The sequence below is a fragment of the Devosia soli genome (genome assembly GCF_000970455.1).
Lineage (GTDB): Bacteria > Pseudomonadota > Alphaproteobacteria > Rhizobiales > Devosiaceae > Devosia > Devosia soli.
The window spans coordinates 226,841-284,511 of sequence record NZ_LAJG01000048.1 but is presented as its reverse complement, the minus strand read 5'-3'; the positions used below and the strand labels follow the sequence as shown (position 1 = coordinate 284,511).

50 protein-coding genes, 2 tRNA genes and 1 riboswitch (2 of these 53 running past the window's edge) are annotated in these 57,671 nt (G+C 61.5%); of the genes, 22 read left to right on the top strand and 30 right to left on the bottom strand.

The genetic code is table 11. The features are described 5' to 3' along the window. A protein-coding gene (locus VW35_RS19870) for an alpha/beta fold hydrolase (RefSeq protein ID WP_046144932.1) crosses the window boundary here: on the bottom strand, positions 1–803 show its 5' portion. 67 nt of this gene lie to the left of the window's left edge; 803 of the gene's 870 nt are visible here — the first part of the coding sequence; the start codon lies at positions 801–803; its stop codon lies beyond the left edge, outside the window. Positions 804–962: 159 nt separating this feature from the next. Beyond that, positions 963–1,670 (bottom strand): response regulator transcription factor CtrA, encoded by a 708-nt coding sequence (ctrA, locus tag VW35_RS19865; protein WP_035085763.1) that lies wholly within the window; start codon positions 1,668–1,670, stop codon positions 963–965. 429 nt (positions 1,671–2,099) lie between these two features. On the opposite strand from ctrA, the gene fliI reads away from it, so the two are divergent. After that, positions 2,100–3,422 carry a flagellar protein export ATPase FliI gene (fliI, locus tag VW35_RS19860; protein ID WP_046144805.1) on the top strand — a complete coding sequence of 441 codons (1,323 nt, stop codon included), beginning with the start codon at positions 2,100–2,102 and terminating at the stop codon, positions 3,420–3,422. 64 nt (positions 3,423–3,486) lie between these two features. Beyond that, entirely contained in the window at positions 3,487–3,900 is a 414-nt protein-coding gene (gene fliJ, locus VW35_RS19855; RefSeq protein ID WP_046144804.1) for a flagellar export protein FliJ, read from the top strand. A 97-nt stretch (positions 3,901–3,997) separates the two neighbouring features. Here fliJ and VW35_RS19850 read toward each other — a convergent pair whose 3' ends face one another. The 3 genes from VW35_RS19850 to VW35_RS19840 all read right to left on the bottom strand — a co-directional run bounded on the left by VW35_RS19850 (position 3,998) and on the right by VW35_RS19840 (position 6,684). Then, a complete protein-coding gene (locus VW35_RS19850) occupies positions 3,998–4,708 on the bottom strand; it encodes a PRC-barrel domain-containing protein (RefSeq protein WP_052951891.1) in 711 nt (236 codons plus the stop codon). Between the two features lie 355 nt (positions 4,709–5,063). After that, the gene (locus VW35_RS19845; protein WP_046144803.1) at positions 5,064–5,522 is read right to left on the bottom strand and encodes a GNAT family N-acetyltransferase; all 459 of its coding nucleotides are present in this window, start codon (positions 5,520–5,522) and stop codon (positions 5,064–5,066) included. A gap of 70 nt (positions 5,523–5,592) precedes the next feature. Beyond that, on the bottom strand, positions 5,593–6,684 hold the full coding sequence (locus tag VW35_RS19840) for a zinc-binding metallopeptidase family protein (protein ID WP_046144802.1): 1,092 nt from the start codon (positions 6,682–6,684) through the stop codon (positions 5,593–5,595). A gap of 135 nt (positions 6,685–6,819) precedes the next feature. Here VW35_RS19840 and VW35_RS21160 point away from each other — a divergent pair, with 135 nt between their 5' ends. Further along, complete coding sequence (locus VW35_RS21160; RefSeq protein ID WP_083983107.1) at positions 6,820–7,032, top strand: DUF2934 domain-containing protein; 213 nt, start codon at positions 6,820–6,822, stop codon at positions 7,030–7,032. Positions 7,033–7,107: 75 nt separating this feature from the next. After that, positions 7,108–7,302, top strand: a complete 195-nt coding sequence (locus tag VW35_RS19830; RefSeq protein ID WP_046144801.1) for a DUF2934 domain-containing protein — start codon at positions 7,108–7,110, stop codon at positions 7,300–7,302. 45 nt (positions 7,303–7,347) lie between these two features. Here the strand turns inward: VW35_RS19830 and flhA are convergent, their stop codons facing one another. The 6 genes from flhA to fliF form a co-directional block, all read right to left on the bottom strand. Further along, positions 7,348–9,510 (bottom strand): flagellar biosynthesis protein FlhA, encoded by a 2,163-nt coding sequence (flhA, locus tag VW35_RS19825; protein ID WP_046144800.1) that lies wholly within the window; start codon positions 9,508–9,510, stop codon positions 7,348–7,350. 68 nt (positions 9,511–9,578) lie between these two features. Further along, the gene (flbD, locus tag VW35_RS19820) at positions 9,579–10,946 is read right to left on the bottom strand and encodes a sigma-54-dependent transcriptional regulator FlbD (protein ID WP_046144929.1); all 1,368 of its coding nucleotides are present in this window, start codon (positions 10,944–10,946) and stop codon (positions 9,579–9,581) included. A gap of 20 nt (positions 10,947–10,966) precedes the next feature. After that, positions 10,967–11,257 (bottom strand): flagellar motor switch protein FliN, encoded by a 291-nt coding sequence (fliN, locus tag VW35_RS19815; RefSeq protein ID WP_425283799.1) that lies wholly within the window; start codon positions 11,255–11,257, stop codon positions 10,967–10,969. Between the two features lie 56 nt (positions 11,258–11,313). Beyond that, a complete protein-coding gene (locus VW35_RS19810) occupies positions 11,314–11,997 on the bottom strand; it encodes a FliH/SctL family protein (RefSeq protein ID WP_046144798.1) in 684 nt (227 codons plus the stop codon). Positions 11,998–12,001: 4 nt separating this feature from the next. After that, positions 12,002–13,090, bottom strand: coding sequence for a flagellar motor switch protein FliG (fliG, locus tag VW35_RS19805; RefSeq protein ID WP_083983073.1), 1,089 nt, complete (start codon positions 13,088–13,090; stop codon positions 12,002–12,004). Positions 13,091–13,096: 6 nt separating this feature from the next. Next, entirely contained in the window at positions 13,097–14,749 is a 1,653-nt protein-coding gene (gene fliF, locus VW35_RS19800) for a flagellar basal-body MS-ring/collar protein FliF (protein WP_046144797.1), read from the bottom strand. Positions 14,750–14,910: 161 nt separating this feature from the next. On the opposite strand from fliF, the gene VW35_RS19795 reads away from it, so the two are divergent. Next, complete coding sequence (locus VW35_RS19795; RefSeq protein WP_046144796.1) at positions 14,911–15,528, top strand: glutathione S-transferase family protein; 618 nt, start codon at positions 14,911–14,913, stop codon at positions 15,526–15,528. 66 nt (positions 15,529–15,594) lie between these two features. Here the strand turns inward: VW35_RS19795 and sciP are convergent, their stop codons facing one another. Further along, on the bottom strand, positions 15,595–15,873 hold the full coding sequence (sciP, locus tag VW35_RS19790; protein ID WP_046144795.1) for a CtrA inhibitor SciP: 279 nt from the start codon (positions 15,871–15,873) through the stop codon (positions 15,595–15,597). Between the two features lie 209 nt (positions 15,874–16,082). On the opposite strand from sciP, the gene VW35_RS19785 reads away from it, so the two are divergent. Further along, a complete protein-coding gene (locus VW35_RS19785) occupies positions 16,083–16,475 on the top strand; it encodes a GFA family protein (RefSeq protein WP_046144794.1) in 393 nt (130 codons plus the stop codon). On the opposite strand, the gene VW35_RS19780 is transcribed toward VW35_RS19785, so the two are convergent. Together VW35_RS19780 and VW35_RS19775 are read right to left on the bottom strand one after the other, a co-directional pair. Further along, the gene (locus tag VW35_RS19780; RefSeq protein WP_046144793.1) at positions 16,472–17,143 is read right to left on the bottom strand and encodes a flagellar hook assembly protein FlgD; all 672 of its coding nucleotides are present in this window, start codon (positions 17,141–17,143) and stop codon (positions 16,472–16,474) included. The genes VW35_RS19785 and VW35_RS19780 overlap by 4 nt on opposite strands. 11 nt (positions 17,144–17,154) lie before the next feature. Next, entirely contained in the window at positions 17,155–18,564 is a 1,410-nt protein-coding gene (locus VW35_RS19775) for a flagellar hook-length control protein FliK (RefSeq protein ID WP_152662671.1), read from the bottom strand. 270 nt (positions 18,565–18,834) lie between these two features. Between VW35_RS19775 and mnmA the strand changes: the two genes are divergently transcribed. Beyond that, entirely contained in the window at positions 18,835–19,986 is a 1,152-nt protein-coding gene (gene mnmA, locus VW35_RS19770) for a tRNA 2-thiouridine(34) synthase MnmA (protein WP_046144791.1), read from the top strand. A 200-nt stretch (positions 19,987–20,186) separates the two neighbouring features. Here the strand turns inward: mnmA and VW35_RS19765 are convergent, their stop codons facing one another. Then, a complete protein-coding gene (locus VW35_RS19765) occupies positions 20,187–20,369 on the bottom strand; it encodes a hypothetical protein (RefSeq protein WP_152662670.1) in 183 nt (60 codons plus the stop codon). 152 nt (positions 20,370–20,521) lie between these two features. Here VW35_RS19765 and VW35_RS19760 point away from each other — a divergent pair, with 152 nt between their 5' ends. Next, positions 20,522–21,034, top strand: a complete 513-nt coding sequence (locus VW35_RS19760) for an RNA polymerase sigma factor (RefSeq protein WP_046144927.1) — start codon at positions 20,522–20,524, stop codon at positions 21,032–21,034. Next, positions 21,031–23,127: a vWA domain-containing protein gene (locus tag VW35_RS19755; RefSeq protein ID WP_046144789.1), complete on the top strand. Its 2,097-nt coding sequence runs from the start codon at positions 21,031–21,033 to the stop codon at positions 23,125–23,127. The genes VW35_RS19760 and VW35_RS19755 overlap by 4 nt, the downstream gene beginning before the upstream one ends. Before the next feature lie 150 nt (positions 23,128–23,277). Here VW35_RS19755 and VW35_RS19750 read toward each other — a convergent pair whose 3' ends face one another. Continuing rightward, entirely contained in the window at positions 23,278–24,228 is a 951-nt protein-coding gene (locus VW35_RS19750) for a ring-cleaving dioxygenase (protein ID WP_046144788.1), read from the bottom strand. Positions 24,229–24,484: 256 nt separating this feature from the next. Beyond that, the gene (locus VW35_RS19745) at positions 24,485–25,402 is read right to left on the bottom strand and encodes an SDR family oxidoreductase (protein WP_046144787.1); all 918 of its coding nucleotides are present in this window, start codon (positions 25,400–25,402) and stop codon (positions 24,485–24,487) included. An 81-nt stretch (positions 25,403–25,483) separates the two neighbouring features. Here VW35_RS19745 and VW35_RS19740 point away from each other — a divergent pair, with 81 nt between their 5' ends. The 4 genes from VW35_RS19740 (at position 25,484) to VW35_RS19725 (ending at position 29,755) form a co-directional block, all read left to right on the top strand. Then, positions 25,484–26,089: a TetR/AcrR family transcriptional regulator gene (locus VW35_RS19740; protein WP_046144786.1), complete on the top strand. Its 606-nt coding sequence runs from the start codon at positions 25,484–25,486 to the stop codon at positions 26,087–26,089. A 69-nt stretch (positions 26,090–26,158) separates the two neighbouring features. After that, the gene (locus VW35_RS19735) at positions 26,159–26,806 is read left to right on the top strand and encodes a glutathione S-transferase family protein (protein ID WP_046144785.1); all 648 of its coding nucleotides are present in this window, start codon (positions 26,159–26,161) and stop codon (positions 26,804–26,806) included. A 280-nt stretch (positions 26,807–27,086) separates the two neighbouring features. Beyond that, complete coding sequence (locus tag VW35_RS19730; protein WP_046144784.1) at positions 27,087–28,325, top strand: putative DNA modification/repair radical SAM protein; 1,239 nt, start codon at positions 27,087–27,089, stop codon at positions 28,323–28,325. After that, a complete protein-coding gene (locus tag VW35_RS19725; RefSeq protein ID WP_046144783.1) occupies positions 28,325–29,755 on the top strand; it encodes a UdgX family uracil-DNA binding protein in 1,431 nt (476 codons plus the stop codon). The genes VW35_RS19730 and VW35_RS19725 overlap by 1 nt, the downstream gene beginning before the upstream one ends. Positions 29,756–29,799: 44 nt before the next feature. On the opposite strand, the gene VW35_RS19720 is transcribed toward VW35_RS19725, so the two are convergent. Beyond that, a tRNA-Pro gene (locus VW35_RS19720) sits at positions 29,800–29,876 on the bottom strand. A 169-nt stretch (positions 29,877–30,045) separates the two neighbouring features. Then, positions 30,046–30,121, bottom strand: a tRNA-Phe gene (locus VW35_RS19715). A 224-nt stretch (positions 30,122–30,345) separates the two neighbouring features. Here VW35_RS19715 and VW35_RS19710 point away from each other — a divergent pair. Then, positions 30,346–31,431 (top strand): LacI family DNA-binding transcriptional regulator, encoded by a 1,086-nt coding sequence (locus tag VW35_RS19710; protein WP_425283797.1) that lies wholly within the window; start codon positions 30,346–30,348, stop codon positions 31,429–31,431. Here the strand turns inward: VW35_RS19710 and VW35_RS19705 are convergent. Beyond that, positions 31,428–32,453 (bottom strand): LacI family DNA-binding transcriptional regulator, encoded by a 1,026-nt coding sequence (locus tag VW35_RS19705; RefSeq protein WP_046144782.1) that lies wholly within the window; start codon positions 32,451–32,453, stop codon positions 31,428–31,430. The two genes, VW35_RS19710 and VW35_RS19705, sit on opposite strands and share 4 nt — an antisense overlap. Before the next feature lie 222 nt (positions 32,454–32,675). On the opposite strand from VW35_RS19705, the gene VW35_RS19700 reads away from it, so the two are divergent. The 8 genes from VW35_RS19700 to VW35_RS19665 all read left to right on the top strand — a co-directional run bounded on the left by VW35_RS19700 (position 32,676) and on the right by VW35_RS19665 (position 41,723). After that, positions 32,676–35,456, top strand: coding sequence for a glycoside hydrolase family 2 protein (locus tag VW35_RS19700; protein WP_046144781.1), 2,781 nt, complete (start codon positions 32,676–32,678; stop codon positions 35,454–35,456). Between the two features lie 127 nt (positions 35,457–35,583). Then, entirely contained in the window at positions 35,584–36,666 is a 1,083-nt protein-coding gene (locus tag VW35_RS19695; RefSeq protein WP_046144780.1) for an ABC transporter ATP-binding protein, read from the top strand. A 75-nt stretch (positions 36,667–36,741) separates the two neighbouring features. Next, positions 36,742–38,016, top strand: a complete 1,275-nt coding sequence (locus VW35_RS19690) for an extracellular solute-binding protein (protein WP_046144779.1) — start codon at positions 36,742–36,744, stop codon at positions 38,014–38,016. A gap of 210 nt (positions 38,017–38,226) precedes the next feature. After that, positions 38,227–39,108, top strand: a complete 882-nt coding sequence (locus VW35_RS19685) for a carbohydrate ABC transporter permease (protein WP_046144778.1) — start codon at positions 38,227–38,229, stop codon at positions 39,106–39,108. After that, a complete protein-coding gene (locus VW35_RS19680; protein ID WP_083983067.1) occupies positions 39,105–39,989 on the top strand; it encodes a carbohydrate ABC transporter permease in 885 nt (294 codons plus the stop codon). Before VW35_RS19685 ends, VW35_RS19680 begins: the two co-directional genes overlap by 4 nt. Before the next feature lie 124 nt (positions 39,990–40,113). Continuing rightward, on the top strand, positions 40,114–40,497 hold the full coding sequence (locus VW35_RS19675; protein ID WP_046144777.1) for a hypothetical protein: 384 nt from the start codon (positions 40,114–40,116) through the stop codon (positions 40,495–40,497). A gap of 76 nt (positions 40,498–40,573) precedes the next feature. After that, positions 40,574–41,122, top strand: coding sequence for a copper chaperone PCu(A)C (locus VW35_RS19670; RefSeq protein WP_052951889.1), 549 nt, complete (start codon positions 40,574–40,576; stop codon positions 41,120–41,122). A 7-nt stretch (positions 41,123–41,129) separates the two neighbouring features. Next, a complete protein-coding gene (locus VW35_RS19665; protein WP_046144923.1) occupies positions 41,130–41,723 on the top strand; it encodes an SCO family protein in 594 nt (197 codons plus the stop codon). Positions 41,724–41,783: 60 nt separating this feature from the next. Here VW35_RS19665 and VW35_RS19660 read toward each other — a convergent pair whose 3' ends face one another. From VW35_RS19660 to nrdF, 10 genes are all read right to left on the bottom strand, one after another. Beyond that, on the bottom strand, positions 41,784–44,057 hold the full coding sequence (locus VW35_RS19660; protein WP_052951887.1) for a tetratricopeptide repeat protein: 2,274 nt from the start codon (positions 44,055–44,057) through the stop codon (positions 41,784–41,786). Continuing rightward, positions 44,054–45,103, bottom strand: coding sequence for a family 8 glycosyl hydrolase (locus tag VW35_RS19655; protein ID WP_046144776.1), 1,050 nt, complete (start codon positions 45,101–45,103; stop codon positions 44,054–44,056). Before VW35_RS19655 ends, VW35_RS19660 begins: the two co-directional genes overlap by 4 nt. Beyond that, positions 45,100–47,349, bottom strand: a complete 2,250-nt coding sequence (locus VW35_RS19650; RefSeq protein WP_046144775.1) for a cellulose biosynthesis cyclic di-GMP-binding regulatory protein BcsB — start codon at positions 47,347–47,349, stop codon at positions 45,100–45,102. Before VW35_RS19650 ends, VW35_RS19655 begins: the two co-directional genes overlap by 4 nt. Continuing rightward, the gene (gene bcsA, locus VW35_RS19645; protein WP_046144774.1) at positions 47,346–49,514 is read right to left on the bottom strand and encodes a UDP-forming cellulose synthase catalytic subunit; all 2,169 of its coding nucleotides are present in this window, start codon (positions 49,512–49,514) and stop codon (positions 47,346–47,348) included. The genes VW35_RS19650 and bcsA overlap by 4 nt, the downstream gene beginning before the upstream one ends. Before the next feature lie 27 nt (positions 49,515–49,541). Next, on the bottom strand, positions 49,542–50,468 hold the full coding sequence (gene bcsN, locus VW35_RS20820) for a cellulose biosynthesis protein BcsN (protein WP_052951886.1): 927 nt from the start codon (positions 50,466–50,468) through the stop codon (positions 49,542–49,544). A 343-nt stretch (positions 50,469–50,811) separates the two neighbouring features. Beyond that, positions 50,812–51,477 (bottom strand): epoxyqueuosine reductase QueH, encoded by a 666-nt coding sequence (locus VW35_RS19635; protein WP_046144773.1) that lies wholly within the window; start codon positions 51,475–51,477, stop codon positions 50,812–50,814. A gap of 159 nt (positions 51,478–51,636) precedes the next feature. After that, complete coding sequence (gene prpB, locus VW35_RS19630) at positions 51,637–52,548, bottom strand: methylisocitrate lyase (RefSeq protein ID WP_046144772.1); 912 nt, start codon at positions 52,546–52,548, stop codon at positions 51,637–51,639. A 14-nt stretch (positions 52,549–52,562) separates the two neighbouring features. Further along, a complete protein-coding gene (gene prpC, locus VW35_RS19625) occupies positions 52,563–53,696 on the bottom strand; it encodes a bifunctional 2-methylcitrate synthase/citrate synthase (RefSeq protein ID WP_046144771.1) in 1,134 nt (377 codons plus the stop codon). Positions 53,697–53,920: 224 nt separating this feature from the next. Then, positions 53,921–56,173, bottom strand: coding sequence for a 5-methyltetrahydropteroyltriglutamate--homocysteine S-methyltransferase (gene metE / locus VW35_RS19620; RefSeq protein ID WP_046144920.1), 2,253 nt, complete (start codon positions 56,171–56,173; stop codon positions 53,921–53,923). Positions 56,174–56,342: 169 nt separating this feature from the next. Beyond that, positions 56,343–56,536: riboswitch (cobalamin riboswitch) on the bottom strand. Positions 56,537–56,896: 360 nt separating this feature from the next. Next, positions 56,897–57,671: the 3' portion of a class 1b ribonucleoside-diphosphate reductase subunit beta gene (gene nrdF / locus VW35_RS19615; RefSeq protein WP_046144770.1), read on the bottom strand. It continues 200 nt past the right edge of the window; the window shows 775 of its 975 coding nt (coding positions 201–975); the start codon falls outside the window, past its right edge — the gene reads right to left on this strand; the stop codon is at positions 56,897–56,899.

Genomic DNA, 57,671 nt, shown 5'->3' with positions numbered 1-57,671 from the left:
TCCACCTGGCCGATGACTGCCGTATGCGAGCTCGCGGGGAGAATGGCGAGGCGCGAGGCACCAAGTGGCTTGCCCATATCGCCGGGTTCGCCGCCGCCGAGGAGGCGGAACATGCTGACGAGATGTTCGAGCGTCATCATGTCGGCGTCCCCTGCAATGATGAGCACCGGCATCTTGAGCTTCTCGACATCGTTGCCCCAGGCCATTGGCTCGTGTTCAAGCGCGATCAGGCGCTCGACGAAGGGCCGGAAGCCATCGGGATTGGGCGCCAGCTGCTTCCAGGCTTCCTCCATCGGCGTGCCGACGAACATGTCCGGCACCATGGTGGGGATCATTTCAAGGAACGCCGGCTGGGAGCCAGACATATCGTAGCTCACCGAAGCGGTGATCAGATGGTCGACCTTGTCGGGATGGTCGATGGCGAGGCGCAAGCCCGCCGCCGCGCCCATGGAGTAACCAAGGATATCAGCTTTTTCTAGCCCGACTTCGTCCATGAAGGCAGCGACGTCGCTGGCCAGGTTTGGATAGGTCACGGGCCGGTCGATGTCTTCGGTTCGCCCATGGCCCTGAAATTCGAGAGCGTAGACCTTATGCGTCTTGGCTAGGGTCGGAATGATATCGCCCATGGCGGGGATATTCATATAGGCACCATGCAGCACCACAATCGGTGCGCCTTCGCCGGAGACCTCGTAGTACATCCGCATGCCGTTGACCTCGGCATAGTCGCCTTTAGGCTCGGCCTGCGCCTGGGCGCCGATTGTCGTCATTACCAGGGTGGCGGCTATGGTCAGGGAACGCAGCATCGTCTTATCCATCGGTAGCGCGCTTGGTGAGGCGCTTTCGATGAGACGACGGATGAGCGTAGGCCCGGTCGACACAGTGCGCAGAATTTTTTCGGCGCAAAAGAAAAGCCCCGCTTCGGGCGGGGCTTTGAAGGACTGACGCTGATGCGTTGCGGACGCTTAGGCGACGTTCTCGCTGTAGACATCGGCCTCATCGGGCTCGCGCAGCACATAGCCGCGGCCCCAGACGGTCTCGATGTAGTTCTTGCCGCCGGTCGCAACGGAAAGCTTCTTGCGCAGCTTGCAGATGAACACGTCGATGATCTTGAGCTCGGGCTCGTCCATGCCACCATAGAGGTGGTTGAGGAACATTTCCTTTGTGAGGGTTGTGCCCTTGCGGAGCGAAAGCAGCTCCAGCATCTGGTATTCCTTGCCCGTCAGGTGAACGCGAGCGCCCTGGACTTCGACGGTCTTGGTGTCGAGGTTGACCATCAGGTCGCCCGTCGAAATGACCGACTGGGCATGGCCCTTGGAACGACGGACGATGGCGTGGATGCGGGCCACGAGTTCGTCTTTGTGGAAAGGTTTGGTCATGTAGTCGTCGGCACCGAAGCCGAGACCGCGAACCTTGTCCTCGATACCGGCCAGACCGGAAAGGATCAGGATCGGCGTCTGCACCTTGGCGACGCGCAGGGTCCGCAAAACCTCGTAGCCGCTCATGTCGGGCAGGTTAAGGTCAAGCAGAATAATATCGTAGTCGTAGAGCTTGCCGAGATCGACGCCTTCTTCACCGAGATCGGTGGTATAGACGTTGAAGCTTTCGGACTTGAGCATCAGTTCGATGCTCTGCGCCGTGGCGCTATCGTCCTCAATGAGGAGTACCCGCATTATATTCCCCTTGTCATTCGTTCCTGCTGGAACCTGCGTGGTGGGATGACAAGTCCGACCACCACGCTCCAACCCTACTGGATATGACTGAAGCCTAAGCTCAAATAGTTAACAAAGTTTAATTCGCTTCGGCAATACGCAAACGACGTTAGGGTCATTTAAGTTTAAGTCATTGAAAATGCAAATTAAAATGCGTGAAAATTTCTTAAGGTAACACGTTAAGAAGTGCCTATAGGCGATTCAAGAGACTCACGCATTGGTCACTCTTGAGGGTTTTTTGCGGCAAAACGAGGCCGCGTGGGCCAGCAGCCCAATCGCTCAGCCAATAGCGAAATTCGGTTAATGTTCGGTTATCTTCCGATTCGGAGCGCGGTCGATTCGAGGAGCTGCGTAAACCATGTTCTATCCGCTGGAGCTCGTCAGACCCGAATGAAGGCGCTAGTTGCCGCGATCGATGCGATTGACGATGTCGAGGTCTTCGGCCGCGTCAAATCCGTCCAAGGCCTGCTTATCGAAGTCGTCGGCCCGGTGCGCGAATTGCGTGTCGGTGGCCGCGTCATCATCGAAGGCAGCGACGGAAAGAACCTTGCGGCCGAAATCATCGGATTTCGCGATGGCCATGCGCTGTGCCTGCCATTCGGTGAACTCGGTGGCGTTCGTCTCGGCTGCAAGGCGGTGTTCAAGCGCCATGACGGTTCGGTCAGCCCTTCGATGGCTTGGCTCGGGCGCGTCATCAATGCCAATGGCGAGCCGATCGACGGCATGGGACCGCTGCCGCGCGGCGCCAAGTCTTATCCCCTGCGACAATCCCCGCTTGCCGCTCATGACAGGGTTCGCGTCGGCGCGCCGCTTGATCTGGGCGTGCGCACGCTCAACACCTTTACGACCCTGTGCGAAGGCCAGCGCATGGGCATCTTTGCGGGCTCGGGGGTTGGCAAGTCGGTCCTGATGTCGATGCTGGCGCGCAATACCAATGTCGATGTGTCCGTCATCGGGCTCATCGGCGAGCGGGGACGCGAGGTTCACGAGTTCATCCAGGAGTATCTCGGCGAAGAGGGGCTCAAGCGCGCCATCGTCGTCGTCGCAACCTCGGATGAAGCTGCACTGATGCGGCGCCAGGCGGCCTATATCTCTCTCGCGCTGTCGGAATATCTGCGCGACGAAGGCTTGCGCGTCCTATGCATGATGGACTCGCTGACACGCTTTGCCATGGCCCAGCGCGAGATCGGACTTTCGATCGGCGAACCACCAACGGCCAAGGGTTATCCACCGACAGTTTTCACGGAATTGCCACGATTGCTCGAAAGAGCCGGTCCCGGTACCCCTACGACCGGCTCCATTACCGGACTATTTACCGTTTTGGTGGAAGGTGATGATCACAATGAGCCGATTGCGGATGCCGTGCGGGGCATTCTCGATGGGCACATCGTGATGGAGCGCGGCATTGCCGAGCGGGGGCGTTATCCCGCCGTCAACGTGCTCCGGTCCATCTCCCGCACCATGCCAGGGTGCGTACCGACCGATTTCAGGCCGGTGCTGGCAAGGGCGAGAGAACTCATGTCCATCTTTTCGGACATGGAGGAGCTGATCCGGCTGGGGGCATACCGCAAAGGGTCAGATCCGAACGTGGACCGCGCCATCGCCGTCAACCCGAAGCTGGAAGGGTTTTTGAACCAGCAGCGGGAAGAAACGTCGACGATCGCCGAGGGCTACAGGCGCCTTGCGGAAATCATCGCCGAAGCGGATGCGTGAGGTCCAAAAGGGCGGGCTCGGTGAGACCCTCCGGAACTGGCTTGGTGTGTAAGGAGTACAGGTCTTGAAATCGCGCAGTGAGAGCCTCATCAGGCTCAAGAAGTTCAATGTCGACGAAAAGCGCCGGCAGGTCATGCAGATCGAGATGATGATCGCGGACTTCGAGCGCATGGCAGCCGAACTCGATCAGCAGATCGAGATCGAGCAGACCAAGACCGGCATTTCCGATGTCGCCCATTTTGCCTATTCAACCTTCGCCAAGGCTGCCTTGCAGCGCCGCGATAATCTTCTCGCTTCTGCCAACGACATGCGCAGCAAGCTCGAGGCGGCCCAGGATCAGCTCGCCGAGGCGCTCGAAGATCTCAAAAAGGTCGAACTGCTCGACCAGCGCGAACATCAGCGCGAAAAGGAAGAGCAGAACAAGATCGAGCAGGCCGAATTCGATGAGATCGCTCGCCAGCGCTTCCGTAACCGCTAGCGCCTTAGGCCAGTCTTGGATCAATAAAAAAGGCCCGCCGAAGCGGGCCTTTTCCTTTCCAACGAACCTCCAGTGAGCAAGAGGCCGTGGGGAAAAATTACTGAGCGGGCGCTGCAGCCGGGGCCATCGCGTCGCCCGTGCCAGCAGCAGGGGCCATTGCGTCGCCGGTGCCAGCGGCAGGGGCCATTGCGTCGCCCGTGCCAGCAGCAGGGGCCATTGCGTCGCCGGTGCCGGCGGCGGGAGCCATGGCATCGTCGGCATCAGCCGGTTCGTCTTCTTCCCAGACAAAGTCTGGTGCAGCAGTCAGAGCGTCCGCGGTGGTCGGGAGGACCCAGCGTTCGGTGTTGTCGGCAGCAAGGGTGAATTCAAGCGAATTGAAATCAACGGCGACGTTCTTTTCGCCGATGCCGAGGAAGCCGCCGACGCCGATCACCACTGCTTCGATCTGGCCGCCTTCGGAGAAGACGAGGTCGTTGATCGAACCGATCTCTTCGGCATCGTCACCGGCGCTCGAATAAACCGGCTGACCGATCAGGCGCGTGCCGAGATTGTCTGTGTCGGCAGCGACATAGCCTTTGGACATATCCCACGGCTCGTTGACGTCGGTCTCTTCCATGGCGCCCGATTCAACCGGAGCGGCATTGACATCGGCCGGTGCTGCAGCAGGAGCAGCTGGCGTCTCTGTCGTCATTGCCGGGGTTTCGGTCGTTGTTGCTGGCGCATCGGTCGGCGCAGGAGTGGTCTGAGCGATAGCAGCGGTACCCATGAGCACGGCAACGGCCGTAGTAGTCAAAAGCGTGCGGATCATTGTAGGCTCCAATGGTTCATTTGTTGAACAGGGCCACACGGTGCAAAACTTGCCGGTCGCGTACTGTGTGGCCCATTATGCAGGTGACAACGTCACAACCGCGCGAGCCGTTCCGAACCAATTTTTCTGACTAGCCTGGAACCATTGAAAAGGCCGGCTCCCGCAAAGCGGTGCCGGCCCTTTCCGCCTCCCTGGCGGTTGGTCGCGTCCTGCGAAAGACAAGAATTTCGCGTTCTTGCCCAGCACCGCACCACGAGGGCTCGCTCGGCAGGACGCGCTCTTCGAGCGACAACGCCACAATAACGCAGGTTTGAGGGCAGGAGTCGCCCACCCGGGTTAATGCGTTAAATTTGACTTAATCGAGTAAGGTTGCGGTGGCCTTGTCGTAGTCGCGCATGGCCCGGTGCGGCATGCCGCCGTCGATGAATTCCGGGCCGAAGGCAACGAAACCGAGCTTTTCATAGAGCGCCAGCTTGTCGCTCTGGGCAGTGAGGTAGAAGCGGTTCTTGCCCGAGGCGCGCTTGTCGGCCATGGCCTTTTCGATGAGCTTTCGGGCAATGCCACGTCCGCGCCAGGCCTGACGCACCGCAACGCGGCCGATCTTTGTGTGTTCGGGCATGTCTATGAGCCGCAAGGTGCCGACGACGTCGCCTTCGGAGATCGCGACATAGTGGATGGCCGTCAGGTCGTAATGATCGAGCTCTTCTTCCTGCGGCACTTTCTGTTCCCAGACGAAAACCTCGCGCCGCACCGCGAAGGCAGCGTTGGCAAGGGTGGAAAAGACCGGGGCAGTGAGAATGGCGATGTCGGACATGGACCTGGGTTTAGCAGCTGGCTTTCATGACTGGAAGCGCCAGCCAGGCGGAGCGTCTCAAGTGGCAGCTTTATTCGACCTGATCGAGGGCCGCCAGATGCTCGAGCGCCGGGGCCTGATGGACAAGGTCATTGATGAAGGCAAGCTTTTCCATGACGGGCGGGGTGAGCACGAACGGATAGGCGTCGGTCTGGCCCATCGCCCGGTTGAGGTTGTTGAGCAGCAGCGAGAGCGGCACCCAGTTGTCGATGATGTCGGTCATGTCCGGCGCCATATAGGGGTCGAAGCGCACCGGGGGCAGCGCCAGGCTTTCATCGCCTGTCTTTGGGCGGGCGCGAATTCCGAAGGCCGCCGCCATTTCGACGGTGTCGGTGATATGCAAATAATGCGCGAAGGTTTCCGCGAAATCCTCCCAGGGGTGCGAGGTCGCGTAGGCGCTGATGAAACTCTGGTGCCAGCCCATGGGTGCGCCATTGGCATAATAGGCCTTGAGCGCTTCGCCATAATCGGCGCGCTCATCGCCGAAAACCTGGCGATAACGATCGAGTGGGGCTTTGTCGCGGACCAACAGGTCCCAATAGTGATGACCGATTTCGTGCCGGAAATGGCCGAGGAGCGTGCGATAGGGCTCGCCCATATTGGTCCGCCGCCGTTCCCGCTCGGCGTCGTCGGCTTCGGCAAGGGCAATGGTGATGATGCCGTTTTCGTGGCCGGTCATCACGCGCGGGGCGTTGTCGTTATCAGCAAGAAACCTGAAGGCGAGGCCGTGATCTGGGTTTTCGATACGCGTCTCGATCGGTAGTCCAAGGCGGATCAGCGAGTACATCAAGCGCTTTTTGGCGCGTTCGATGGTCTGCCAGCGCGCCAGATTGGTGGGGTCATCAAGTGGCGGAATGGTTTCGTTGTGAGCGCAGGCAGCGCAAAATATCGGTCCGCCGGGCTCGGCCTTGATCAGCCAGTTGCAGGCGCCGTGGCGCGCATTATCGCAATAGACGTAAGCAGAGCCGGGCAGGGCAGGGGCAACCCATGCGCCATCGCTCTCGTCAAGCGAAACCATGGCATTGTATTGCGGGAGATAGCCTAGGGCATGACCGCAATGTTCGCAGCGATTGTTCTCGAAATAGACGGTATTGCCGCAGTGATCGCAGGAAAATAGCTGCATTTGGCCCTCGCAGTCGCGTCGGAACAATGCCGCATCCGTCTGGCCGTTCCGGCGTTGTCCAAATTCATCCCGTCGCTGTTGGAAGGTTGCTGCGTTCGGGCGCTGGAAGCGGACCAATCGAAGAGGACTGTCGCCATGGACATCAACGAAAACAGCATTCGCGAACGCGCGCACTGGCTCTGGAAGCAAGCTGGCGAGCCCACGGGCCGCGATCTCGAATTCTGGCTAGAAGCTGAGAAGAGCCTCAGTGCAGACGGTGATGACGCGAGCGTCTCGGCCCATACGGACGAGAGCTATAACGCCGATCCCAGTGAACTCTCGCTGACCCAAAAAGTCACGCGGGGCTGATCGTCCGAGTTTTTCTCTCCAGCAACCGTCCTTTGCCTACTGGCGTTAATCAAGTCGACGGCAGAGGAGGAAGCCATGGACTATGACGAACATAAGGTGCGTGATCGGGCCTATCAGCTCTGGATCGACGCCGGTGAGCCGGAAGGCCGCGAGCAGGAATTCTGGTATCAGGCGGAGCGGGAACTGGCGGAGGAAGATGAGGTCGATACCTCCGCCGAGGCCTCAATCCTCGACTTGCCGCCCCTTATCCCCGGTGGCATGACGAAATAAGAGAGGCGGAGCTGTGGCTCCGCCTTTTTCTTTTGTGAGAGCACCTCAGATGCTGCCGACGGTCTTTAGGCGGACGCGAGGATGAACTTCGTTCTGGCTCATGACAACCGTCTGGGGGCGGAAGCGCTCTATGATGGCGCGGACATGCGGACGGATCGACGGCGAGGTAATCATTACCGGCAGTTCGCCCTGCTGGGCGGCGCGCTCAAAACCCTGGCCGACAGCGGAGATGAACTGCTGCAAGCGGCTCGGCGCCATGGCAAGGTGGCGGTGTTCGCCCTCGCCAACCATCGCTTCAGCGAAATCGCGCTCCCACTGGCCCGACAGGGTGAGGAGCGGCAGGTTACCATCCGGGCCGAGATTGGCGGCGCAAATCTGGCGGGCCAAGCGCGAGCGCACGTGCTCCGTGATCGCCTGGATGGAGCGGCCGGGGCCGGCAACTTCGGCAATGCCTTCGAGGATCGTCGAAAGATCGCGGATCGAGATGCGTTCGGTCAGTAGCGCCTGCAGTACACGCTGCACGCCGGAAACCGAGATCTGACTCGGGATGATGTCTTCGACGAGCTTTTGCTGATCCTTGGGCAGGCCAGACAAGAGGCTCTGCACGTTCGCATAGCTCAGGAGCTCGGCCACGTTGGCCTTGAGCACTTCTGTCAGGTGGGTCGAGATAACAGTCGAGGGATCGATGATCGAGAGACCGCGAAGCTCGGCTTCATCGCGCAGTGCCGGGTCGATCCAGGTCGCAGGAAGGCCAAAGGTCGGCTCGGTCGTCTGGTGGCCCGGCAGGTCAATCGGGTTCCCATAGGGATCCATGACCATCAGTAGATTGGCGTGGATCTGGCCGTGGGCGGCTTCGACTTCCTTGATCCGAACCTTATAGTCGTTGGGCTCGAGCTGCATGTTGTCGAGAATGCGGACCGGCGGCATGACGAAGCCGAGTTCAAGGGCCAACTGACGGCGCAGAGCCTTGATCTGCTCGGTGAGGCGATCGGTGCCGTTTTCGTCTTCCTTGACGAGGCCCAAAAGCCCATAGCCGAGTTCGAGCTTGAGATCGTCGATCTTGAGGCTATCGCTGATTGGCGGCTCACCCGCTGGGGCGCCGGGAGCAGCCGACTGGCCAGGAACACCGCCGGCGCCCTTGGTTGCCGCATCGGCCACGGCCTTGGCACGTTCGGCCACCTCGCGGACAGTCTTGCTCTTTGAGGCACGGTAAGCGGCATAGCCGACACCGCCGGACAGCGCCATGAAGGGGATGAGCGGCATGCCCGGCAGCAGCGCGAGGGCGGCCATAACGGCTGATGCCATGCCAAGCGCCTTGGGATAGCCGCCGAACTGGCTGGTCAGCGCCTTGTCGGCCGAACCGGTCACACCCGACTTCGACACGAGGATACCGGCAGCGGTTGAAACGATCAGCGCAGGGATCTGCGAGACGAGGCCGTCGCCGATGGTCAGGAGCGTATAGACCTGGCCGGCTTCACCGGCCGATAGCCCTTCCTGGAAGATGCCGATGGCCATGCCGGCCGAGACGTTGATGAAGGTGATGATGAGACCGGCAATGGCGTCGCCGCGCACGAATTTGGACGCACCGTCCATGTTACCGAAAAAGGCGCTTTCGCCTTCGAGCTCGGCGCGGCGCTTCTTGGCCGTGTCTTCGTCGATCAGGCCCGCAGAAAGGTCGGCGTCGATGGCCATCTGCTTGCCGGGCATGGCGTCCAGGGAGAAACGCGCCGCGACTTCGGCGATGCGGCCGGAGCCCTTGGTGATGACGATGAAGTTCACGATCACGAGGATAATGAAGATCACGATCCCGATGACGAAATTGCCGCGCGTCACGAAGTTGCCAAAGGCCTCGATGACGTGACCGGCTGCAGCAGAACCATTGTGACCCTCGGATAGGATCAGTCGCGTGGTCGCAAGGTTCATGCCGAGACGCAGCATGGTGGCGATCAGCAGCACCGTCGGGAAGGACGAGAATTCGAGCGGCTTCTGGATGAAGAGCGCCGTCATCAGGATCATCACCGAGAAGACGATTGAGATGGCAAGCAGCGCGTCGACCATCAGCGCCGGCAGCGGCACGATCAGGATGACGATCAGACCCATGACGCCGGAGGCAAGGGCGATATCGCCCGAACGCAGCGTGTCGAGCACCGTCTTGACGGATGGTGGCTTGAAGCTGAAGCGAGACGGAGAGGACGAGATATCGGTCATGGATCAGGTACCGGGGAGAAACGGGAAGGGAGGGCGGCGTTTCCGCCGTCCTCCCGTCAGATTGTAAATCAGGCGACGTTTCGCCGCTCGCCGGGTTCAGGAATGCTCATTCCCTCGTCCGAATATTGATTGAGCTTGTTTCGCAGCGTGCGGATCGAAATGCCGAGGATATTGGCCGCATGGGTGCGGTTGCCCCAGGTATGATCGAGCGTGTCGAGGATCAGCTCGCGCTCGACGTCTGCAACAGTGCGGCCAACCAGGGCGCGCGACATGGCTTCGGCCGTTTCGGCGAGAAGATGCGCCGGCGAATTGGCGCGGGCTGCTTCATTGAGCCCCATGCCATCGGGGAGAACGATGGCTTCGGCCCCGATCATGGTGCCGGTCGCCAGCAGCACGGCGCGGTGAAGCGTATTTTCAAGTTCGCGGACGTTGCCCGGCCAGGGTGCCTGCAGCAGGGCGGCACGGGCGTCGTCGGAGAGTTCGCGCTTGGGCAGACCATTGGCCTTGGCATATTTGGCTACGAAATGGTCGGCCAATGCCACGATGTCGCCAGGGCGATCGCGGAGGGCGGGAAGGCGCAAGTTGACGACGTTGAGGCGGAAGAGAAGGTCCTCGCGGAAGGAGCCCTCGCGTACCGCTTCGGTCAGGTTGCGGTTGGACGTTGCAAGGATGCGGATATCGACCGGAACTGGCTTGGTGCCGCCGACGCGGTCGATGACCCGTTCCTGGATGGCGCGGAGGAGCTTGGCTTGAAGCCGCACGTCCATTTCTGAGATTTCGTCGAGCAGCAGGGTGCCGCCCGAAGCTTCCTCGAATTTGCCGACGCGGCGGGCAATGGCGCCGGTGAAGGCGCCCTTTTCGTGGCCGAAGAGTTCGGATTCGAGCAGGGCTTCGGGGATGGCTGCGCAGTTGACCGAGATGAAGGGCTTGGAGGCGCGCTTGGAGCGCGAATGAACGAACCGCGCGACCACTTCCTTACCCGTGCCGCTTTCGCCGGTGATCAGGATCGAGGCTTCCGAGGCTGCGACCTGCTCGGCCATCTTGACGACGCGCTGCATGGCGGGGTCGCGGAAAAGGAAATCCTCGCTGTCGCGCGACACCGCCTGGATGACAGCAGCAATGAGTGCCGCATCGGGTGGAAGGGGAATATATTCCTTGGCGCCGGCGCGGATTGCGTTGACCGCAGCGGCTGCATTGGTTTCGACGCCGCAGGCAACGACGGGAATGGCGATGCGTTCGGCTTCGAGAGCCGCGATGAGGCCGGCGATATCCATCATCACATCGACCAGCAGCAGGTCCGCACCACGACCGGTGCGGAGGGCTGCCATGGCGATTTCGATGCCTGGAGCGTGCGCAACCTTGGCGCCGCCATCCATGGCCATTTTGGTGGCCTGGCTCAGTTGACCTTCGAGGGCTCCGACGATGAGGAGGCGCATGCCCGTCACTCCCGTTCTTGTTATTGGGGCTTGATGATTTCGGTCATGGTGACGCCGAGCCGGTTTTCCACCAGCACGATTTCCCCACGCGCAACGAGACGGTCGTTGACATAGATTTCCACAGCTTCCCCGACTTGGCGGTCGAGTTCGACAACCATGCCGGTATCGAGCTTGAGAAGATTGGCGACCGGCATCTTGGTGCGGCCAAGAACCACCGAGACGCGGACCGGAACATCGAAGACGGCTTCGAGGTCGTCGGCAGTGCGTTCGACGGTGAAGTCTGGCCGGCCACCCATCTCGGGGGAGGACATTTCGCCAAGGCCCAGACCTTCGGCGTCCGGCATCTCGGTCTCAGAATCGGTCGGGTTCATTCACCGCTCTCCTTGGTCTCGTGGGCGCCGGCGTTTCCGCTCAGGGCAGCCAGGTAATCACTGATGGTTCGATCGATCTCGGCATCGAGGGTTTCGCTGTCGCGCACGAGGCCGCCATCGACCCATTCGAGGCGCCCGTCGCCAAGGCGGATATCGGGTTCGCCCATGACGACGAGCCGCCCCGCATAGCCCGACGTCGCGATCTGGGCCGTGGCGATGTCGCGGATCTGGTCGGCAAGCTCGGAATTGCAGCGGATCACGAGATGCGGCACACCGGCAAGGCTCGGCATGCATTCGGCGATCAGCGCTTCGAGTTCGGCCGTTGGTCGGCTCGAGATCAGGTGTCCGGCAAGCTTGCGGCCGACGCTGAGCGCCAGCCCGATGGCTTCGCGCTGATTGTCGATGCGCGCTAGGTCAAGGTTTGCCGACATGCCGGCGGCATGGGCAGCAAGGGTGCCCGCAGCCGCGGCGATCGTCTGAGTGGCGAGCGAAGTAGCATTGCTTTCGCCTGCGACGAGACCCGCTGCGTAGCCTTCTTCGCGCGCTTCCTGGACGAGGCGCGCGACCACGTCTTCGGGAATGCCGACCGGCTGCGGCGGCAGGTCCGGCTTGCTCGACATGGCGTGCGCAGGGCGGTCGGCCATATCGAGATCGAAGGTGAAGCGGGCGAGGGCGGCCATGGCGTTACGCGATCATCTGATCGTCGGCCTTGGACTTGACGATGAGGATTTCCCCCTTCGCGGCAAGGTCCTTGGCGGTTGAAACCATACGGCTCTGGGCTTCGTCCACGTCCTTGAGGCGGACCGGGCCCATGGCCATCATGTCGTCCTGCAGCAGCTTGGCCGCGCGGGTCGACATGTTCTTGAGGAAGAATTCCTTGACCTCGTCATTGGCGCCCTTGAGGCAGAGGGCCAGTTCGCGCTTGTCGACGCGGCCGAGCAAGGTCTGGATCGCCGAGAGGTCGAGCTTGGTGAGATCCTCGAAGGTGAACATGAGCGACTTGATGCGCTCGGCATCTTCGCGGCTGCGCTCTTCGAGCGAGGTGATAAAGCGCGCTTCAGTCTGGCGATCGAAGGAGTTGAAGATTTCGGCCATCAGCTCGTGGCTGTCGCGGCGCTTGGAGGTGTTGAGCGTCGAGATGAACTCGGTGCGCAACGTCTGCTCGATCTTTTCGAGGATTTCCTTTTGCACCACGTCGAGCCCGAGCATGCGCTGCACGACGTCCATGGCCAGTTCCTCGGGCAAAGCGCCGAGGACTTCGGAAGCGTGGTCCGGAGCGATCTTGGACAGGATCACGGCTACGGTCTGGGGATATTCGTTCTTGAGATAGGCGGCGAGCACGTCGGCCTGAACGTTGGAGAGCTTTTCCCACATGTTGCGGCCGGCGGGCCCGCGGATTTCCTCCATGATGGCGTCGACGCGGTCCTGCGGCAGGAAGCCGAGGAGCAGGCGCTCGGTCGAGTCGGTGTTGCCGGCGACGCTGCCGTTGGATGCGATAGAGGTCACGAATTCGGCCATCAGCTCATCGAGCATGGCCGGAGTGATCGGGCCGAGCTTGACCATGGCGCGCGAGAGCGACTTGATCTCGTGCTCGTCGAGCTCTTCAAAGATCGGCTTGCCGTAATCGGGGCCGAGCGCCAGCATCAGCGCGGCAGCCTTTTCGTCGCCGGCGAGGGCGCGATAATTGGCGGAGCCACCGATCTTGAGCTGGCTGCCAAGGCGCGGTCCATCCTGGATGATCGGGGTTTCGACGGCTTGAGCGACAAGGGCCATGGTGGACTACGCTGCGTTGGAGAGCCAGCCGCGCACGATCAGCGCTGCCTGCTTGGGATTTTCTTCGACGAGAGTGCCGACGGACTTGAGCTGCTGGAGCTGGGCCTCGCCCAAGGCCTTGGCATCCTCGACCCAGTTCTTCTGCTCGATGGCCTGCCGGGCGGCTATGGCGGCCGCTTCCTCGGGGCTTGCGGCGATGACATTGCCTTCGGCGTCGAGCGTCGTGCCCTGGCCCAGTTCGACCGCGGCGGGCAGGGCAAGGGTCTGCGTTTCAGGGCTCATGACCTTCTTGAGCAGCGGACGGAGCACGAAGAACATCAGGGCGAGCGCGATGAGCAGGGTTACCGCCATTTCGGCGCCGTTCATGATGTCGTCGCGGGTGAAGTCGAGGAGGCCACCGCTCTGGTCGGTGCCGGCCGGCGCCAGGTCGGGTCGCTCGGCAAACTGCATGTTGACCACGTCGACGGTGTCGCCGCGTTCGGCCGAATAACCGACTGCCGAGCGAACGAGGGTCTGGATCTGGTTGATCTCATCGGCTGAGCGGGGCGCATAGGTCATGTTGCCCTGGCCGTCGTCGGTATAGGTGCCATCAACGACCACGGCGACCGAGAGACGCTTGAGGGCGCCGGCTTCGGTGACGGCCGTCTGGGTCTTCTTGGAAATCTCGTAGTTGACGACTTCCTCGGTCGAATTGCCCTGCTCGGTATTGCCGTTGCTGGCGCCGTTGCCGCTGGCGCCCGGCAGTTCGTTGGCCACGGTCACCTGGCCGGCAGCGGCGCCGGACTGGTTCTGGGCTTCACGGGTCTGGGTCGAGCGAACGACCTGGCCGTCGGGGTTGAAGGTTTCTTCAGTGGTGGTCGAGCGGTTGAAATCGAGCTCGGCGCTGATTTCGACGCGGGCGCGGCCTGGCCCAACGACATTGGCGAGCATGTCTTCGATGCGGGTGCGCATGCGGTTTTCAAAGGAGAGAACGCGCTCCTCGGCCTGGCCGGCGATGGCGCCAATGCCATCGTCCTCGGTGCCTGAGGCCAGAAGGTTGCCGGCATCGTCGACGATCGAGACGCGCTGCGGGGTCAGGCCCTCGATGGCGGAAGCGACGAGATGCTGGATCGCCTGGATTTCGCCTGCCGAAAGCGCACCGCGCACGGAGAGGACGATCGAGGCCGACGGATCCTTGCGTTCGCGGCGGAAGAGTTCACGCTCGGGCAGCACGAGGTGGACGCGAGCGCCCTTGATGCGCGAAAGCGAGGAGATCGTGCGAGCCAGTTCGCCTTCGAGGGCGCGGACATTGTTGATGTTCTGGACAAAGCTCGTGGCACCGAGCGTCGACTGCTGGTCGAAGATTTCATAGCCGACCTGGCCCTTGCTCGGCAGGCCTTCCCCGGCAAGGTTCATGCGGACGGTGGTGATCTGGTCGCGCGGCACGAGGATGGTGTCGCCATCGCCGCGTAGCTCGTATGGAATGCTCGAGGTTTCGAGCTGGGAGATGATGGCGGACGAATCTTCAAGGCTGAGGCCCGAATAGAGGGGGGCCATGTTCGGTGTCTGCGCCCGCATCATCAGGAAGCCGAAAAAGCCCATGATCAGCACGGCGACGGTTGCCATGGCCGCAAGACGCGGCAGGCCGATCCGGTTGATAAGAGTAGTGATACTATCCACGCTGCCACTCGAAGTTCGCCAAGCGCAGTCATCGGAGCTCGTCGACCGCTGGGCAAAAATTACCCATCGGATGGTAAACAATCTCTTAACCACTCGCTGCCAAACGCAAAATCAGGCAAAAATTGCCGGGTAAATCTCGGGTCGAAAGAGGAGGCAAAGGGATGCGGGTCTTGGGCCGCGCGAGCTCGATCAACGTGCGTAAAGTGCTGTGGGCGCTCGATGAATTGGAGGAAAGCTATGACCGAGAGGACTGGGGGCTGCCTATTAGAGACCCCAAAGTCCCCGAATTCCTTGCGCTTAACCCAAACGGTCAGGTGCCGGTCATTATCGAGCACGATGGTTTTACGCTCTGGGAGAGCAATGCCATCCTCTTGTATCTTGCAAGGACGCGATCCTCGCTGATGCCGACGGATGATCATGCCTATGGGCAAGCGCTTCAGTGGCTGATCTGGCAGGCGACCGAACTCAACCCGCCCTGGGGCTACGCGCTCAATGCGCTTGCCCGCAAGACGCCCGGCTACGACGACCCGGCAAAAATTGGCGAATCAATCGAACGGTGGACTCGGAAGATGGAGATGCTCGAAGAGCAATTGTCGCCGACCACAGCCTTTGTTGCCGGCGATAGCTTGTCGCTGGCGGATATCGTCCTTGGGCTTTCGATTCATCGCTGGTTCCGAACGCCCATGCCGCACAAAGCCTTTCCGAAAATCGAGGCTTATTACACCCGCCTGCGCCAACGCCCGGCGGGTGCGCGCTGGATGCCGGACAAAATCGTTTGAGGCGCTGAAACGCGAAAGCCCCCGAGGCCATGGGCCTGGGGGCGTCGCAATCGTGAGCGAAGCGGATCAGCCTTCGCGGTAGTGTTGGATCCATGTCGTGCGCAAACCGGCAAGACCATGCTTGTCGATCGCTGCCTGCCAATTCAGGAATTCGTCAACGCTCAGCGTATAGCGGGCGCAGGCCTCTTCCAGGCTCAGAAGGCCACCGCGCACGGCGGCCACGACTTCCGCCTTGCGGCGGATCACCCAACGACGGGTGTTGGCAGGAGGCAGATCCGCAATGGTGAGCGGGCTGCCGTCCGGACCGATAACGTACTTTACGCGAGGACGCATCTGTACGGTCATTTTACTCTCTACTCAACCTGACCATATGAGGAAGAGAGTAGGACGGCAGGCTTAAGATACCCCTAAAGGGAAACTTACAACCCGTTAAGATTGCAATGAAATATCAATCAATTGTACGCCGTCCGGATCATTCTGGAGCGAAGGTGAGACTCTGTGCGTTGCTTGCCATCAAGAGTTCAACGAAGAACTCGGAGAAGAGGTTCTTATCGATGGCAGACGTGAGCGGTGGTTGCCTTTGCGGCAGGGTGCGCTTCACGGCTTCGGGTCTCCCCTATCGCGTCGGCCTTTGTCATTGCCTTGATTGTCGCAAGCATCACGGTTCGTTGTTTCATGCCTCCGCGATCTTTCCTCAATCCTGCGTGGCCATCGAAGGGGAAACCCGATCGTTCAACGGCAGACATTTCTGTCCCAATTGCGGCTCCTCGGTTTATGCGGTGAGCGAAGACGAGGTCGAAGTCAGCCTTGGCGCGCTTGACGCCATCGACCAATTCAAACCGAGCTACGAACTCTGGACCATTCGCCGCGAAGCCTGGCTGCCGCCTTTCCCGCTCGGTCATCGCTATGCGCGTGACCGGCAACGCAGAGGGCGAACCGAAGACTAGACGCTGTCGTCCTTGAGCCGGACTTCGGACACGTCGCTGAGCGGCACCTTGGCAGCGCCGACGGTGACCATGGGCGTGCCGCTCGAGAAGTCGACGGCGCTGACAACGCCGATGGACGAACTCGTGATCTTGACTGGCTTGCCGCCGACATTGGTGCCTTCGATGTTGATCGTATAAAGGCCATCGGGCTGGGGCTGGCCGTCGGAGGAGATGCCGTCCCAGGCGAAGGTGCCGGCGCCCATGGCGAGCGAACCGGATTGGGTATAGACCACGTCGCCCGTTGCGTTCTTGATGGTGATGGTCGCATTGGCGACGTTGGCTTCGGCGTTATAGCCCCACATGGCGTGCGTGCCAGCCAATTGGGTCGTCTTGCCCGAGATCGTCACCTGCTTGCCGATATAGCCCACCGCATCCATGCGCCCGGCATTCTGCGTCGAGGACAAGAGGCTTTCGAGGAACTCGTTGGTCTTGAGCTGCTGCTCGACGCCGGTGAACTGCACGAGCTGCTGGGTGAACTGGTTGGTATCGAGCGGGTCGAGCGGGTTCTGGTTCTTAAGCTGCGTCGTCAGGATCGAGAGAAAGGTATCGAAGTTCTGCGCGATCGTCTGGCGTGAGCCGTTGAGCGAACTGTTGCTGGTGGCGCTGGAGCCGGAAATTCCGTCGACCATGGTGAAACGTCCTATGCAATGATGTTGACGCCGCTCGCCTGGAGCGCGCCACGGTAAAGGGTAATGGCCGGAACCGGCGCTTCGATTTCTTCGCTTTCGGCCTGGCTGCCACCCGAACCGCCCTGGCCATTGCCCGAGCCTTGGTTCTGGTCGCCGGCGAAGGGATTTTGCTTGAGCGAAAACTCGAGATTGGTTTTCGATTGATCGAGCCCAGCCTGCTGCAGCGCCCGTTCCAGGGCGCGCTGGTCGCGTTGCATCAGGTCGAGCGTTTCCGCCTTCTCGACCGTCAGCTTGGCATGGACATGGCCGCGATTATCGATCTCGAGCTTGACGTCGATCCTTCCAAGCTCCGGTGGATCGAGGCGGATCTGGAAGCGGGTATTGCCGTCCTGGACCTGGCGCGACATTTCGAAGGCAAGCTGGGGCAGGTTGAGCTGCTGCTGGCTTGTCTGGTAGCCCGATTGCACGAGGCGCGGCCCGTTTAACGTGGTGTCGCCGGTCGCCGGCGTCGGGTCAGCCTGCTGACCCTGCGCGGCCGCTGCGAGGTTGAGCGCATTGTCGCCATTGCCGTTGGCTTTTGCCGCCTGCTGCGGATTTGGCTGGGCTTTCTGGCCGGCATCGGAGGCTTCGACATCCTTCTTGCGGTCGGAATGCTGCAGGGCGTCGGTCTCGACCTTGATCTCCGGCTCTGTCGACAGGGGCTTGGCTGCGTCGGCAGCATCGGCTCCGGACACAGGGAGCGTCAGCTCGGCATTGCCAAGGTTAGGCTGCAGAGGAACGGGCTTGGCCAATTGCTCGAGGCCGGCGAGAAGTTTCTTGAGGCTATCCTCAGCGCCAGCCGGCAGGGCAGCGCCAGGGGTGCCGAGTTTCTCGCTCAGCCAGGCGGTCAATTTGCCGGCAAGGTCGGTGCTGCCGGCCAGGCCGCCCGACGCCGGCACGTCCTTAGCGAGTTGCGCCAGTTGCTGCATCAGGGTGGCAGCATCGAGACCCAATATCTGCGCCAGTTCGCCCAAGGCATCCTTGATGTCCTTGAGCGCGGCAGGGTCGTTGAGGTCCAGCGCGCCGCCCTTGGCCGTCAGGCCATCGGTGTTGATGCCCAGGGCTGCAAGGGCCGTCAGCAAGCTATCGGCCAGCGAGGTCTCGCCCGAGCTGTCGTCGTCTTCGGTGTCGTCGACCTTCGTTCCCTCGGCTGAAGCCGCGGCCGCGGTTTCGTCAATTGCCTTGCCATCGACCGGCGCTTCTGCCGGCTTTTCAGCAGGCGGCGAACTTTCGACTGCCGGCGTCTCTGGCGCTGGCGCCTGAGCATCGATGAGGCGAGCGAACTTGTCGTCAGGCGCCGCTGGCTTGACGGGCGCCGGAAGAGGGGGCTTGGCGACGCCGCCAAAAGCCGAAACGAGAAGATTTGCCAGGTTAGAAGCCACGATAGGCGCCTCATGCAAATAGCGGAATTTCCCGTAGCCCGATGCAAGCGGCTTGCCAGTCTGGTAGGGCACAGCTTAAGCAATTCAAATCAATCGAGAATTCGTCTTGCGCGAGCTAAATCCGGATGTCGGCCGCATGGCGGGTCGTGCCGATTTCGCCATGCACCCGGCAATTTCTGCCGAGGAGATCAATTGCCAGTTCCGGTCAATGCGCGTAGAACCCACGCACATTTGTCCGCTGGCCCTTGACCCCATCCGGATAGGAAAGACATGTTGAATTCGCTTGATATCGCCAAGCGTCCCGAGGACACGCGCGTTGTTGTCGCCATGTCCGGGGGCGTCGACTCTTCTGTCGTTGCCGGTGTGCTCGCCCGTGAGGGTTATGAGGTCATCGGCATCACCCTGCAGCTTTACGATCATGGCGAAGCCACCCATCGCAAGGGGGCTTGCTGCGCGGGACAGGATATTCACGATGCCCGTCGCGTCGCGGCAAAGCTGGGGATTCCCCATTACGTGCTCGACTATGAAGAGCGCTTCAAGGCCTCGGTGATCGAGCCCTTCGCCAATGCCTATCAGCAGGGCGAAACCCCGGTGCCTTGCATCGCCTGCAATCAGTCGGTCAAATTCGTTGATCTGATGACCGTTGCCCGCGATCTCGGCGCCGATGTTCTGGCGACCGGGCACTATGTGCAGACGCGCCTTGGCGCGGACGGCCGCCGCCAGCTTTTCCGCCCTGTCGATTCAGATCGCGACCAGACCTATTTTCTCTTTGCGACGACGCAGGAGCAGCTCGATTTCCTTCGTTTCCCGCTTGGCGGCATGAGTAAGCCGGCGGTGCGCGAACTGGCGCGCGAATTCGGCCTCGAAATCGCCGAGAAGCATGACTCGCAGGACATCTGCTTCGTGCCGCAGGGCAAATATGCCGACATCATCCGCAAGATGCACCCTGAAGCCATGGCCCAGGGCGAGATCGTGCACCTCGATGGCCGCGTGCTCGGCACGCATGATGGCATCGTCAATTACACCATTGGCCAACGGAAGGGCCTCGGCGTCGCCGCCGGCGAGCCGCTCTACGTCGTCAAGCTCGACCATCGCGCCGGCCGCGTCATCGTCGGTCCGCGCGAGGCGCTCAAGACGCACACGGTTCGTCTTCGCGACGTCAACTGGCTCGGCGCCATGCCTTTGGCCGAAGCCAGCGCGGGTAATGGTGCCCCGGTAGAAGTCAAAGTTCGCTCGACCCGCGGTCCGCAGCCGGCCGTCATCCAGATGCAGGGCGGCGAGGTGTTCGTGACGCTGGTGACCGGCGAATACGGCATCTCTCCCGGCCAGGCCTGTGTGTTCTACGCCGATGACAGCCAGACGGCGGAAGTGTTGGGCGGCGGGTTTATCGCAGAGGCCGTTCCGCAGGCCCTCGTGGCTTAGGGTTAAGGCCTTGCCCACGCACAGGACCCTCCCTCGCCCCTTGCGGGAGAGGGACAGACTAATCTGCGTTCCGCAGATTAGTCAGGGTGAAGGGTTTCTCTCCTCCGCCGAGGAACTGGTGAGTAGATCGCTGACCCCTCATCCGCCCTTTGGGCACCTTCTCCCGCAATGGGAGAAGGGGTAGCCAGTGGTTGGGACAGCTACTGCCCCTGCTGCTCCACCGTCGGCTCTTTGGCCGCATTCGCCGCATCTCTCAGCGCTTGGTATTGCCCCAGGCCACCCATCATCATCGACACCGCGATTAATAAAATGACCGCGCCCATGGCGAGGAGGAAGATGCGGGTGCGGTTTAGCTTGAACGGGCTTTGCGGTGTTTCGGACATGCTCAGTCCCATACTCGAAAAAAATGTCGGGGGCGACCAAAGGATCGTCCCGCGGCCGGCGTCATAGAGCTAAACTACTCCCGAAGAGGCTCCATGTGCAGGCACAGCTTGTGGGACTGACTGCCGCATCTATCCCCGATCCGACCGCTGCCTTGACCGAGGCGCTGGTTCGGCGCGCCCAGAATGGTGATGGCGACGCCTTTGCCCAACTCATCGAGGATCAATATGACCGCATCTATCGCACAGCCTGGCGCTGGTGCGGCAATGCGCATGATGCCGAGGATATCGCGCAGGACGTCTGCGTGCGTCTGGGGGATGCCATCCGCGGTTTTGACGGGCGCAGCGCCTTTTCGAGCTGGGTCTATCGCATCACGCTCAACATGGCGCGCGATTGGCAACGTGCCGGCCGGCGGCGCGGCGCCCATGCCGACGCTTACGCCGAAGTGATCCCAACCGAGGAAGCCCCCTCCCAGGAGGATGCGGCGACCAATCGGCAGCTCTGGTCAGCCGTTCGCAGTCTTCCCGAAAAGCAGCGCGATGCCGTGCTGCTTGTTTATGCCGAAGAGCTGAACCATGCCCAGGCCGCTGAGATCATGGGCATCAAGGAGGCCACCGTTTCCTTTCACGTTCACGAAGCCCGCAAGACCTTGAGGGGGCTCCTATGACCGATCACCGCCCCGATCCATTCGAAAAACTCGGCCAGTCGCCGGTGCCGCCGCCGCGTTCAGGGGCAAAGGCGGCAGCGCTTGCCGCCGCCCGCGCGGCCTATGCCGAAGCCGAAACGAAAAAAGTCGCCGGCCCGACCAAAGGAACGGCGCGTGGCCGCCGTCTCATGTCCATCACATCGATCTTCAAAGGATTTTCGATCATGGACATGCGCATCCCCGTCGGCACTGCTGCCATCGCCCTTCTGGTCCTGCCGCTCGGCTACCAGCTTTATTCCAGCACCTCGATGACTCCGGTCATGCCGCCAGTGACCACGCAGGTCGAGGCGCCCGCCGTGGAAGCGCATGCTCAGCCCGAAGCTGTGGCCACGACACCGGCGAAACCGGTTACGACCACGCCGACCGAAGAGCAGCGCGCTATCGGAACGGTCGAGGATACCGCAACTGCCCCGGTTGACAGCGGGGCCCCCGCCGCGCCCGAGCCCATGTTGATGGAAAGCGAAGCCGCCCCCGCTGCCGATATGGCCGTGCCGCCGCCGCCGCCTTCGGTGGCGCCAATGCCATCGGTCATTCAGCAGAACCAGTCCTTTGCCCCATCGCCGCTGGGCGGGGCGGCCCGGCAAGCGCCAAGCTCTTCGACCGAAAGCTACGAGATGAGCGGGGGGATGGCCGTCGAGCCGAGCGGAGACGAGTTTTCGAGCTTTGACGAACAGCGCCTCAAAGTCGCTGCCGACGAGCCGGTCTCGACCTTTTCAATCGATGTCGATACGGCAAGCTATTCCTATGCCCGCCGCATGCTCGAAGACGGCTATGTCCCTGAGCCGGACGCGGTGCGCATCGAAGAGCTGATCAACTATTTCCCGTACGATTATCCCCCTGCGCCCAGCGCCGAGGTGCCGTTCCAGCCGACCCTCAAAGTCTTTCCGACGCCCTGGAACGAGAAGACCCAAATCCTCTCGATCGGCATCAAGGGCTATGTGCCGCCGGCCGAGGCAATTGCGCCCAGCAATCTGGTCTTTCTTATCGATACGTCCGGATCGATGGACGAGCCTGACAAGCTGCCGCTTCTCAAGCGCGCCTTCGCCTTGCTGCTCGACCAGCTTTCGGCCGACGACACGGTGTCCATCGTCACCTATGCGGGCTCGGCTGGGGTGGCGCTCGAACCGACGTCCGCCAGCGACAAGGCAAAAGTCCTCGCGGCTCTCGATCAACTCGGGGCAGGGGGCTCGACCTCGGGCGCCGAAGGCATTGAACTGGCCTATCGCCTTGCCGAGCAAGGGAAGAAAGACGGCACCAACCGCGTGATCCTCGCAACGGATGGCGATTTCAATGTCGGGATCGACGATCCGGACGCGCTGAAACAGTTCATCGCCAAAAAGCGCCAGTCGGGGATCAGCCTGTCGGTGCTCGGCTTCGGACAGGGCAATCTTGATGATGCGACGATGCAGGCCCTCGCCCAGGACGGCAATGGCAATGCGAGCTACGTCTCCAACTTCGCAGAGGCCAAGAAGGTGTTGGTCGAGGAAGTGGGCGGCACTCTGCACACCATTGCGCAGGACGTGAAAATTCAGGTGGAATTCAATCCGGCCGTAGTCTCGGAATATCGCCTCATCGGCTACGAAACCCGGCACCTCAACCGCGAAGATTTCAACAATGACGCCGTGGATGCCGGTGATATCGGCGCCGGCCACACGGTCACTGCCCTCTATGAAATCACCCCAGTGGGCGAGGGGCAGGTCGATCCGCTGCGTTATGGGACGGCCAACGCGACCACCCCGGCGACAGACGAAATCGCCTTCCTCAAGATGCGCTACAAGCTGCCGGGCGAAAGCGTCAGCCAACTCATCGAGCAACCGGTTACTGCAGACGTCACCTATGAAGACATTGCCCAAGCCGGTGTCGATGCCCAGTTCGCGACGGCCGTTGCCGCCTTCGGGCAGAAGCTCAAGGGCAGCGCCTATGGCAGTGACATGACTTGGGATGAGATCGAAGCGCTGGCCAAGGCCGGCCGCGGTGCGGATGAGGGTGGCTATCGTGCCGAGTTCGTCAGGCTGGTGGAAGATGCGGCGCTTCTGGAGCCGGATGGCGAGTGAGAATTGGCATTCGCCGATGCGGTCCCCTCTCCCCTGAGGGGAGAGGGTTAGGGTGAGGGGTTCAGCTTTTTCGGCTAAATCCGAGGCGCTGGACCCCTCACCCGCCGCTTCTCGTCGACCTCTCCGCTCAGGGGAGAGGTAAGCTTCGCCCTAGACTAGCGGCTTCAACCCTGCCTCAATGCTTGCGCGCCGGCTTTCGAGGAACGGCGGCAGCGACAGCTTTTCGCCCAGGCTTTCCATCGGCTCATCCGCGGCGAAGCCGGGAACGTCGGTAGCGATTTCGAACAGCACCCCATTGGGCTCGCGGAAGTAGAGCGAGGTGAAGTAGAACCTCTCGACCTCGCCCGAGGAGCGAATGCCAAAGCTGTTCACCCGCTCGATCCATTCGCGCAGCGTGTCCTGGTCAGGCGTGCGGAAGGCGACGTGGTGGACGCCACCGGCACCGGGGCGTGCGCGCGGCAGGCTCGGATCGACGGAAACGTGCAGCTCCGCCGCTGGCCCGCCCGGACCCATCTCATAGACGAAGGTCTCGCCGCCGCGTTCGCGGGCTGGGTAGTGCCGTACCTGCCGCATGTTCATCACGCGGGTCAGCATGGCATCGGTCGGCTCGAGCTTGGGCACGGAGAGGGTGATCGGGCCGAGGCCGATGATCTGCTTGTCCGCCGGCACGGGCGACTTGGCCCAGGGGATGACCTTGTTGCTGCCATCGACGACCAGGCGGAAGCGCTGGCCCTCGAAATCTTCGAAATCCATCGAGATATGGCCAAAACGTTCCTTGATGCCGCTCGCGGAAACTTTTTGGGCTTCGAGATGCTCCTTCCACCACTTCAGGGTTTCCTCGCTGTCGACGCGCAAGCCCGTGCGGCCCACGGTGTGGTTGCCGCGCTGTTCGCGCAGGGTGGGGAAATCGAAGAAGGTGAGATCGGCACCGGGCGAAGCGACGCCGTCGCCATAAAACAGGTGATAGGCCGTCGTATCGTCCTGATTGACGGTTTTCTTGATGAGCCGCATGCCCAGCGTTTCGGTGTAGAATTTGAGATTGCGCGGTGCGTCTGCGGTTACGGCTGTCAGGTGATGGATGCCGCCAAGTTGCAGGGTCATTTTCCAAAACTCCCAATATCGCGGCGTCTTGCGCCGTGTTCGAGACGATATGTAAGCGGTCCTCTCCGTTGTTCATAGCGAGACAATGGTGACGCACTTGTGTCGATTGTTGAACATTCGATCGGCACCACCCGCCCGCCGCGCCCTTCGGCTCGCTCGCGGTCCAGCTGCCGGGTTGACGATAGAAACCGATGGTCGCGCCAATTGTTTCAGCGCGCACCACCTCGGTTGACCCATCACCCCTATCCCAGAGGTCTCAGTCGGGGAAATGCACGCCGGCCAGTCTTTCCGACTCGTCCCAGAGGCGCTTGGCGACTTTGATGTCGAGGGCCTGCGGGGGAATTTTCGATGCTGCAGGGTAGCCGCGCGTCTCGCTCAGCTTATCCGGTCCATAATAGCCGCCTGCCTTGGCCTCTGGAGCGGTGGCGGCATAGAGCGTGGGCAAGGCGCCTTGAGCTGCCGGCTGAAACAGGAACCACGCCAGCGATCGGACGGTGCCTATGAGGCTGCCGCGCCCAGGCGCATTGTGGAGAAGATCGGTGCGAGAGACGCCGGGATGCGCGCCGATGCTGGTCACGCCCCATTGGCCAGCGGCGCTGCGCCGTTGCAGTTCGAAGGCGAACATCAGGCAGGCGATCTTGGATTGTCCGTAAGCCTTCATCGGTACGTATTTCCGGGAAAACTGCAGATCGTCGAAATGGATCTGACCTTGCCGTGCGGCAACACTTGAAAGGCTGATGACCCGCGGATTCTTGCCTTGGCGCAGGAGCGGCAGGAGGTGAGCCGTGAGCGCAAAATGCCCTAGATAGTTGGTGCCGAACTGCAACTCGAACCCGTCCCTCGTCTCCTGACGCTGCGGCGGCACCATGACGCCGGCATTGTTGATGAGTATATCGAGACTGTCCTGTTGTGCCGCCATCCGCGCGGCAAAAGCCCTGACCGATTGGAGGTTGGCGAGGTCGAGTTCTTCGAAGCGCACCTTGGCGCCGGGCACTTCCTTGCGAATATGCGCCAGGGCTTCTGCGCCCTTTTGCCCGTTGCGGCCCGCGACCACCACATCCGCCCCGGCTCGCGCCAGAGCCAAGGCGTCCTCTAGCCCCAACCCGCCCGTCCCGGTTACAACCGCAGAGCGGCCCTCCTGCGAGGGAATCTGCGCTGTTGTCCATTTTGTCATTTGTCGGTCCTTAACCATGGGAATATGCACTCAGTGCAACAATAATATTGCACCAAGTGCAATTATTTCAAGAGGTATGTCATGACCGATCCGGAAAATCTTCAGGAAGGGCTTCGGGAGCGCAAAAGGCGCGAGACGCATGAGCGGATCATTGCCTCTGCGATGCAGCTTTTTGCGGCTGATGGATACGAGGGAACCACCCTCGACGCGATTGCCGCTGCCGCCGGCATTTCCAGGCGCACATTCTTTCACTATTTCAAATCCAAGGACGACATCCTCCTTTCCCTGCAAAGTGGCCTGGGCGACAGCCTCGTTGCGGCACTTGCGGAACAGCCGCTGGACGCACCGCCCTTCCGCGCCATGCGGAATGTTCTGATCGCCATTGCCGGCCAATATTCGATCGACGAGCTGGTCAAGCTCGATCGAGTGATGCGCGCCAGCGAAGCCGTGCAGGCGCGCAAGCAAGCGTTCTATCTTCAGGAGGAGGGTATTCTCCTTGCCGGTCTTCGCGCGCGCTGGCCGGAGGTAAGCGAGGTGACCCTGCGGCTCCTCGCCTTTATCTCGATCGGCATGTCGCGCCTTGCCATCGACGCCTGGACAGCCGAAGGCGGCACGCGCCCCCTTGCGGCGCTGGTCGAAGAAATTTTCGACGCGCTGGCGGGAGCGGCCAAAACGATCACGAAATAAAAGTCGGGAGGTGGTCTGACGCCGTCGTTGTGCTTCGTCGTGTGGGTATTAAACCCAAGGAGAGCAGCCATGACCCCGACAATCACGGCTTTTGAAAATTCCCCCGACGGTGGCCAGGGCCTGGCGCGCGACATGCGCGTGCGCTGGGCGCTCGAGGAAGTGGGGCAGCCCTATGATGTGCGGCTCGTCTCCTTCAAATCCATGAAGGAGGCGCCGCACCTTAAGCGCCATCCTTTCGGGCAGATCCCGACTTATGAAGAGGGAAACCTGATGCTCTTTGAATCCGGCGCCATCGTTTTGCACCTCGCTCAACATCATGATGGGCTGTTGCCGCCCGACGAAGCGGGGCAGGGGCGAGCCATATCCTGGCTCTTTGCCGCGCTCAATTCGGTCGAGCCACTGATCGTCGAGCGCGAGCAGTCCTGGTTCATCGAGCGGGATTATCCCTGGTATGCCGAGCGCATCGCCCTTCTCGACGAGCGAATTCTTGCCCGTCTCGGCGAATTGTCCCGGCGCCTCGGCAAGGCCGAATGGCTCGATGGCGAGTTCAGCGTCGGCGACCTGATGATGGTCATGGTGCTGCGCCGCGCCGAAGACACCAACACGCTCGAGCACTATCCCAATCTCATGGCCTACAAACTGCGCGGCGAAGCACGCCCGGCCTATCAACGCGCTTTTGCAGCGCAACTTGAGGTGGCCAAGGCTGCCGGACGATGAGGATATCTGTTGTCCTCGCACGTTGAGCTCGCCGCCCCGCCCCCTCCCAGCCTCCCCTATCTAAGGGACGTGTGAAGCTGGTGAGGTTGAACAGATCTAGCCAGAATCTTGATACGCACCTCCCCTTAGATGGGCGAGGCTGGGAGAGGGTGACGGGCGCCACTCCTATAAAGTCCCCGGCCGACTTACCCCCAGCCCGATCACAAATCCCGGACTCGTGTCTTTTTAGCATGCAGCCATCCGACACTTCCTTTATTCATCCAGAACAAAGGATGAACAGATGGTTGCTCTTACGCTAACGCGAAAACTTGCCATTCTCGCAGACGCCGCGAAATACGATGCGTCCTGCGCCTCAAGCGGGTCGGAAAAGCGCGACAGTACGAAATCCGGCGGCATTGGATCGACCGAAGGCAGTGGCATCTGCCACTCCTATGCGCCTGATGGACGCTGTATTTCGCTTCTCAAACTGCTTCTGACCAATTTCTGCGTTTACGACTGCGCCTATTGCATCAATCGATCGTCGTCCAATGTCGAGCGCGCCCGGTTTTCGGTCGACGAGGTCGTGCAGCTGACGCTCGACTTTTATAAGCGCAATTATATCGAAGGCCTCTTTCTCTCCTCGGGCATCATCCGCTCGCCCGATTACACCATGGAGCAGATGGTGCGCGTGGCTCGCACGCTACGCGAGACCCACCTTTTTGCCGGCTATATCCACCTTAAGGTGATCCCCAACGCCGCCCCTGAGCTCCTGGCCGAGGCTGGGCGCTGGGCCGACCGCCTCTCAACCAATATCGAGCTGCCTACGGATTCTGCTCTGGAGAATTTCGCGCCGGAGAAGCGTCCGTCGGAAATTCGTACCGCCATGGCGCGCCTGCGGGGCAAGCTCGACGAGACGACGCCGGATAAAAAGCCCACCAAGGCTAAACCCGAGAAGTTTGCGCCGGCCGGCCAGTCGACCCAGATGATCGTTGGCGCGGATACCGCTGACGACAATGCCATCCTCACGCGCGCTGCCGGGCTCTACTCCGGCTACAAGCTCAAGCGCGTCTATTATTCCGCCTTCTCCCCCATTCCCGATGCGTCTTCGCGCCTGCCGCTTTCGCCACCGCCCCTGATGCGCGAGCACCGGCTCTATCAGGCCGACTGGCTCATCCGCTTCTATGGGTTCGACGTGCCCGAAATCGTGTCGGGCGGGGAGGGCGGCCATCTCGATCTTGGGGTGGATCCAAAACTCGCCTGGGCGTTGAAACACCGCGCCAGTTTCCCCGTCGACGTCAATCGCGCCGATCGTGAACTGCTTCTGCGCGTGCCCGGCCTTGGCATCAATGGCGTCGACCGCGTCATTTCCTCGCGACGGCACCATCGACTGACGCTTGCCGATGTGGCGCGCCTGACGGCCTCGATCGATAAGGTTCGCCCCTTCATTGCCGCCGCTGACTGGACACCCGGTGGCCTCACGGACGATCTGCGGCTGCGCCAGAAACTGACGCCGCAGCCAAAGCAGCTGGAGCTCTTCTGATGCTCTCGGTTCGGCTCGAGCGGCTCAACGATTTCGACGAGTGGCGCGGCAAGGCGCGCCGGCTTCTCGTTGCCGGCATGAAGCCCTCGCAATTGGTCTGGCGGGTCGGCTCGGAAGAAAGCGGCCTCTTTGAAGCGGGCGACGATATGTTGCCGCAAGCCGATGGGCCGATCGGCTCCGTGCCGCGTCAATTCATCGATCTTGCCGCCTCGGTCATCCAGCACTCAGACCCCGAACGCTTCGCGGTTCTCTACCGTATGCTCTGGCGACTGCAGCAGGATAGCCAACTCCTCGCCAACGCTGCGGACGCCGATACCGTAATGTTAACGAAATGGGCCTCCGGCGTCCGTCGCGATGCGCATAAGCTAAAGGCCTTCGTGCGGTTTCGGGCGATCGACGATCGCTACGTCGCCTGGTTCGAACCCGAGCATTATACCCTCGAAGCCACAGCTCCGTTCTTCACCCGACGCTTTGCCGGCATGGTCTGGGGCATTGTCACCCCCTATGCTAGCGCCTTCTGGGATAAGGAGAATTTGCGTTTCGGGCCCGGTGGCACCAAGAAGGATGTCCCGTCAGAGGATGCCGTCGAAGACGATTGGCAGACTTATTATGCCTCGATCTTCAACCCCGCGCGCCTCAAGGTCGCGATGATGAAATCGGAAATGCCGGTCAAATATTGGCGCAACCTTCCCGAAGCCCAATTGATTCAGCCTCTTATCCGAAATGCGAGGCAAATGGAGCAGGACATGATTGACCGCGCCACTACCCAGCCGCCCGCCCGCCACCTGCGCCAGAAAGCGCGTGAGATGCCGGAAGAAACTCATGATATTCAGTCGCTTAGCGATGCCGCTGAAGCGATCGGCGGTTGCCGCCGCTGCTCCCTCTACGAACAGGCCACCCAGCCCGTTTTCGGCGAGGGGCCACAAGACGCCGAGGTCATGTTTATCGGCGAACAGCCCGGCGATCAGGAAGATCTCGCCGGTCGCCCCTTTGTCGGTCCGGCCGGTCAAGTCTTTGACGAGGTTATCGAAAAAGTTGGTATCGACCGCAGCCGCGTCTATGTGACCAACGCGGTCAAGCACTTCAAATTCGTACCCCGCGGCAAGCGCCGCATCCACCAGCGGCCGGATAGTGGCGAGATCCAAGCCTGCAAGTTCTGGCTCAACCTCGAGCGAGAATTCGTCAAGCCGAAAATCGTCGTTGCACTGGGAGCACGTGCCGCGCAAAGCCTTATCGGAAAAGCAGTTTCCATCTCCAAGATGCGCGGCGAGCCGATCGAGCTTGAGGATGGAGCGGTGCTCTACATCACCAACCATCCCTCTTATCTATTGCGCATTCCGGATGTCGAAGGGCGGGCGCGCGAGCGGGCAAAGTTTGCGGCTGATCTCGAATTGGTGCGCGACCACATGGCGCTGTTGCGGCAGCATTGAGCGGGAAAACAAAAACCCCGACCTCGCGAGAGGCCGGGGTTGATTGGTCGGAGTAGAGTGATTCGAACACTCGACCCCCTGCTCCCGAAGCAGGTGCGCTACCAGGCTGCGCTATACTCCGTCAGGGCAAAGGCGCGGTAGACCGCGTCGATGTGCGGGCGTTATAGCCGCGGATGTCGCACTGTTCAAGCGAGAGAAAGCGGAAAATGTGGTTTCTCCGACAGTGATCTCAGAGCTTGGCGCTTACAAGTGCACAGCCTAGGCTAAGTATCTGATCTTAAATGGAAAAATGGTGCCCAGAGCCGGAATCGAACCAGCGACACGCGGATTTTCAATCCGCTGCTCTACCAACTGAGCTATCTGGGCATCGGGCTTTTGCGGCAGGTCTGCCGCGAGCCATCGGCCTTATAGGGTAAGAGTTTTTTCCGCGCAAGCGATATGACGCCTTGTGGAAATCTCGCTTATGTCGCCAGTCTTCAAACCATGGATGGCCCTGAGCTTATAAGGTGGCTGGGCTTGCTAATATTATGATCATATGCATTAGCTAGGTTTGGTTTTCCTGACCTTTTTCTTCTCTCCTTTTGAGTATCATGTCTACTCCTGCCCGCACATCGGCGAAGGGCCGTTCGGTCAAAGAAAGTGGCGGGGCCGCGCGCCGCGTCACCATGACCGATATTGCCCGGGAAGCGGGGTGTTCGCAGGCCACTGTATCATTCGTCATAAATGATGCCCCGGGGATAAGATTATCGCCGGAAACGCGGCAGCGGGTGTTGGAAGTGGCGCGGCGGCTCGGCTATGGCGCGGTGCCGGCGCGGGCGCCGGTCGAGGCGCGCAAGGTCAAGCGTGGGCGGCGGATCGGGTTCATCGTCGATCAACTGGCGACCAGTCCGGAGGCGGTGCAGGCCATTGAAGGGTTGAGCCAGGCCGCGCAGGCGATGGGTGATCTCGTGTTTGTCGCGCAGAGCCGCAACGATGTCGAGATCGAGGCGGAGTTGATCGAAACCTTTGTGGGGCAGGGTGTTTCGGCGCTCGTCTATATGACGATCTTTACCCGCGAAGTTGAACTGCCGGCGGCGCTGAGCGACGTCGATGTGCCGGTGCTGCTGCTCAATTGCTATGCGACGGGGCAGACCATTCCGGCGGTGGTCCCCAGCGAAATCGCCGGTGGTCAAAGGGCGACGCATCACCTGATCACGCATGGCCATAGGCGGATCGCCACTATAACCGGCGAAATCTGGATGGAGGCGGCGCAGGATCGGCTCAAAGGCTATCGGCGCGCGCTGGCGACGGCGGATATTCCCTTTGATCAGGACCTGGTTTTTACAGGCGACTGGTCGGCGAGTGCAGGCTATGAGGCGACGCGGAAAATCCTCGATCTGCCCGAGGTGCCGACGGCGATCTTTTGCCAGAACGATCGCATGGCGATTGGGTGCTATGAGGCGCTGAAAGAGGCGGGGTACGAAATCCCGCGGGATATGTCGGTGGTGGGCTATGACGACGAGGAAATCGCGCGGCATCTCCATCCGCAGCTGACGACGTCGGTCTTACCGCATCGGGCCATGGGGCAGTGGATTGCCGAACAGCTGAGCGATGGATTGGCTGAGGATCTTTATCCACTGACGAAGCTGGAATGTCCGCTGGTGGAGAGGGCTTCGGTGGATCGGCCGCGCAGCTAAATCCGTGGTGCCGCTATCGATTCCCGCTCAACGAACTCACATTCGATCTTGATCTTCTGCATGCGTTCGTCGGCATCGAGGCCATCAAAGCCATCGAGCAATTGCCCCACGGCCCAGCGGGCCATTTCGTCGTGGGGGAGGACCATGGTTGAAAGTGGCGGGTCCATGTTGGCTGATAGGTCTTCGTTATCGAAGCCGACGATGGAAAGATCGTGCGGGATCTTGAGGCCCAGGATGCGAGCGGCTTCGTAGCAGCCGATGGCCATGCGGTCGTTGAAGCAGAAGATGGCGGTGGGGCGGTCGGGGCGCGAGAGCAGTTCGAGAGCCCGTTCGCGGCCGGCGCGGATCGAATAGCCGCCGAGGGTGACGAGGCTCTCGTCGACCGCAATGCCGGCCTTGGCCATGGCCTGGCGGAAGCCTTTTTCGCGATCGACTGCGGCTTCGGCGGTTTGATATTCGCCGGCAAGGTGGGCGATGCGGGTGTGGCCGGCCTTGATCAGGGCCTCGGTCGCCATGAACCCCCCGACGATATCGCCGGGCACGACCGAGGGGTGGTGTAAGCGCTTCTCGTAGCAATTCAGAAGGACAAGCGGCAGGGCGGAAAAAGCCTCAGGAACAATGACTTCGCGGGTCATGAGGGTCGTATAGACGGCCCCAATGGCCTTTTGAGCGACGAGCATGTCGAGCCCGGCCTGTTCGAGCGCGGGATTGTTGCCGGTGCAGAAGGTGGCGATGGTGACGTCCTGCAAGGCCGCTTCGTCGCGGGCGCCTTCGATCAGCGGGGCGGCGAAAGGTGTCGTAGAAACTTCGTCGATGAAAAGGCCGATGACGCGCTGGCGGCCGGCGGGGACCGGATGGGTTTTGCCGCGGCGATAGCCGAGTTTTTCGGCTGCCTCCTGCACGCGACGGCGGGTGGCTTTGGAGACGCGGGCGTTGGGTACGCCATTGAGCACGAGCGAGACCGTCGCCTGGGAAACCCCGGCGAGATCGGCCACATCGTGCATGGTTGCGCGCTTTTCCATTATCCCTCCGAGTGCGGGGATAAATCTTTAGCGCGGATTCGCCGGCATGCCCATTCCGGTAGCATTCCGTTAACATCGAGATTGGACTTTCGGCGAGTTCGTTCCTGATCCGATGACAGGCGCGCCATTCTGTTGACCGCCCGAATTGACCCCCTTGCCAAGGGCTGAATTTTCGACCTATGGTGATAATAATATAACTAATACAAGTTAAGGGTGGGGATTATGGACTTGGGTCGCGCCGTTGCCGCAGAGGCTATCGACATGCCGCGCAAGAGCCTGTCGCTCGATGGGGTCTGGCAGTTCCGGCACGAAGACGGTCCCTGGCGCGAGGCCCATGTGCCCCAGCCGTGGCAGGCCGAATTCTCCGACCTCGTCGATACGTTTGGCCATGCCGTCTACAAACGCAGTTTTAGCGTACCCGCCGGTTGGGACCGGCAGGAGCTGGTGCTGCACTTCGGCGCGGTGAGCTACTATTGCGACGTGTTTCTCAACGGGCAGAAGCTCGGCAGCCATGAAGGCGCCTTTCTGCCGTTTGAATTTGTGCTCGATAGCAAATTGCTGCGCCCGACCAATGAGGTCGAAGTGCGCGTGACCATGCCGTCGGCAGACCATCGCGCCTTCCCGGACTTCCCGTTTGGCGAAGTGCCGCATGGCAAGATTTCCTGGTATGGCCGGATTGGCGGTCTTTGGCAGTCGGTGACGCTGCAGGCGCGGGATGCGCGGCGACTTGAGGCGGTAGTGATTACTGCCGGAACTGATGGGGTCGTGAAGGCGGAGCTGGACTTTTCGGCTGCTGCAGCGGGTCTGCCGGTGGCGCTGACGGTGCGCGATGCCGACGGTAATGCGGTGGCTGAAGCCCAAGTGACGGCGGCGGAGTCGGTAAAGGCGGAACTGCGGGTCACATCTCCAAAGCTTTGGGGCATCGATCAGCCCAATCTCTACACGCTGACCACATCGCTCGGCGACAATATTGACGTGGTCGAGGAGCGTTTTGGCTTCCGCTCGGTCGAAACGCGCGACGGCAAGATCCTGCTCAATGGCGAGCCGATCTTCATGCGCGGCGCGCTGGACCAGGATTACTATCCCGACGGCATCTATACGCCGCCCTCGCTTGAGTTTCTTGAAGATCAGGCCAGAAAGGCCAAGGAACTTGGGCTCAATACGCTCAGGTGCCACATCAAGGTGCCGGATCCGCGTTATTATGACGTGGCCGACCGTTTTGGGCTGCTGGTCTGGACCGAAATTCCGAACGTTGCCAACTTTACTTCGAAATCGGCGCAGCGCATGCGCGACACGATGACGGGCATTTTGAAGCGCGACCGCAACCATCCCTCGATCATCTGCTGGACGATCATCAATGAGGACTGGGGCACCCGCATGCTCGAAAATGCCGAGCATCGGCAGTGGGTGAAGGACACTTATGACTGGCTGAAGGCTGAGGACACCACGCGCCTTGTGGTCGACAACTCCGCCTGCTTCCCCAACTTCCACGTCAAGACCGACCTCAACGACTACCACTATTATCGTTCGGTGCCGGAACGGCGCCAGGAATGGGATGACATCACGGCGCAGTTTGCGGCAGGTGCCGACTGGACTTTTTCGAGCCTTGGCGATGCGGAACGGAAGGGCGATGAGCCGTTGATCGTGTCCGAATTCGGCGTCTGGGGTCTGCCTGATCCGAAGAAGCTGCGCCGCGAGGATGGCTCGGAGCCGGATTGGTTCGAGACGGGATCGCTCTGGGGCGATGGCGTGGCGCTGCCGCATGGCATCGAAGATCGGTTCGGGGCACTGGACCTAGCGAAAACTTTCGGCTCGTTCGACCAGTTCATCGAAAACGTGCAGTGGTATCAGTTCATGAACCTGCGCTACGAGATCGAGGAGATGCGCCGCTATTCCTCGATCATGGGCTATGTGATCACCGAACTGACGGACGTGCATTGGGAGGCCAATGGTCTCCTCGATATCGAGCGCAATCCGCGCGTGTTCCACGATGTGTTTGGGACGATCAACACCGATGTGGTGATCGTGCCGCGACCGGCGCGTTATTCGGCCTATCTCGGCGAAACGCTCGATATCGAACTCAAGATCGGGACCGGTGGCGAGACTATTCCAGCGGGCGCGGTATTGCGCTGGTCGGGCGAAGTTTCTGGGTCGGTCGATGTGCCGGCGACGGGAAAAGTCTCGACGGCTGATCTTGGCAAGATCGGTTTTGCCCTTCCGTCAGGCGGTGGCAATCGGATGCTGTCCATAGAATTTGTGCTTGAGGCCAATGGTTCGGTGCTCTCGCGCAATACTTGCGAGATCGCGCTTTACCAAAAGCGCGATACGGCGGGGCGCCCCTCCATCGCCGCTGCCGATTCCTCCCTCGCAAGCTATGCCAGCGGCCTCGGCTACCGTGTGGTACCGGCTGCCGAGGCCGATGTGGTGCTGGTGCATGCTGTCAATGGAGACGATGTCGAAGCCATCAAGGCGGGCGCGCGCTACCTGATCCTCGCCGATGGGACGGTCGAGACGAACAAGAACCTGCGGACGGACATGCCGCTCGGGGAATTGCCGCATCGGTCGATCGTGGCGGATGGCAAGAAGTTCAGGCCGAGTTTGGATCAGCACCTGCCGGGGATCAGCCTTGTCGAGCGTGATGGGACGATCTGGCGGGGTGACTGGATTGCCGGGTTCTCGTGGGTGCGCCGCGAAGGCGCGTTTGCCGACATTCCGGGCGGGCCGATCTTTGATCTGAGTTTTTCCGATGTCGTGCCGCATCACCTTCTTACGGGGTTCAGGCCCTGGGAATTCGGCAACAATGTTATTGCCGGGATGGTCTGCGGCTGGGTGCATAAGCCGGCGGCGATCATTGGTGAAAAGCGGGTTGGGCGCGGTGGGGTTGTCGCGACGACGTTCAGGCTGACGCGCGAGGCGCCGGGGGCTGATCCGGTGGCGGCAGCGCTGTTCGATGGGTTGGTGCAGACGGCGATGGAATTGAAGGTGGATGAGGGAACTATGTGAGCCACGATGCAGCCTTCTCCCCTTACGGGAGAAGGTGCCCCGACGGCGCGGATGAGGGTATGGCGAGAGCCAGCCTGATGACCAGAAGACAGCAAAGCTGCGCTGGTCTGACGAGGAGGAGGAAAGAATGGCCGATATCGTCCTTCGGGATGTCAGCAAGTCCTATGGCGCCGTGCAGGTGCTCGATAGCGTCAGCATGCATATCCGCTCCGGCGAGTTCATCGTTTTCCTCGGGCCTTCGGGCTGCGGGAAATCGACGCTATTGCGGATGATCGCCGGGCTCGAGGCGGTCAATGCGGGCGAAATCCATATCGGGGACAAGCGCGTCGACCAGCTGCCGCCCAACCAGCGCGAAGTGGCCATGGTGTTTCAGAATTATGCGCTCTATCCGCATATGACGGTGCGCCAGAATATGAGCTTCGGGCTCGAGAACATCGGCACCGACAAGTCGGAAATTGCGCGGCGGGTCGATGAGGCCGCGCGGATGCTCGAGATTACGGCGCTGCTCGATCGCCGGCCGGCGCAGCTTTCTGGGGGGCAGCGGCAGCGCGTTGCGATTGGCCGCGCCATCGTGCGCGAGCCCAAGGCGTTTTTGCTCGATGAGCCGCTTTCCAATCTCGATGCAGGACTGCGGGTGCGGACACGGGTGGAGCTGGCGCAGCTGCATCAGCGCATCGGCACGACGATGATTTTTGTGACCCATGACCAGACCGAGGCGATGACGCTGGCGAGCCGGATCGTCGTCATGAACAATCGCAAGGTTGAGCAGATCGGCACGCCGATGGAGGTCTATTCCAAGCCCGCGAGCCGGTTCGTCGCGACCTTTGTCGGCTCTCCCTCGATGAACTTTTTGCCCGTGACAGTGCTCGCCGATGAGGGCGGGCGGGTGGTGGTGACAGCGGGCGGCACGCGGATTGCGACAACTATTCCGACATCGCTGGCGCCGACTTTGGGGCAGGGGCTGACTTTTGGCGTGCGGCCCGATGCCTTGCGCGTCGCGCCCGATGGCGAGGTCTCGGGGACCATTGCGCTCGTCGAGCGTCTGGGGGACCGGACGCTGATCCATACACGGCTCGAGGACGGGACGGTGGTCGTCGGCGACGATATCGGCAAGTCGACGCTCGAAGCGGGTCAGCCGGTGCGGCTCAAGGTGGATGGCTCGGCCGTCCATCTCTTCGATGCCGAGGGGAAGGCCTATCACGCTGACTGAGGAAAGTTTCCGCCGGGAAAACAACAAGCGCCCGGCCGGATGAATGCATGCATTGGGCATGTTTGGGAGGAAAGTATGAAACAGACTTTGAAGCGACTGGCTTTGGTGTCGACGGCGCTGATGGCGCTGACCCATGCCGCTGCGGCCCAGCAGAATGTAGTCTGGTGGGATTTTCTCGCCGGCGGCGACGGCGTGCGCATGAAGGCGCTGATCGACCAATTCAACACCGAGCACCAGGGCGAGATCACCATCGAGAACACGACGCTCGAATGGGGCACGCCGTTCTATACCAAGCTCCAGACCTCGGCAGCGATCGGGGAAGGGCCCGATATCGCGACCTATCATTTGAGCCGCATTCCGTTGGCCGTCGATAGCGGCACGCTCTCTGAAATTACCGACGAGGATATGTCTGGCGCCGGAATTTCGGATGCGGACTTTACGACCGCTGCGTCCGATGCCGGCAAGGTCGATGGCACGCGCTATGCCGTGCCGTTCGATCAGCACGGGCTCATTCTCTATTATAACAAGGATATGCTCGCCGAAGCTGGCTTGATCGGCGAGGATGGCCTGCCCAAGGGCCTTGATGGGCTCGAAAATTTCAACAAGATCCTGGCTGACTTCACCAAGGACGGGAAATACGGCATTTCGACCCCGACGGGCGATCGCTACCGCACCATCTACTCGTTGTTCGGCCAGCAGGGCGGGACGATGTTCGATGAAGCAGCTGGTGGTTTCTTCCCGACGGACGAGGACGTCACCAAGCTCACCAATGCCATCGACGTGGTGAAGGGCTGGGTCGATAGCGGCTATACGCCGGTGCAGGTGGAAAGCCCGGCGGCGCTGGCGCTCTTTACCTCGGGCCAGTCGCCGTTCTTCATCATGGGCAATTGGGAAATCCCGACCATGGTCGATCTCCATGCCAAGGGTGAACTCTTCGAATGGGGCGCGGTCGAACTGCCGACGCTGTTCGAGAACAAGGCTGCATGGTCTGACTCGCATGCCTTCGTCATTCCCGCCAATGCCGGCAAGGAAGCCGATGCCGAAAAGCGCGCGGCGGTGATGAAGGTGATCGCCTGGATGGACCAGCATTCGCTCGATTGGGCTGGTGCGGGCCATATCCCGGCTTTCAATGCGGTGCGTGAAAGCGCTGAATTCCAGGCGCTGAAGCCGCAGTCCGATTATGCCGGCTTTGCCGATACGGCTGTGTTCGATCCGCGCACCGTGCTCGCCGGTCCCGCCGCGCCGCTCGGCGATGCCTGGAGCAACTACATCAATCCAGCCACCACGGGTGAAATCGAGCCCGCCGATGCTGCCCAGCAGATGCGGGATGATTTGAACGGGCAGCTTTAACCGGCTTCCACGCTCTGCTGAAAATCCGAACCCCTCATCCGGCCCTTCGGGCCACCTTCTCCCCTCAGGGGAGAAGGGAAAGGGGAGCGGTGGATGATTTGGGAGGGGGCTTAGGCCACGGGATCGTGGCTCATGTCACCCCCTCCCAACCTCCCCCATCAAGGGGGAGGTGCCCGCTGGTGCTTGTGACGGAATCGGAGGCCCAAAAAGATGCTCAGGGATAAACGGCAGGAATATCTGGTGGCGCTGATCCTGGTGGGCCCGTTCGTGCTCATCTATGGGGCGCTGTTCGTCTGGCCAACGATCCAGATGGCCATGCTCAGCTTTACCAAGGCGCCGTTGATCGGGACGGGCGACTGGGTGGGCTGGGATAACTATGTCAAAATTCTCAGCCACAAGCTTTTCCATCAGGCGTTCTGGAACACGGCTTATTTCGTGTTGCTGACGGTTATTCCCAATACGCTCGTTTCGCTTGTCATCGCCATGGCGGTGAACCGGCTCAAGGGTCCGGTGCAGGGCTTCGTGCTCGCCTGTTTCTTCCTGCCCTATATCCTACCGGTCTCGGTGGTGTTCCTCACCTGGAACTGGATCATCGACGTGCAGTATGGGCTGGTACAGGGGCTTGTGGCGCTCTTTAATGGCGGCCAGCCAATTTCGCTGACGCGCACCATTCCCCTCTTCATGCCCACGGTCGCCTTCGTCACCCTCTGGTGGACCATGGGTTTCAATATCCTGCTGTTCATCGCGGGCTTGAGAAACATCTCGCCCGAGATCTACGAAGCGGCATCGCTCGATAGTGCCGGGCGGTGGCGGCAATTTCAAAAAATCACCTGGCCGCTGATCTGGCCGGTGACGGCGCTGGTGCTGACCATCCAGCTCATCGCGCAGCTAAAAATTTTCGATCAGGTCTATCTGTTCTCGATCGGTGGGCGGCAGGACGCGACGATCACGCTGGTGCAATATGTCTATAAGCTCGCCTTCCAGCAGAACAAGGGCGGCGAGGCCGCAACGGCCGCCATGCTGCTGTTCCTGATGATCATCGTCCTGTCGGTGCTGCAGTACCAAGTCTTGCGCGCGAGAGGTGAGAAATGAGCGCCGAAGCCCTTCCCAATCGCGAGGCGGTCGCTGCCGCGCGCAGCCGGGGCGATGGCCCCATCGATGTGATCGGGCTGGCGCTGACGGCGATTACCATCCTTGTCGCGCTCGCGTCGTTCTTCCCGATCTATTGGGCGGTGATCACCTCGATCAAACCCGATGGCGAAGTCATTTCGGGGAGCAATTCGCTGATCCCCAATCGGGTGGTGTTCGACAGCTATATCCACATCTGGAACAACACCAATATCGGCATCTGGTACATCAACTCGATGGTGACCTCGCTGATCATCACCGCGCTCGTCATCGTCTCCTCGGCCGGCTGCGCCTATGCGCTGAGCCAGCTCGATTTTCCCGGACGGCGGGTGATCTATGTGCTGATCCTCGCCTGTTTCATGGTGCCGATGCAGGCGCTGATCGTGAACCACTTCGTGTTGATGGCGCAGTTCAAGCTCCTCAACACCTGGGCCGGCATCATCCTGCCGCAGTTAATCGTGCCGGTTGTAATCATCGTCTACAAGCAGTTCTTCGACTCGGTGCCCAAGGAGTTTCGCGAGGCCGCGCAGATGGACTCGGCGGGACATTTGAAGATCCTCTTCCGCATCTACCTGCCGATGAATTGGGGCGTTACCGCCTCCCTGGCCATCATCACCTTCATCGGCGCTTGGAACAGCTTCCTCTGGCCCTTCCTGGCGGCGACGGGCGAGGCGACGATGACCGTGCCGGTCGGGATCACGCAGGTGAAAGACGCCTATGGCATCGTCTATGGCAAGCTCATGGCCTCGGCGGTCGTGGCGGGCCTGCCGGTGGCGGTGGTCTACCTGATTTTCCAGCGTCGGGTGACGCAGGCCATCATGCTTTCTGCCGGGGTGAAGGGCTAGCCCGATAAGGCCGGCCCGGTTGGTGGGTCGTGCGATTTCGCTGCGCGCATCAGGGCGGTGCGACACTGCGCAGCTTGCAATGGATTTGGGGTGCGTGTAGCTCAAGACCAGATCGAGGAACACGATGCCGATCCGGATGCATCATATCGCCAGGGAAGTGGGCGCCGCCTTTGCGGTGCTGGCGATCTATATGCTCGTGCTCCTCGCGCCGCTGCATCAGGTCAGTGGCCTCCAAAAGGATCTGGCGCGACTCGGCTTTGAATCGACCTCGTCCTTTTCGGTCTGTACCTCGGTCAGCGATGATCGGCAGGACGAAACTCCGCTTGCCGCCAAATGCCCGCTGACGGGTGTCGCCAAGTTCGAGCTCGCAGCTGTTTCCGTCGAGAGCAATTTCGACGCGCCGCTGTTGACGGCGATCAACGTCGTCTATGGGACCGAGAGGGCCGATGTTCCCGCCGCGCCAAGCGCGCATCCGGGCATTCCAAGGGCACCGCCAGCGCTCGCCTGAGCGCTCCATCCCCCATTCTTCTCATAACTGGCCCTATGAAGACCCTTTTGGGTGCTGCGGCCTATTGGAATTTCAGATGACACTCCGTTCTTCTCTTTTTGCCCTTGTTTCTGCGCTCACTTTGACTGTCGCCGCTCCCGTCATTGCCCATGAGGGCCATCAGCATACCGACGACGCCGCGCAAACCGAACACTCGGGCTGCGACGCCGTGACGGTCGGCGATCTTGAAATCTCGGGTCCGTTCACCCGCGCCACCCTGCCCAATGCGCCGGTGGGCGGCGGCTTCCTGACGATCAAGAATACCGGCACCGAAGACGACCGCCTGATTTCGGCAACAAGCACGATCGCCAAGGACACCCAGATCCACGAAATGGCGATGGAAGGCGATGTCATGAAGATGCGCCAGCTTGTCGATGGACTTGCCATTCCCGCAGGCGAAACGGTGACGCTCGAGCCGGGCGGCAACCACATCATGTTCATGGGCCTCAATGGTCCGATCAAGGAAGGCGAAAAGGTTTCGGTGACGCTGACCTTTGAAAAGGCGGGCGAAGTGACACTCGATCTCGTTGCCGCCGGCGCAGCGGCCGATGCACCCGCGCACGATCACGGCAGCATGGCGCATTGAGGCCGAAATGAAGCTAACGACACTCAGAACGGTGCTCTGGACCCTGGTCGCGGTCGTGGCGATCGGGGCGACGGGGCTTTATGCCTATACAGCTTTCACCCGGCCGAGCCAGGCGCAAAGCCTCGGCCAGGGCGAGTATCAACTGGTGACGGCGAGCGGGGAAGCGTTCAACCGCCAGACGCTCGAAGGGCATCCATCGCTTCTCTTCTTCGGCTTTACGCATTGCCCGGAAGTGTGCCCGACGACCATGGCGGAAATGACCGCCTGGTATGAGGCGCTGGGCGATGAGGCAAAGGACCTCAAGGCCTACTTCGTGACGGTCGACCCGGAACGCGACACAGTCGACATCGTGGGCGACTATGTCTCCTGGACTGGTCATGTGACCGGTGTGACCGGCTCGGTGGCGGAAATCGAGAAGGCAGCGAAAGCCTGGGCGATCTACTTTAAGAAGGTGCCGCTCGAAGGGACCGACTACACGATGGACCATACCGCGTCGGTGTTTCTTCTCAACAAGGACGGCGACTTCGAAGGAACGATCGCCTATCGGGAAGATACCGCAACGGCGGTGGCAAAAATCCGCAAGCTTCTGGCGGAAAGCTGATCGAGATGCCGGCCTTCGGGCCGGCATTCTTTTATGTAGTAAGCATAACCGCCGGCGGCGCTATGAGCCAACGGCACTCCGCAAGGCCGAGCGGGCTGCGTCGAGCCCTGCAACAGCATCGCCGTAGCCGGTGGCGGCAACGGCTTCGAAAATGCGCTCGGCTTCGCGATAGCGCTTGAGGTGGTAGTAGGACCAGGCGCGCAGCGTCAGGAGGTCATTGCGTTCGGGCGCGTAGTGAGCACGCTGATCGAGAAGATTGAGCGCCATGGCATATTCGCCGATGTCATAGGCGCTGGTTGCCTTCTTGGTGAGGATCGAGATTTCGAGCTCAACGGCGCGCTTGTCCGAAATCGGGGCAGCAGCTGCGGCGACCGCGGCTTCGTCAGCAAGGCCCAGCCGGATATAGGCGAGCGACTGGCCATAGGCAGCGTCGCTCCGGATCGACTGGCTGGCTGAATCGAGCGCACGCTGAAAATGATCAACCGCCTGGGCGGGGCGGTTGAGATCCATAAGGCACCAGGCGTGGGAAAGTGCGGCTGAGGGGGAAAGGCTCATGGGCGGGCGGTAAACCTGGCAACCGCCGCCCGATCCGTCACCACCGCCTCCGCCACCACTGCCGGGATCAGCGGCAGGGACCGCTTCGCGATATTGCGCAACAGGCTGGGCCTGAACCACAGGCTGGGCCTGAACCACAGGCTGGGCCTGAACCACAGGCTGCGCCTGAGCGACACGAACCGGCTGCACCTGAGTGGTCGCGTGCACCGGACGAGGCTTGGGCAATGGCACGTTGAAGGTGGCGCCGGACACCGAGCCGAACTGGGCGATACGCACCGACCGGCTGCCCCAGGTGCGGCGGATTTCTTCGACCTTGGCGGTGTCATTCAGCGCGTTGGCCGCGACCATCAGGCCATAGGCGGCAGGCTCGAGATCGGCCTGCCAGCCGAGTGCGGTTTCGAACCATTCGACGGCAGTCTGCGGCTGGTTGAATGCATAGGCGTACCAGCCGAGCTCCTGGGCAATGTCGGGGTCGCGTGCATCAAGACCTGCCTTGACGATGCGGGAAAGAACATTGTCCTTGATGGTCGGCCGCGGCTGCAGCGCCAGCATGGCGGCCGCAGCATCGCGATAGACCTGGTTGATGGTGTCGTTTTCGTCGCTGTAGTCGGCAAGAATGTCTTCAGCTTCGGTAGGCTCTTCGAGCTGGAGAAGCGCGACACCGAGACCTTCGGCAGACGCCGCGGACGGATCGGCATCGAGCGCGGCTTCGAAATATTTGCGCGCATCGTCGGGCTGATTGCGATCGAGTTCGAAATAGCCAAGGAGCCGGAGATCGTCGGGGTTCTTGCTGGTTTCGGTGGTCTTGGCGAGGCGGGTGACGTCGTCAGCCTGAGCCTTTTCGCCGCCTTCTTCGAGCGAGGCGGCGATGGCGCGCCGGGCAAGATCGAGGCGCAGGACTTCGAATTCACCGACACCATCGGTGCCGGTCTTTTCGAGCGCCAGGAGCGGGGCCAGGTCGGCGCGAGCGAGCAGATCGATCGCCTTCTGCATGGTGGCGTAGCGCTCGCCGGTATCGGTGCAATTGGTCAGCACATAGCCATAAGCGTCGACGGCACGCTGCTTGTTGCCGGTCTTGGCGAAGGCTTCGGCGAGGCGCCAGAGATTGTCGACGCTGGCACAGGTCAGGAGCTGCGGCGCATTGGCAGCGATGGAAATCACCTTGGCGTAATCGGCGGCGTCGGAAGCGGCGCGCAGCTCGACGCCCGCTTCGCCACGCGAAATGGTTTCAAGAAGGTCGGCGGTGGGAACGAAGGCCGGGTCCTTGGCCTGCTTGTCGGCAATGGCGGCGCGGGCGCCGGCATAGTCACTGGCGGTCACGAGGTCCCAGATCTTGATGATGTCCTGGTCGGGCGTGAAATCGCTGGCTAGCGGGTCGGCGGGCGGCTGCCAATTGGGGTAGAGGGCGCGGAGGCGCTCGATCTCGCGCTGGAGGCGCACGGTGTCGCCCTGCTGGGCGAAATAGCGCAGCGCCGTTTCGTCCGGCGCGCCTGAAGCGGTCGTCTGCGGCACGGCCTGTGCGGTCAGCACCGGCTGTGGCGATGGCGGGGCTGCGATGATCGTCTGGACCGGGGTGGGCGTTGCGGGGGCCGCTTCAGTCTGGGAGACGATGAAGGGCGCAACGCCCGTGCGCGACACCGTAACAGGATCGATGGCGACCGGGGCCAGGGGCGGCGGCAATTCGGGCGCAGGCTGGCTCCAGCCGCGATTGACGAGCCCGAGCATGCCGATGGCAAGGCCGCAGAACAGGACCAGCGAAAAAGCCTCGGGCCGTCTCATTGCTCGGGCTCCGCGCTGATGCAGGCGAGGCGCTGGCGACGCAGATGATCGAGCATCAGCAATTGCAGCGTCGCGGCATAGTAGCTGGTCGGGTCGAGCGTGCGCAGCTCCGCGGGGACGGGGCGGCCGGTCGCAATGCATTCCATTGCAGCCTGGATCAGGCGGTAGCCTGGTTCCGAGATCGGTTCGATGGCCTTGCCGGTCGTCAGGTCGATCTTGAAGAGGCCGGCCGAAGACGCATTGTTGCGGAAGGGTTCGAGATAGGCGGGATCGACGCCGGCGCGCATCAGATAGACGGGAATGCGGATGCCGTTATAGCCGAATTCTGCTGGGAAGTTGGGCGCGGGTTCGACAGCGCCATCGCGCATGACGACCCAATCGCCGGGAATGCCGGCAGGTGTCGCCGTAGCGCGGCGGAGAAGTTCGAGGCCCGTGGCGCTGACAGCGTTCCAATCAATGACCGGATCGAGCTGGGCAAAGACGGGGAGGGTCTCGAAGACCCAATAGGACGGATTGAGGATCGGCTGGCCGCCGGTCTCGTCGGTGCCGGCAAAGCCTTCGGCTCCGGGGAGGATGGCGGGGAGGCCATCGGCGGAGGTGAGCATGGAGCGGCCGATGGTCTGGACCATCTTTTGCGCTTCGGCGCTGAGGGTAGGGTCGTTCCAGGTTTCGCCCGCCATGACGAGGCCATAGGCGATAAGCATGTCGCCGTCGGTGGCGTTGTTGGTGTCTGTGACGTGGGGATCGGCATCGGGCTCCCAGCGCCAGGCCGCAAGGCCATCCTCGCGGACCATCAGCTCCTTGCGCGTGAATTCGAGGATGCGATCGAAGGCCGCGCGATCTTCGGCCAGGGCCGAGAGAATGAGGCCATAGCCCTGGCCCTCGCTGTGGCTGATATTGCCGTTGCCGGTATCGACGACGCGGCCGCTCTCGTCGACGAAAGCATCGAGATAGCTTTGCCATTCTTCCGCGGTGAAGACCGATGCAGCCTGAGCCGGCACGAGCATGCATCCTCCAAGCAAGAGCGAAATCAGCCAGGATTTCATGACGGGCGTCCAATCCGGGTGAGAAGGCGAGAGGTAGCGAACATGAGGAGAATGCCGCCGACGACGATGGCGAGCGCGAAATAAACGATATTGCCCGAGAACCAGTTGGCGGCGACGCGGCGGGCGTTGAGGATCGACATGGGCTCGTCGGGAACAATGGTGACGTTGTTGGCCGCGATGGTCGTCACCCTCTCGTCGCGCGGCGCGATGGCGCTGACGCGGCCGCCGATCTGGCGCCAGGTGTCGGTATCGAGAAGCCGTTCCGTGCCGCTGACAAGGGTTGCGCCGGTTGCCGCGGTGAGGGTCGTCCAGAGCCCACCCTCGGGCTGGCGCATCTGGGAGACGACGACGGCATCGGCCGGAGGTTGATAGGGCTGGTCCGGAGTTGGGAGGACGCGGAGGTCAGTCAGGTTGAGGCCGACGGTTTCGAGCAGCCACTGCACCTGGCCGGCGAATGGACCACCGGGCTCGTTGGTCGCGAACTGGTCGAGAAGGGCTTCGTCATTGCGCTGGGCAGAGGATGCGCCAGTGCCGACGCCAGTGCGCGACAGATTGAGCGGGGAAATCGCAGTGGTCGGCATGACGATGAAAGCGTCGCTCTCCGCTGAGAGTTCCGCATCGGGGACGACCGAGAAATTGATGATGTTGCCCGAGGCGGTGGCGATGCGCGCGGCAAACATCAGCGCCGAAACCATGGACTCCTCGCCTTGGCCGATGGCAATGGGGACGGCTGTGTCGTTGACATAGGGCCAGGCCGTGCCCGTCAGCACCTGCAGGTCCGGCATGGTGACAGCGCGGGCGTAATCGGGGAGGCGGAGGGCGCTGGCGTTGGAGAGCACGAAGCGGACGGGAGAGCTGCCTGTCCAGCCGGCGGCGCAGGAGGCGTCGGAGCGCGTCTGCAGGTTCACCGACAGGGTCGCGACATTACGGCCCGGACGCAGATTGGTCATCGGGATGCGGATGCGGGTGTCCTTGAGGGCGCCGCCATCGGTGCGGAGAAGCGGGGTGGCCGAGGCGATTTCGCCATTGGTGTAGATGTCGATCTCGCTGCCGGGCAGCACGTCGCTGGAATAGGCGGCATCGAGCACCAGTTCGAGTTCGCCATAGCGATAGCCGTAAAAATCGGCGGGCAGCTCGAACTGAAGGTTGGTAGCGTAGCGGCGGCCGTTGAATTCGAGGCTATCGACGCCGAGGCCGCTGAGGGTGACCGAGGAATCGCCCTGCATCATCGGGGTGGGCGATGGGAGATCGTAGCGCGGGCGTTCGGGCGTGATCGGGGCGGCGGCGACAAGCGCATCGCCGGCGCGGGCGATTGCGTCCCAGGTGGGGCCGGAGATGACGAGCGTATTGGCGCCCGAGGCGACCGGAAGCATGGCGGCGAGGGGCCCGCTCGATGATTGCGCTCGGGCAGCGTCGTAGGCCGCGGGCAGTTCGGCCGCGGGCATGATGGCGACGTCGAGTATGCCGGGTTCCTGCGCAGCCGAAGGCGCGTCGGCAAAGGAAATAGTGAGCTTGGGGGTGCGGAGGGCGAGCCCGATCTGCTGGACAAGGCGCAGCATGGTGGCCTTCGCCGCAGGATCGGCCGTATCGGGGGCAAGAAGCCGGAGGGTGGTGTTGCCGGTCGCATCGACACCTACCGCGCCGAGTTCAGCCAATTGGTCGAGCCGGTCGAGGCCGGTGCCCTCAAAAATCAGCTGGGCGCTGTCGCTGGCGATCTCGGTCCAGAGTTCATAGGTGGAATCGACGGTGCAATCGGTGCGGTGGCGTTGGCTGGCGCGGAATTCGACGACATTGGCGCCAGCACGAAGAATGCCGGCGGGAATTTCGGCTGAAACCAGCGTCGGCGCCGAAGACGAGGCGATCTGCGCTGTGGTGATGTCGGTCTGGTTGACGCGTATCCGCAGGTTCGAGACTTCGGGCGCGACGACGAGGGCGTTGAGATAGGAGAACTGCAGCTTGGCCGGCGCTGCGGCCTGGGCGTCGGTCAGGTAGACGACGACGCCATCCTTGGACTCTTCGCCCTCAAGGCGAAGGTTGCCGGTGGGCAGCAGGTAGCGCGTGAAGCCTTGTGGCGCCGCGGGTTGCGCTTCTGCCGGGGTCGCAGGTGTGGCTGGAGCAGGGTCGGCTGGCTTGGTGACAAGACCGCTCTCGGGCGACATGTCGAAGGGCGCAGGCTGCTGAGCAGAGACACCAGCGGAAAGGGCAAGGAGCGCAACGGAGGCGAGAAGGGCGGGTTTGATCGTCATTTGCCAAGGGCCCTTCCCGAACCGAAGCGGAGAAGATAGCCGAGCCCGCGACCGGTTTGATAAAGCGCGATGCCGAGGAAGCGGACGGTGCCGCGGATGATGCCAATATTGACCTGACGCGCACTCTGGCGCATCTGCCAATTGCCCGAATTGGCGTAGATAAGATCGGCAATCAGGCGATAGTGCGAGCCGCGCTCGGGCATGTAGCGGCAGCCGAAGACGACGCCCTTCCCCTCCTGGGTAACCTGGCGGATGAAGACGGGCAACTCGTCGGCGCCGATATTGGCGAGCGGGGTGAAGCGCAGGGTCGTCGGCATGCCGCGACCAAGACCTGCCGAGCTATTGGGCATGCGCACGGCCACGCCGCCGCTCGAGACGTTGACCAGCATGGCGCGGGTCCATTCCCCATCGGTACCGCGCACTTCGCAGCGGCGTTCGACGGCGACGCGGCGGCTGCCCCAGCCTTCGCGGCGTTCGGAAACAACGCCGAGAGCACAGCCGGCAAGGATCAGGTTGAAGATGTTCCAGCCGCCCACCACCATCGTGACTTCGGCCTGATAGGGCTCGGCGCCGATCTTGTAGATGGTCATGCCGACGGCCAGCACGAGGAGGAGAAAGATCAAATAGAAGGGGCGCGCCAGTTCGGAGAGGCGCGAGGATTCAACGCTCTCGTCCTTGGCCGTCACCTTGAAGCTCGGCTTATAGGGGTTGCGGACGACCGAGAAGAGCGCGCCAAGCAGGTGTACGGACTGGATGAATTCGTAGAGCTCGGAAATCCAGGGCCAGCGCCAGCGCCCGAAGAGCGAGTTCTGCATGACCAGGTTCACCACGAAATAGGTAAGGGTATAGGCAGTGAACTCGCCGGCCGATGCGGTGAAGATCTGGAGATCGAAGAAGAGATAGAAGAACGGGGCGAAGAGGAAGATCATGCGCGGGATCGGGAAGAGCCAGAACATGGTCGAGGACATGTAGCAAAGCCGCTGAGCGACGGTTAGCCCCGACTTGAAGAGCGGAAAGCTGAACAGCATGATCTGCATCATGCCCTGGGCCCACCGGGTACGCTGGCCGATGAAGCTGGCAAAGGTCACCGGCTGCAGGCCCGCCACGAGGGGCTTATCGACATAGATCGAATTCCAGCCGCGGCTATGCAGTTCGATGGCGGTTTCGCAATCCTCGGTAATGGAGCGGCCGGAAAAGCCATTGGTGGTGACAAGGGCTTCGCGGCGGAGAAGGGCGGCCGATCCGCAGAAGAAGGCGGCGTTCCAGCGATCGAGCCCGCGCTGGATGACGCCATAGAACATCTCGTTTTCCGAAGGCATCACTTCGAAAGTGCGCAGATTACGCTCGAGCGGATCGGGATTGAGAAAGAAGTGCGGCGTCTGGACCAGGAACAGCCGGCTGTCGCGACCGAAGAAGGGCACGGTTTCCTGAAGGAAATCGCGCGCGGGAGCATGGTCGGCGTCAAAGACAGCGACGAATTCGCCGGTCGAATGGGCAAGGCCATTGTTGAGATTGCCGGCCTTGGCGTGCTCGTTTTTGGGGCGCGTCAGATAACGGCAGCCGAGCTCCTCGCAGAGCTGCTGGAGCTGCTCGTAGCGCTCCTGCGCAGCGGCGGCCTGTTCGGGATCGGGATTGTTGCGCTTGGCTTCGGTCGAGCCATCATCGAGCAGCCAGACGGTGAAACGATCTTCGGGATAATCAATGTCGCGCGCGGCAGCGAGGGTGCCGGCGAGGAGTTCGTAATCCTCGTTATAGGTGGGAATGAAGATGTCGACCGTCGGGACAGGCTCGCCGGGCGTGAGGCGGGTCGAGACATGGTTCGGCATTGGCCGGATAACGACGAAAAGGCTGAGGAACAGCATCATGATGCAGTACATCTCAGCGAGATAAAGGATCAGGCCGGGAATGAAGTCGGCCCATTGATCCATCGGCGGCAAGGTGCTGGTGGTGCGCCAGAAAGCGTAGCGCAGCACGATGATGGTGCCGAAGGTCAGGAGCAGCAGGCGCCAGTTGCCGTCGAGGCGCAGGAGCTTGATGATCATCATGCCGATCAGCAGCACCGAGGCGGTGACAAGATGGGTCTGGAGGCTGACGGGTACGGTGACCACGGACAGCACCACGGTCGAAACGGCCAGCCAGAAGAGAATGGTCAGCGCCCTGTTCATCGATTAGGCCTTCCTTACGGCTGGCTGTCAGTTGCCGCCCGTCGGCGGCGACGGCACGGTAACGGACGAGGTGGTCGGTCGGGGAACGGTCGGGCCGGTCGATTGGCCGCTCGTACCCGTGGGAGGTGGCACGATCGGTGCGCCGGCGGGTGGTACGGGGATGGCAGGGGCCGCGACCGCCTGGACAACAGGGGTGGCACGGGGAGCGGGGCGCCTCGCAACGACGGGCTGGCTCGATGGGATGACCTCGGCAAAGCCGTCGGCGCCGACCGGGCGGATGGGATTGGCGATCGCGCCGATCACGGCGGGCGCCTTGCTCGGCGGGAAAACGTTCACGTTGAGGCGCAGGCGATACATCAATTCGAGCAGCGCTTCTTCGGATACGCCCCGGCGGCAGGCCTGGACGCGAATGATGATGGTGCCGCGATCGACCGCGCCGGAGGGTTTCAACGTCGGTTCGATGCGCTGCCAGGCATAAAGGCAGGTGTCGCCATTAGCCGGCTTGGCAATCGCATAGCCAAAGGGGCCATAGGCGTTCTGAACGAAATAGGGCGAAACGGCCATGCCCGAGCCGGGCCAGGCGGCGAGCGCCTCCTCCGTCAGATTGACCTGGGTGAAGGGAATGTCCTTGAGCGCGGCATCGCTGCCATCGCCACCCTTGCCGATGAAGCGAATGACGCTGATCTTGTTTTCGCCAACGCTGCGCGCTTCGGTGGCAAGCGAAATATCCTGGCGGATGGCGTTGGGGTAGACGGTTTCCACGACAGTGACGATGGCGGGGCCGCCAGGCGGGGGAAGGATGACGGCGTCGGACGCGCGCACGATCTCAGCTTCCGAAGTCGGCATGTCGGTAGTGGTGGCGCAGCCGGCGAGCGCGCAGGCAAGCAGGCCGGCGGCAATGCCGGTTCGAGCAATCCGGCTCAGCTGGAGCCTGAATTTGAGAATGTCCTGCATGTCAGATCTAACCCGAGCCAAGCTCAAAAATGCTAGCAACGGCTTCTGCCTGCTGGATAGCTACGACAAAGCTTGGCAAAGTGTGGTTAATGACATGCTAATTCGATCGGTCGTTAATTTCCTATTCCCGGTAACCATTTAGGCCAGCCGATCTGGCCATTAGATTTTGAGACAAAAAATCCTGGAAATCCGGGTGTTTCACTCTGAACCAAGTTTCGAGGACGAGTGGACGCCAATAAATCGTTGGCTGTGAAAAAAATCGCGTCGGGCGACGGACGCGCCCGCAAAAAACAAAACCCCGGCCGAGGCCGGGGTGGGTGCATCCGTAGAATCCCCAATTGGGCTATTCCGAGGTCGTTTCCTTGCCGTAGTAATTCTGGCCCAGGACGATGCGGTCGCGGCCGGTGGCGATACGATGCTCGTTGGTGTCGCGCAGCGAATAAACGCAGCCGCAATATTCCTGCTGGTAAAATTCTTCGCGCTTGGAGATTTCGATCATGCGGGCCGAGCCGCCCCCCTTGCGCCAGTTGTAATCCCAGTAGCTCAGGCCCTCATAGGGCGCGACGGCGCGTTTGCCGCTTTCATTGATCTGCGCCATGTTCTTCCAGCGCGAAATGCCGAGCGAACTGGTCATCACCGGAAAGCCATGCTCATGGGCGTAAAGCGCGGTGCGCTCGAAGCGCATGTCGAAGCACATGGTGCAGCGGATGCCGCGCTCGGGCTCGTGCTCCATGCCTTTTGCACGGGCGAACCAGTTGTCGCGGTCATAATCGGCATCGATGAAGGGCACGCCGTGCTTTTCGGCGAAGCGCACATTCTCGTCCTTGCGCAGGAGATATTCGCGCTTGGGGTGAATATTGGGATTGTAGAAGAAGATCGTGTAATCGACGCCGGACGCGAGCATGGCTTCCATCACTTCGCCCGAGCAAGGGGCGCAGCAGGAATGGAGCAGCACTTTTTTCTCGCCGCTTGGCGGTGTGAGGACGGGACGTTCGATGGTTTCGCTCATAGGCGCGGCATAGCAAAAGCTAGGCGGGATTTCCAGTTTTTCTGGCATCCTCTGTGCCGTTGCAGTCCGTTACCACCGGGATTGTCCCGGTAGTCCTTGCTTGTCACGATTTCGATTGCCCGGACAAGCCGGGCAATGGCGGCGCTTGTGGGTCTCCGCTCAGACCGGATCAGGCACGATCGTCGCGACGATCGAGGCGTCGAGCGCTTCATAATCGGCGAGGCCGATCGTTTCATAGAGTTCGGCGCGGGTCTGCATCTCGGGGACCATGGCCTTGGTCGAACCATCCCGGGCGATGGTGGCGTAGAGCTTTTCCTGCGCCTTGTTGGCGACGCGAAGCGATGAGACCGGCCAAATGACCATGCGGTAGCCCATCTCCTCGAATTCTGAGGCGGTGAAGAAGGGCGTCTTGCCGAATTCGGTCATGTTGGCGAGGAGCGGTACGCCGGGCATGCGCCGGGCGAATTCGCGGAACATCTCGGCCGTGGTCAGGGCCTCGGGGAAGATCGCGTCGGCGCCGGCTTCCATATAAAGTTTTGCGCGGGTCACCGCGCCATCCATGCCCTCGCTGGCGGCCGCATCGGTGCGGGCGACAATGTAAAGGTGACGGCGGGCCTTGGCGGCAGCGTTGACCTTGGCGGCCATGTCATGGGCCGTCGCGAGCTTCTTGTCGTTGAGGTGGCCGCACTTTTTGGGCAGGAGCTGATCCTCGAGATGCACAGCGCCGGCGCCGGCCTCCTCGAAGGCGCGGACCATGTGCATGACATTGAGCGCCTCGCCATAGCCGGTATCGCCATCGACGAGGACGGGAAGACCGGACGAGCGGGCGACCTGCCTGATGAAGAAGGAGACCTCGTCGACCGTGATGATGCCAAGATCCGGCAGGCCCATCGAGGCGGTCATGGCTGCGCCCGAGAGATAGAGCGCCTCGAAGCCGGCTGCCTTGGCCTGGAGGGCGGCCATGCCGTTATGGGTGCCGGGCAGGCGCAGGATACCACCACGCTCGATCAGATTGCGGAAGCGCAGGCCCGCGGGTTCGGTGGGCAGGTCCGAGGACAAAAGATAGGGCATGGCGAATCCTGAAATTAGCGCTGGTCGATCGGCACGAAGGTGAGATCGTCCGGCCCGGTATAGTTGGCCGAGGGGCGGATGATCTTGTTGTCCTGGCGCTGCTCGATGACGTGGGCGGACCAGCCGGAGGTGCGCGCGATGACGAAGAGCGGGGTGAACATCGAGGTCGGCACACCCATCATGTGGTAGGAAACGGCGCTGAACCAATCGAGATTGGGGAACATCTTCTTGGCATCGGCCATGGTCGCTTCGATGCGCTCGGCGATGTCGTACATCTTGGTCGAGCCGGCTTCCTTCGAGAGATCTTCGGCGACGGTCTTGATGACGACATTGCGCGGATCGGAGACGGTATAGACCGGATGACCGAAACCGATGATGACTTCGCGGTTTTCGACGCGCTGGCGGATATCGGCCTCGGCTCCGTCGGGATCGGCATAGCGCTTCTGGATATCGAAGGCGACTTCGTTGGCGCCGCCATGCTTGGGGCCGCGCAGGGCGCCGATGGCGCCGGCAATGGCCGAGAACATGTCTGAGCCGGTGCCGGCAATGGTACGGGCAGTGAAGGTCGAGGCGTTGAATTCGTGCTCGGCGTAAAGGATCAGCGAGACGTGCATGGCCTTGACGTGGCTCTCGCTCGGCGTTTTGCCATGCAGCAGGTGGAGGAAGTGGCCGCCGACGGAATCGTCGTCGGTTTCGGCCTCGATGCGCCGCCCGTTGTGGGAGAAATGATACCAGTAAAGCAGCATCGAGCCCTGACTGGCGATCAGCCGGTCGGCGATGTCGCGGGCGCCGGCGTGATTGTGGTCGTGGGCTTCGGGGAGAACGCAGCCAAGGGCGGAAACGCCGCTGCGGAGGACGTCCATGGGGTGGGTCGCAGCCGGCAAGAGCTCGAGCGACTGGCGCACGATGGCGGGAAGACCGCGCAGGGATTTGAGCTTGGTTTTATAGGCGGCAAGTTCGGCGCGGGTGGGCAGGGTGCCGTGGACGAGGAGATGGGCGACCTCTTCGAATTCGCATTGGCGGGCGAGATCGAGAATGTCGTAGCCGCGATAATGCAGATCATTGCCGCTGCGGCCAACGGTGCAGAGCGCGGTATTGCCGGCAACGACGCCCGACAGGGCCACCGATTTTTTCGGCTTCAAGGTCATAAAGGTCCTCCCGATTTGGCTCGCACTATAGGCAGGAGGGGGAGGGAGTAAAGGGATGGGGGCATGCCGAATTGGCAGCGCCGCATTCCGCGGCTCGGGCGTCACCACCGGGTTTATCCCGGTGGTCCATGCTGAGGCGAGATGGATTGCCGGGACATGCCCGGCAATGATGATGGTTTAAGCATCGGGACAGAATGGCTGCCCGGAAGCTCATCGGATCGCCCCTATGCCCGTAACGCCTTCGCGGCGCTCACCAAGTTGATCAGCGAGGCCCTCACCTCCGGCCAGCCGCGGGTTTTTAGGCCGCAGTCGGGGTTGACCCAGAGCTGGTCGGCCGGGATGCCCTCGGCGGCCTTTTGCATCAAGGCAAGCATATCGGCCTCGCTCGGCACGCGGGGAGAATGGATGTCCCAGACGCCGGGACCGATTTCGTTGGGATATTTGAAGTCGCGGAATGCTTCGAGCAGCTCCATATCCGAGCGGGAGGTTTCGATGGAAATCACGTCCGCGTCCATCTCGGCGATGGCGGGCATGATGTCGTTGAATTCGGCATAGCACATATGGGTGTGGATCTGCGTTTCGTCGGCAACGCCCGAGGCGGAGAGACGGAAGCAATCGACGGCCCAGCGCAGGTAGGAGTTCCAATCGCGCTGTCTAAGCGGCAGGCCTTCGCGCAGTGCCGGCTCGTCGATCTGGATGATGCCGATGCCGGCCTTTTCGAGGTCGAGCACCTCGTCGCGGATGGCGAGGGCAATCTGGCGGCAGGTTTCCGCGCGCGGCTGGTCGACGCGAACAAAACTCCATTGCAGGATGGTCACGGGCCCCGTCAGCATGCCTTTCATCGGCTTGTCGGTGAGCGAGGCAGCAAAGGCCGACCAGCGGACGGTCATGGCCGAAGGGCGCGAAACATCGCCGAAGATCACCGGCGGCTTGACGCAGCGCGAGCCATAGGACTGGACCCAGCCATTTTTGGTGAAAGCAAAGCCATCGAGCTGCTCGCCAAAATATTCGACCATGTCATTGCGCTCGAATTCGCCATGTACCAGCACGTCGAGCCCGATGTCTTCCTGGATGCGGATGGACTTTTCCGTTTCCTGTTCGAGGAAAGCATCGTAACCGGCGGCATCGAGCAGGCCCTTCTTGAAGGCGGCGCGGGCTTCGCGGACTTCCCTGGTCTGGGGGAAGGAGCCGATGGTGGTCGTCGGATAAGACGGCAGATTGAACTTTTGGCGCTGTTTGGCGCGGCGTGCAGCAAAGCCAGACGCCCGGTCGAGGGCGATGGTTTGAGCCGAGCGCGCCTTGACCGCGTCCTTATGGATGCGCGGGGAGGCGCGGTGTGCGGCTGCCGCGGCGGCCGATGTGTCGAAAGTCAGCTTTGCCGCGGCGCGGCCTTCCCGTTGCGCCTGGGTCAATGCAGCCACTTCCCCTAGCTTTTGCTTGGCAAAGGCCATCCAGGATTTCAGTTCGGCATCGAGATTGGTTTCGGCGTCGAGATCGACCGGGCTATGCAGCAGCGAACAGGACGGCGCGATCTCGAGCCGGTCGGGCCCGATCTGGTCCCAAGCGCGGGTGACGAAGCCGAGCGCGCGATCAAGATTGGTTCGCCAGATATTGCGGCCATCGACAACGCCAACCGAAAGCGTCTTGTCCTCGGGGAGCACCGCAAGCACGTCTTCGAGTTGTTCGGGAGCGCGGACGAGATCGATGTGGAGGCCGGCAACGGGCAGGGTGGCCGCGAGTTCGGTATTGTCGAGGAGCGCCCCAAAATAGGTCGCAAGGAGCACTTTTGGCCCGGCCTTGCTCAGGACCTCATAGGCCATTTGGAAGGCCGCCCTCTGCTTGTCCGAGAGGTCGAGCACGAGGACGGGCTCATCGATCTGCACCCATTCGGCACCTTCGGCCCTGAGCGTGCGCAGGAGCTCGGCATAAACGGGCACGAGCGTGTCGATCAGATCGAGCGGATCGAGGCCGTTGTCCTTGGCTTTGGCAAGGCTAAGGAAGGTGACGGGGCCAACGATGACCGGACGGGTCTCGAGGCCGAGAGCTTTGGCTTCGCGATAGTGACCAACCGGCTTTTGAGCATTGAGCGCAAAGCTCTGCCCGGCATGCAGTTCTGGGACGATGAAATGATAATTGGTGTCGAACCACTTGGTCATTTCCATTGCCGGGGCGGCAGTGGTGCCGCGGGCCATGGCGAAATAGCGTTCGTCCGCATCCGCGATTTCGGCAAAACGCGGCGGAATGGCGCCGACCAGCACGGACGTATCGAGCACGTGGTCGTAAAAGGCGAAATCGTTGGAGGGAATGACGTCGATGCCGGCGTCGCGCTGCAGCGTCCAATGGCGTGCGCGCAGCTCTCTTGCGGTGGCGTGGAGCGCTGCGGCGTCGGTCTCGCCCTTCCAGAAGCTTTCCTGGGCTTTCTTGAGTTCCCGGTGGAGGCCGATGCGGGGGAAGCCGAGATTGGCTGAACGGGTCATGTTTTTCCTTATGCGATAGCGTGCCCGGCGCAGGTTTTTGCGCAGGCTGAAATGGTTGGGCATGTTATGAAAAGACGGCCGTTGGCCGGCTTCAGCGTCGCATTCGGAAATCGAGACGATCTATCGTCATGGGTCTTGTCCTCTCCCTGATCCGCCCGATCAGAGCCAAGTGAATACACCGCCCAAGGTAGGTCTCCTGGCTCGCGGATCGAACCGGATGCTCGCCTTCCCGGCATGCTGACGCCAGTGGACCCATGAACATCCGTTTCCGCCGACAGTTGCGGGGGCAGCTCCGGACTTGAGCCGCAGCCGCACCGGATTCCCTGTTATCCCCTTGCGGGGACCTTGAACGAGACGAGGATGGCGGAGGCAAGGAGATAAGTCAATAAGGATATAAAGATGTCTTTATGTTAGGTTTAGGTTTTGCCGGTCGGTGGTTTCCTTGCTGGCACCAGCGTGGCAGCTTTTGGTGGCGGAGTGAGTAACCCAGGGGCACGAGGTGTCGTTTCAATGCTCCTGCCAAGGCGTGAGAGACTTCTCCATTCCGCGATAAATCGGGTTGCGCGGGGACTTTCTGCATGTGCGACGCACAAAAGGAAATTGGAACCCCCTCATCCGCCCTTCGGGCGCGTTCTCCCTCGATGGGAGAAGGGGTTCGGCGGGCCGCGCAGCGCTGATCAGAAAGGGCGCCATCTGGCGCCCTTTTCGTTTTGGATGACAGGATCAAAAATCCCAGTCTTCGTCCTCTGTGGCAATCGCCTTACCGATGACATAGCTCGAGCCTGAGCCCGAGAAAAAGTCGTGGTTTTCGTCGGCGTTCGGCGAGAGGGCCGATAGGATGGCGGCGTTGACCTTGCAGGCTTCGGGCGGGAAGAGGGCTTCGTAGCCAAGGTTCATCAGCGCCTTGTTGGCGTTGTAGTGGAGGAACATCTTGACGTCTTCGGCAAGGCCGACGCTGTCATAGAGGTCTTCGGTGTAGCGCGCTTCGTTGTCATAGAGTTCGAGGAGGAAATCGAAGGCAAAATCCTTGATTTCCTGCTTGCGCTCTTCGGAAAGGCGCTCGATCTCGCGCTGGAACTTATAGCCGACATAATAACCATGGACCGACTCGTCCTTGATGATGAGGCGGATGAGGTCGGCGGTGTTGGTGAGCTTGGCGCGGCTCGACCAATACATGGGCAGATAAAAGCCGGAATAGAACAGGAAGCTTTCGAGGAAGACGGAAGCAACCTTCTTCTTCAAGGGATCGGCGCCGTCATACTGTTCCATGATCAGCCGCGCCTTGTGCTGCAGGAATTCGTTTTCTTCCGACCAGCGATAGGCGTCGTCGACGTCCGGCGTCAGGCACAGGGTCGAAAAGATCGAGGAATAGGAGCGGGCATGGACCGCTTCCATGAAGGAGATGTTCGACAAAACCGCTTCTTCATGCGGGGTCTGCGCATCGTTCATCAGGCGAACGGCGCCAACGCCGTTCTGGATGGTGTCGAGCAGGGTGAGG

Coding starts and splice junctions, on each gene's coding strand:
- VW35_RS19810 (WP_046144798.1), bottom strand. CDS start 11,997: ATGGCCGCCCTCGCCCGCTTCACCTTCGATCTCGATATGGCCGACCGC.
- VW35_RS19745 (WP_046144787.1), bottom strand. CDS start 25,402: ATGACAAAATGGACAACAGCGCAGATTCCCTCGCAGGAGGGCCGCTCT.
- VW35_RS19795 (WP_046144796.1), top strand. CDS start 14,911: ATGCGGGTCTTGGGCCGCGCGAGCTCGATCAACGTGCGTAAAGTGCTG.
- sciP (WP_046144795.1), bottom strand. CDS start 15,873: ATGACCGTACAGATGCGTCCTCGCGTAAAGTACGTTATCGGTCCGGAC.
- VW35_RS19660 (WP_052951887.1), bottom strand. CDS start 44,057: ATGAGACGGCCCGAGGCTTTTTCGCTGGTCCTGTTCTGCGGCCTTGCC.
- VW35_RS19655 (WP_046144776.1), bottom strand. CDS start 45,103: ATGAAATCCTGGCTGATTTCGCTCTTGCTTGGAGGATGCATGCTCGTG.
- VW35_RS19685 (WP_046144778.1), top strand. CDS start 38,227: ATGCTCAGGGATAAACGGCAGGAATATCTGGTGGCGCTGATCCTGGTG.
- flhA (WP_046144800.1), bottom strand. CDS start 9,510: ATGACCGATATCTCGTCCTCTCCGTCTCGCTTCAGCTTCAAGCCACCA.
- VW35_RS19730 (WP_046144784.1), top strand. CDS start 27,087: ATGGTTGCTCTTACGCTAACGCGAAAACTTGCCATTCTCGCAGACGCC.
- VW35_RS19850 (WP_052951891.1), bottom strand. CDS start 4,708: ATGATCCGCACGCTTTTGACTACTACGGCCGTTGCCGTGCTCATGGGT.
- VW35_RS19690 (WP_046144779.1), top strand. CDS start 36,742: ATGAAACAGACTTTGAAGCGACTGGCTTTGGTGTCGACGGCGCTGATG.
- VW35_RS19710 (WP_425283797.1), top strand. CDS start 30,346: ATGTCTACTCCTGCCCGCACATCGGCGAAGGGCCGTTCGGTCAAAGAA.
- VW35_RS19695 (WP_046144780.1), top strand. CDS start 35,584: ATGGCCGATATCGTCCTTCGGGATGTCAGCAAGTCCTATGGCGCCGTG.
- VW35_RS19700 (WP_046144781.1), top strand. CDS start 32,676: ATGGACTTGGGTCGCGCCGTTGCCGCAGAGGCTATCGACATGCCGCGC.
- VW35_RS19840 (WP_046144802.1), bottom strand. CDS start 6,684: ATGCAGCTATTTTCCTGCGATCACTGCGGCAATACCGTCTATTTCGAG.
- VW35_RS19705 (WP_046144782.1), bottom strand. CDS start 32,453: ATGGAAAAGCGCGCAACCATGCACGATGTGGCCGATCTCGCCGGGGTT.
- VW35_RS19725 (WP_046144783.1), top strand. CDS start 28,325: ATGCTCTCGGTTCGGCTCGAGCGGCTCAACGATTTCGACGAGTGGCGC.
- VW35_RS19780 (WP_046144793.1), bottom strand. CDS start 17,143: ATGGTCGACGGAATTTCCGGCTCCAGCGCCACCAGCAACAGTTCGCTC.
- mnmA (WP_046144791.1), top strand. CDS start 18,835: ATGTTGAATTCGCTTGATATCGCCAAGCGTCCCGAGGACACGCGCGTT.
- fliI (WP_046144805.1), top strand. CDS start 2,100: ATGAAGGCGCTAGTTGCCGCGATCGATGCGATTGACGATGTCGAGGTC.
- bcsN (WP_052951886.1), bottom strand. CDS start 50,468: ATGCAGGACATTCTCAAATTCAGGCTCCAGCTGAGCCGGATTGCTCGA.
- VW35_RS21160 (WP_083983107.1), top strand. CDS start 6,820: ATGGACATCAACGAAAACAGCATTCGCGAACGCGCGCACTGGCTCTGG.
- VW35_RS19765 (WP_152662670.1), bottom strand. CDS start 20,369: ATGTCCGAAACACCGCAAAGCCCGTTCAAGCTAAACCGCACCCGCATC.
- VW35_RS19635 (WP_046144773.1), bottom strand. CDS start 51,477: ATGAGCGAAACCATCGAACGTCCCGTCCTCACACCGCCAAGCGGCGAG.
- VW35_RS19735 (WP_046144785.1), top strand. CDS start 26,159: ATGACCCCGACAATCACGGCTTTTGAAAATTCCCCCGACGGTGGCCAG.
- VW35_RS19665 (WP_046144923.1), top strand. CDS start 41,130: ATGAAGCTAACGACACTCAGAACGGTGCTCTGGACCCTGGTCGCGGTC.
- prpB (WP_046144772.1), bottom strand. CDS start 52,548: ATGCCCTATCTTTTGTCCTCGGACCTGCCCACCGAACCCGCGGGCCTG.
- metE (WP_046144920.1), bottom strand. CDS start 56,173: ATGACCCGTTCAGCCAATCTCGGCTTCCCCCGCATCGGCCTCCACCGG.
- VW35_RS19650 (WP_046144775.1), bottom strand. CDS start 47,349: ATGACGATCAAACCCGCCCTTCTCGCCTCCGTTGCGCTCCTTGCCCTT.
- prpC (WP_046144771.1), bottom strand. CDS start 53,696: ATGACCTTGAAGCCGAAAAAATCGGTGGCCCTGTCGGGCGTCGTTGCC.
- bcsA (WP_046144774.1), bottom strand. CDS start 49,514: ATGAACAGGGCGCTGACCATTCTCTTCTGGCTGGCCGTTTCGACCGTG.
- VW35_RS19670 (WP_052951889.1), top strand. CDS start 40,574: ATGACACTCCGTTCTTCTCTTTTTGCCCTTGTTTCTGCGCTCACTTTG.
- VW35_RS19675 (WP_046144777.1), top strand. CDS start 40,114: ATGCCGATCCGGATGCATCATATCGCCAGGGAAGTGGGCGCCGCCTTT.
- VW35_RS19830 (WP_046144801.1), top strand. CDS start 7,108: ATGGACTATGACGAACATAAGGTGCGTGATCGGGCCTATCAGCTCTGG.
- VW35_RS19845 (WP_046144803.1), bottom strand. CDS start 5,522: ATGTCCGACATCGCCATTCTCACTGCCCCGGTCTTTTCCACCCTTGCC.
- VW35_RS19750 (WP_046144788.1), bottom strand. CDS start 24,228: ATGACCCTGCAACTTGGCGGCATCCATCACCTGACAGCCGTAACCGCA.
- VW35_RS19755 (WP_046144789.1), top strand. CDS start 21,031: ATGACCGATCACCGCCCCGATCCATTCGAAAAACTCGGCCAGTCGCCG.
- flbD (WP_046144929.1), bottom strand. CDS start 10,946: ATGCGCCTCCTCATCGTCGGAGCCCTCGAAGGTCAACTGAGCCAGGCC.
- VW35_RS19785 (WP_046144794.1), top strand. CDS start 16,083: ATGGCAGACGTGAGCGGTGGTTGCCTTTGCGGCAGGGTGCGCTTCACG.
- VW35_RS19680 (WP_083983067.1), top strand. CDS start 39,105: ATGAGCGCCGAAGCCCTTCCCAATCGCGAGGCGGTCGCTGCCGCGCGC.
- fliG (WP_083983073.1), bottom strand. CDS start 13,090: ATGGCCCTTGTCGCTCAAGCCGTCGAAACCCCGATCATCCAGGATGGA.
- VW35_RS19740 (WP_046144786.1), top strand. CDS start 25,484: ATGACCGATCCGGAAAATCTTCAGGAAGGGCTTCGGGAGCGCAAAAGG.
- fliN (WP_425283799.1), bottom strand. CDS start 11,257: ATGTCCTCCCCCGAGATGGGTGGCCGGCCAGACTTCACCGTCGAACGC.
- ctrA (WP_035085763.1), bottom strand. CDS start 1,670: ATGCGGGTACTCCTCATTGAGGACGATAGCGCCACGGCGCAGAGCATC.